The sequence below is a fragment of the Candidatus Villigracilis sp. genome (assembly GCF_057083605.1).
Genome location: NZ_JBXMTI010000119.1, coordinates 1 through 42295, shown reverse-complemented (window position 1 = coordinate 42295; position 42295 = coordinate 1). Strand labels below are relative to the sequence as shown.

Sequence of the window (42295 nt, the reverse complement as noted above, 5' to 3'; positions counted from 1 at the left end):
CAATCGGCAGTATGACCATGGTCATACTGCCGATTGTCTTTTCTTTGAGATGTTTGCTTTATACGACACTCACAAAAATTTTCGAGGTAATCGCAGTGCCGAGCACTGCCGAGGTCTTGTCGTTTTGGATGGTGATGTTGTTGTCGTAAGGCGAATGTTCGGTTACCTTGAATTTTGTGCCTGGCACGAGGCCTATCTCATTAAGGTGACGCAGCAGAGATACATCTTCGCTGTGAACGCGCACGATCATTCCCTTCTGTGGTGGACGCATGAAGGAAAGAGGCATGGAGTCGTCAATTGGCATGATCAATTCAGCGGAAGGGATCAGGTCCCCATGCGGGTCACGAGCTGGGTAGCCAATTGCGGATGCGATGCGCGCTTCCATTTCCTCAGAAATGACGTGCTCCAGCCGCTCCGCTTCCTCATGTACTTCGTCCCAGGAATAGCCAAGCGTTTGCACCAACCAGGTCTCGATCAGGCGATGATGGCGGATGACCTCCAGGGCGGCTTTCTTTCCCTCTTTTGTCAACGTCACACCCTGGTGCTTATGATAATGGACCAACGCCGGCGCCGCTTTTGCGAGCCGCTGGATCATTCCCGTAACTGAAGCGGGCGCGATACCAAGGCGGCTGGCAAGCTCAGTGGTGCTGGCAGGTGTGCCATCCTCGCTTAGATCGTAAATGTGTTTCAGGTAATCCTGAATAGACTGGGTGAGCAGTTCGGACATTCAACTCCTATTTGATCAAAAGCCCTGTAACCCATAGCAGTAACATTCCCGTAAGGACGCCGCTAAAGACTGTCCCAGGCATGGCTTCTTTGGATGTGTCTCTTTGTATTAATTTTGCGATCTCATATACAACCTGGAAGATCGCGCCTGCACCAATGGCAAGAAAGAGCACGGCCAGAGTGGGGGAGGGAGCGAAGCCGCCGATCCATGCACCAATAATAGCGGGCGCGCCGCCGATGATTCCCATCAACGCCAGCGAGCGTAAGCTGGGCCGGTCTCGCAAGACGGGTGCGATGATTCCCAATCCCTCGGTGATATTCTGAATGATAAAGCCGACCACGAGAAAGGTGCCCAGTGAGATCTCACCGATATTATACGCCGCTCCGATGGCAAGTCCCTCACCTAAATTATGGATGCCAATTCCTGTGGCGATCATGAACGCGATGGATAGACGCTTCGCTGCTTCGTCCTTGCCTGATTCTGTCTGCCGTTTGGAGATTGCTTCAAGTAGGAGGAAGGTCGCTACCGCGCCGATGCCAATTAATCCGATTCCCTGAAATGTGCCTGGGACATTTGCAGTCTGTTCAAAGGCCTCAGCGATGGTATCCAGCCCAAGGAAGATAAGCAGCCCTGCGGTGATCGCCATCAAGAAGGTCATCCATCGTCTTCCCAGTGTTCGCAGGGCAGGGAACCAGAAGATGCCCAGGAAAACAGGAATGACACCTACATATAAACCGATCAACGCGAAGGCCCAAAAGGACTCACTGTTGGGTTCGGGTGTCTCGAATGCGACAGGGATCTCCATATTAAAAGCAACAGCATTGGAGGAAAAGAGCGTGATCGCATATGCCTCGCCATAACTCCAGGGAAATTGGATGCGAACAATGGCACGTCCCAATCTTGGAATAGTCGCATCGGGCGTGGCCTCAAAAGGCCATATGGCTGCATTGATAACTGCCTGAGCAAGCGTGATCTCCTGCGGCCCTGTATTTTGCACATGGATTTCAATGAACTCATCTTTGAGGACATATCTTTCAATTGTCAGTGATTCAATAGGAACAGGTGATTCGAGGTTGAGTCCGCCGCCAGTGTTTAGGAAGAGGGCAATGACTCCGATTAGTAGAAGGATTGGAAGCAGGAGCAGGCCGAGGGTCCTGAAGGAGAAGCGGGAAGTTGTTGTTGGTTGTTGATTCATGATGCACCATCAAATCTATTTAAGTACTTCGAATGAGCCGTTCCAGCCAAGTTCAGCGAACTCGGTGACATGGGCATGGAACATATACATGCCCGGATACCTATAAGAAAATTCCAGAATGCCGCGCTGGGCCTGTCCTTGAATAATGGTGTCAGTAAATTCAGCAGGGATGAGGCTTGTGCCAGTGGGGTAATAGTGGAAGAAGTTTGCGTGAAGGTGGAAGGAATTGATCAGATCGTATTCGAGGATGTTGACCAGGTAAACGCGAATCTTTTCATTGACTTTGATCTGGATCGGATGATTTTGATAATGGAATGGGATTGCATTCACCGCGTAAAAATCGTTTTCATCATCGAAGTCCACATCGAAGCCGCTCATGACCATGACCAGCTCGCGGTCAACGGGCGGCCTGCCTTCTTTCGGATCAACGATAAACGCACCATATAAACCTTTGGCGATATGCCTTGCCAGAGGGAAGGTATGACAGTGATAGAGATGCAGTCCAAAAGGCTCGGCATTGAATTCGTAGACGAAGGACTGGCCCGGGTTAACTTCGCCACCTGGGCCGGTACCGGGCACGCCATCCATCTCAGAAGGATGGAAGCCGTGAAAGTGCATAGTGTGTGCATGATCGCTGCCATTGATCAACCGGATGCGGATGCGATCTCCCTCAGTGGCGCGCAGAGTGGGGCCGGGGATGCGCCCGTTATACGTCCAGGCGGGGAACATGATGCCGGGGACGACTTCTATATCCTTGTTTAGAACTGTAATCTCATACTCGCGCAGAGTCTGCCCGTTTGGAAGGGTGGAGACTGTGCCATAGTCGAAGTCGGTTAAGGTGTCAGTTGGGTTGAAGCCGTTTTGCTCATGGTTAACTTCTCCAACCGTACCGGGCATGAGCCCGTCACCATGATCTTGTATTTGGATCGCATCGCTTTGAGTATGGGATGCACCGTTGGCTGTATCTGGCGCGCCATGCACGTGCTGATTCGCTAGTAAGGTTCCTCCTGCTGTGCCAACGATGGCAAGCCCGCCGAATTTTAGAAAATCTCGTCTGGTTAATGATTTCATATGTTTCCTCTACTTTCAAGATTTATTATTTTTTATTTCAAAGTGGATAAGTATGCTATCAGGTCGCGTATCTGGTCTTCTGTTAGCACATCTTTGTAACTCTGATACATGAGACCGGATGAAAATCCATCCACTACATACTGGTTTGGTTCGAGGATCGATTCGTGCAAATATTCCTCACCTGTTTCACCCGGAACTCTCTGATCTGCCCGGCTTGCAATGCCAGCCAGGGATGGGCCTACAATTACTTGATCAGGCTGGGTGGAATGACATGCGTTACATGCAGGGGCTGAATCGATATTCCCCTGATTAAACAATTCTTCCCCGGCTCTGGGATCACCTGCTGAAGTTGACTGTGCGCCACAGGCCGCCAATAGCGGGCTTATTATTACGAGCAATAAAGTTTTTCTATTTAGCATAAACAGCATCTCCGTTCTATATAGAGAAATAGGGTAAAAAATATTATATACGATACTAAAAAAATATTTAGTGAATCCTAAATTATTTTACCAAAGATAAGATTGGGAGTCAATACGGGCCGAGATGGCATTCACGGCTTTTGCAAAGTCAGGAATTTCTTAACACGAATTACACGAATGTGCGAATGGTGCGAATAAATCTTGAAAATTTGGCGAAATTCGCCTGAATGGAATTGTTCTACTGCTGGAATAAAAAAGCAGGCAGATCTGCAAAATCTGCCTGCTTGAGGATGCAATACTATTTACTTGTGTTTCAGCAATCTGGCTGAATTTCCCATAATCCCAATATCCGGCAAGGATTGGGCCGCGGCGGCTAGCACAGGTGGGAGGATGCCAAAAGCCGCGAGAGATAACCCTACAATGTTATAGACAGTAGTGAATATCAGATTCATCCTGACGATTTTCATGGTGCGTTGAGCGATCTTCAACACCTCGGATACAAGGTTCCAGTCTTCGCGCATGAGGGCAATGTGCGCCGCTTCGATGGCGATGTCTGTGCCTGCCGCGCCCATCGCAATGCCAACATCCGCCTGGGCTAACGCGGGTGCATCATTTACGCCATCACCAACCATGACGACTACATGTCCCTTGGCCTGATATTCTTTTACTATATCGATCTTGTTTTCTGGCAGGAGATTTGCGCGGTAAGAAACGTCTAATTTTTCTGCAAGTGCAGAAGCAGTTCTTTCATTATCACCGGTCAGCAATTCGATATGACGGATGCCCAAAGAGCGCGCCTCTGCCAGGGCGGCTGGAACTTCTGAACGGAGAGTATCTGCGGCAGCCAGCACACCAACTAATTGGTCATTACTTTCTAGATACAAAAGCGTTTTCCCCTGTGATTCAAGTTCATTGATTACTGAAAATGTTTCGGCAGTAGAAATCATGCGACGATTGCCAAGTGCGATGCGATGTCCATTTATGATGGCTCGCACACCCAAACCAGGAATGGCTTGAAAGTCTTTCGGTTCAACAAGAACAATATTTTCATCACGGGCAAGGATACGCACTGCTTCAGCAAGCGGATGTTCGGAATAGCGTTCTGCGGAGGCCGCGAGAGTCAATACTTCGGCGCGGGAAAGCCCGTTCAGTGTGATCACATCCATCACCTGCGGCTGACCAAGGGTGAGCGTGCCAGTTTTATCCACAAGCAAAACATCAGCCTTTGCCAAAGTTTCAAGATACTTGCCGCCTTTGATGAGCAACCCGCGTTTGGCGCTTGTCCCTACAGATGCAAGAATAGCCACTGGTGTTGCTAATGCGAAGGAACATGAACATGCAACCAATAAAACGGCAGCAGTTGACAACGGATTACCGCTGATCAAGAATGTCAGCGCGGCAATGGCAGCAACAACTGGAAGATACCAAGCGGAAAATTTATCCGCAAGTCGTTGAACATCTGCGCGGTGCGCCTCGGCTTCTTCCACCATTTTGACCACGCGTCCAAAGGTCGTATCCGCCCCGATGCGTTTGGCACGAATCCGCAGGCTGCCCAATTTCGCAATGGTGGCGGCATAAACATGTGATCCACTGGCGGCTTCGACGGGCATTGACTCGCCTGTAATTGCAGATTGATCGATGGTTGCCTGCCCGCTGACGACTTCACCGTCCACCGCGATCTTTTCACCGGGACGTATGATGACTGTTTCGCCAACTTTTACCTCGCTGACGGGGATCTCCAACTCAATGCCATCTCGTTCCACCCGTGCAGTTTGGGGAGCGAGGGCGGTTAATTCCTTAACAGCGCGGCGTGCACTTTCGGTGGTGAAGTTCTCTACATAATCACCGATACGCATAAATACAACTACAAGCGCCGCTGTGACCCATTGACCAACGGCTAGCGCGGCGATCACGCCAACGGTCATGAGTGTGTGTGAAATAATCTGGCGTTTGAGTGTAGCGCGGATGACATTTAAAAATACAGGATAGCCACCTACAATGACCAACGCCAGACCAAGCAAAAAGGGGACGCGGTCATTTAGGAAATCGAATAAGCCCATCCCTTCACCGAAGATCACAACACTAAGAATGATGGCGAACACGCTGACTAGCAGGATCGTTAATCGGCGGTTGAAATTGTCCATTGAAAGGGGAGCAGGTTGAGGCGAGTCCGAGGCGGGTACTTCATATCCAGCACCCTTAACCGCAGCACGGATGTCAGGCATCGTCACCTGAGCTGGGTTGAGTTTTACTATCGCTTTTTCTGTGGCGAGAAAAACATTCACAGACTGAACGCCAGGTAGTTTTTCAATGGCATGTTGAACATGTTGCGTGCATTCAGCGCAGTCCATGCCTTTTATGGGAACTTCAAGAGTTTGTAGATCAGCCATTATCGGAAACCTTTATTTTAAATTACGACATCAGTGCGGAATTCATTAGATGACATTATATCTAAAATGGATTAGCGCAGTGCAACAATGGTCGATTTCGTTATTGTGCAGGGCAAAATATGTTGTAACTTTATTCACAAAAAGAGATGACATCTATCCATTTCAAAAAACGGGGGCATGGGAAATAATAAGGTCAGCCATAACATTATTAGAAGGGTTGCCTTATGTCTGTCCAGCAATTGAGCGAAAGCACGGAAATGTATCTGAAAGCGATGGTCGAGTTAAGCGACCGCGAAGTAGTGGCGATTGGCCGCCTGGCTGGGCGTTTGAGCGTGACCTCTGTTTCGGCAAATGAGATGGTGCGCAGGTTGGGCGAGCAGGGGTTGGTGAAGCATACTCCGTATAAGGGCGTGGGGTTGACGAGGAAGGGGCGAGAGGCGGCCTGCAATGTGCTGCGGCGTCAGCGACTTTGGGAAGTTTTCCTTTATGAACATTTGAAAATCGAATGGGCAAAAATTTATGAACTGGCTTGCTTGCTGGAACATGCCACTGCGCCTGAAGTAACGGAGGCTTTGGCTGTTTTTCTCGGTAACCCGCAGACCTGCCCACGTGGAAACCCCATCCCTGCGGCAGACGGTTCATTTACACCGCTGGATGGTGTTTCGTTAAATGAGGCCACGGTGGGCGAGACGGTGCGAGTGATTGCAGTCAATGCCACGGCAACCGATGTGCTCATGTATTTGCAGGAACGCAATATTTTGCCTGGTCGTGAATTGACCGTGCTGGAAGCCGCGCCATTACATGGGCCGCTGACGTTGCGAGTGGAAGAAAAGGAAGTGGCATTGGGGCTGTCTCTGGCAGAGTTTGTGATCGTGAAAAGGAAATAGTAACATGGTGGTCGAGTAACCCCGAATGCTCTTTGAGGGGTGTATCGAGACCACCAGTTTTAGGAAAAATTTTCTCTCAAGAATTTCTTGTTTGTTTGTAACTGGTTGGTCTCGATACGGCGAACAAGCACCGCCTACTCGACCAACAGAAATATTTCAAAAGGAACATTATGATCGAATCTACCCAACTTCATTTATTACAACCCGGCCAACAGGCCACCATCATATGCATCAAGGGTGAGAGTGCCCTGCGCCGTCGCTTTGCTGAAATGGGAATCATCAAAGGCGAGATGATATTGATCGAACGCAATGCGCCGCTTGGCGACCCCGTGGAATATTTCATCAAGGGTTATCACCTTGCGCTGCGAAAAGAGGAGGCCGCACAGATTGAAGTGTTGCTGCACGGAGCGGTAAATGGCTGATCTGACCATCGCATTGGCGGGCAATCCTAACGCAGGCAAGACAACCATCTTTAATGCGTTGACGGGCCTGCATCAGCACACAGGTAACTGGCCTGGCAAAACAGTTGAAAAAAAAGAAGGTGAGATCACGCATGGCAAATTGAAAATCAACATCGTAGATTTGCCAGGAACCTATAGCCTCACGGCCTATTCGCCAGAAGAAATCATCGCGCGCGATTACATCATTGAGGAACGTCCTGATGTAGTCATCAACGTTGTGGATGCAACCAACCTCGAACGCAATTTGTATTTGACCGTGCAGATTCTGGAGTTGGACGTCCCTGTGGTGATGGCGCTCAATATGGCTGACGATTTACACAAGGAAAATGCGAAGATCAATCTCGATCACCTTTCGCAATTGCTTGGCAATATCCCCATTGTGTCCACAACGGCGAATCGGGAAAAGGGTATTTCGGATTTGATTTCCAAAGCTGTACATGCGGCTAGAAAATAGAAGCATCTCTGATGTGCGAGCGAGACTCTCACCTGCACTTGCGTGCGGTGCAAGTGCCAGTCGCGAAGAACGCTCCTTCAGAGTGACATGACTAGAGACAATATGACCATCACAACTACATCCCAGGAAATTTTTCGGCTTGATTATGGGGGCAAACTCGAGCGAGAGATCGCAAAACTTATCAAGGCTTTTGAAGAGATCAAATTTAATACAGGCCGTTATCCGCAGCGTTGGCTGGCGATAAAACTGCTCGAAGCCGATGCGGATATTCTCACGCGCGTGCAAACCATGGATAGCGGCATGCAAGTCATTACGCTCGCGCAACAGGGGGCGGAACATCTCAAGGCCATGTTGGGCGATGATGTGGATCTGCTGACTGCCGACCGCCGCTATGGTTATATCAATGGTGTTGTGCGCCAGTCGCTTCACCGGCCGCTTATGGATGGCCTTACCCTAACGGACCGCATCGATAACATCGTTACGCACAAGTGGCTTGGCCTGCCAGTTTTCTTCGCGATGATGTATGTCGTTTTTCGACTCGTGATCGACGTCTCTGCTCCGTTTTTGGATTGGACAGATGCCATCATCAACGGCTCGATTGCGAGCTGGTTCTCGTTCATTCTCGACCTGTTGCGGGCTCCGTTATGGATTCATTCCCTCATCATTGACGGAATTGTCGCGGGCGTAGGCGGCGTGCTGGTCTTCGTACCTGGCTTGCTCATCTTATATTTTTTCCTCGCCCTGCTGGAAGATTCAGGCTATATGTCCCGTGCCGCCTTTGTAATGGATCGTTTCATGCGCGTTGTCGGCTTGCATGGTAAATCGTTCATTCCCATGATCTTGGGGTTTGGCTGCGCCGTCCCTGCGGTGTATGCGACTCGCACCATCGCCAGCCGCCGGGATAGAGTCCTGACAGCGTTACTCGTCCCGTTGATGTCATGCTCGGCGCGGTTACCCGTCTACGTGGTTTTTGGCCTGGCCTTCTTCGGCGCACGAGCAGGGACAGTCATCTGGGCCATGTATGCATTGGGCATTATTGTTGCAATGCTGGCAGGCATGGTTTTCACCCGCACCATCCTCAAGCCTGATGTCTCATCCGCATTTGTGTTGGAATTGCCGCCTTATCGTCAGCCCGCGCTCAAGAGTGTGCTGATCCACATGTGGGAGAATACGCGTGAATTTGTCCATAAGGCAGGGACAACCATTTTCGCCGTTTCAATGGTAATGTGGTTCCTGCTTAACCTGCCGTGGGGTGTGGCTGAACAACGCAATTCATATTTTGGCAAATTCAGCGGGGCTATCGCGCCCGTCTTTGCTCCGCTTGGATTTGGTAATTGGGAGACAGGTGGTGCGCTGGTGTCAGGCTTCATGGCTAAGGAAATTGTTGTCAGCACTATGAGCCAAATCTATCTCGGTGATAATGAAGCGATACCTGTTGAACCAACCACCTTCGGCGAAGACCTGCTTGACATTGGGACTGGATTTATAGATGCAACCATCAGGTCGGGCAGAATCCTGTTGAGCATCATCCCTGGTGTGAATCTGGTGGATGAAGCATCGGCCAGCGAAGACACCGCCTTGAGCCTCGCTTTGCGTGAACGGTTCACGTCATTGAGTGCCATGTCGATGCTCGTGTTTGTCTTGCTTTATGTTCCCTGCGTAGCAACACTGGGAGCGATCAAGCATGAATTCGGTTTATCGTGGGCTATCACTTCCGCTGCTTATCAAACTGCTGTCGCATGGGTTGCGGCCTTTATCATCTATCAAGTTGGAACACTGCTGGGGCTTGGATAAACCGTTGATGCTGAACCAACTGCTTACATTGCTGGAAGCGAAAGAGAACGGCCTCAGCCTGGCCGAGATCAGCCGTGAGATGAAGGCTCAGCCGTCTGCGGTCTTGTCGATGATCAATTTATTGGTGCGAAAAGGGAAAATACTTGAGATTGGCCCCGATAACAAATGCTGTACCACCTGCGGATTGGAATCACAATGCAGTTTGCTGGCCGCACGTGGGAAAAGATATGTAGTTGCACAACGCCAAAGTGTTCTTTATGAAACTATGCTGGGATCTTAATCTTACAGATGGTTATTGCTCTGGCTTTGGGAATACCCGCCCCGTTTTGTTCATATACTCTCGATATTTCTCGCCAAACGAATCGAGCATCATTTTTTCTTCGGCCTGCACTCGCAGGAAATAGAATGGAATGAAAACGATCAGATTCGCAAAACCCACCAGCCAGTTTTTCAGGAGCAGGGGTTGTGCAACGACCAGAATCCATTGAGAGGCATACATGGGGTGACGGATCAACCCGTATATACCGCGAGTAATGAGTTCATGCTTTTCGCGAACTTCAAGCGTGGGTGACCAGTTCAACCCGAGGTCCGCGTGGGCGCGCCAGAACACGAAGAGCGCTGCTGCAATGAGTACAACACCCAGCCAGCCTGCCCAGGTTGGCAAAGTGTAATTTGCAAAATCCAGCCAACGGGTTGTGGAGTAAAGAAGCGGCAGGAGGAATCCGCCTACAAAAAGCAAACCAAGAATGGACTTTTCCTGAGCAGTAACTTGCTGTTCGGCCATCTTTTCCAGTTTGCGCTTTTTATTAAGCGGTGCGCGAATGATCATTTGTGCCACGATTGTGGCCCAAAATGCAATGGCGAATACTTTCATTTTCTTGCCTCTACTCTGACTTTTCTACAACTACAGTTGCCTCAGTGACCAGAGCGGCAATTGCCCCAATGGCCGCCAGTTGTGGGGCCAGCAATACACCCACCACGCCAAAGGTCATTGGGATTTCCATCAAGGTCTTTCCATCTTTATCTTTGATGATCAATTTTCGGATATTGCCTTCGTGGAGCAATTCCTTGATCTTGGCGATCAATTTCTCCCCATCAATTTTGAATTCCTCAGTTCGAGTTCGTTCAGACATTGTGCCTCCAGTTATTCAAACCATTTTTTGTCGAGTGGCGGCCATTCGTCGCTTTGGTCTGCGCGTTCAGCCCAGTTTTCCTTTCCACTCCATTCTTCGACCTTGATCGCATAAATGGATGTGGCGCGCAGTTCCTTATCTGTGATCTCGCGGTATTCCTTGCCCGCGGTCATGGCGGGGAAGTATTTGCTGATCAGGCCATATAGCAATCTACGCGCTTCATCGGGATTGGTTACAACCCTGGCCGTACCAAAGACGACCACGCTGCGGAATTGTAACGAGAACTCAAGCGCCACATTGGATGGGAGCATTTTTCCCAACACACTCGCCTCCATACTGACCTTTGGATTGGCCTCGATGTTTGAGCGGATTCTCCCCGCAACATTCGAGTGGAAAACGATCTGACGATTTTCCTCATCGAACCAGAATGTGCTTGGGTTGATGAACGGCTGGCCATCCATTGCTGTGGCGAAATGTCCCACCTTGGCTTCTTTTAGAAAAGCGGATATCCAAGCCTCATCCTTTGTCAGATGAGGCCGACGTTGAAATGCAGTAGGGGATTGGTTTTCGTAATTACGGGGCATGATTTTTCCAATTTTATGATTATCGATCATCTACGAGCAGACGCTTATACCACAGCCATTGAGCCGTATAACCGATGACGACGCTCATCGCCACAATGATCCAACTCGCAAGGTTGATGCCGCCCAAAAAATTCAATAGAAAATAAACTCCCGCGCCTGTGGTCAGCGAGCTGAGCATGGAAACTTCCATGGCGATCAGGTTGGCAATGCTAAATGGTTTATTTGTCGGTGGCACGTTGCGTGGACGCCACTTGAAGGCTGGCGCAATTTCAGGACTATGTTTGATGTAGAATTCCTTGATCGTATTCATGGCTTCTACGGCTTCATGCCAGGCGGCGCGCAGCCGAGCGAGCTGGGCCAGGGTGAAAGAGCCCATGAAGGTTAACATAAAGAAGAGCAGGCAAAACGCAAGCGAGATGCCTTTTTGTTGTCCATCGAATTGCGTCCCTAATATGGCCGCCGCAAAGGAGCCAACTGTCACAAAATAATAGGATGAAAACCGCGAACGGTCTTCGTTGGATTGAAAGACATTGTTCGCAATATACTCATATTCAGCTTGCAGTATCTGGTCATTGTCTAATTTTGGTTTTGCCGCCATGCTTTTCTCCGTTTTTTTATGAGATGTAGCGATTATCGCATAAGTTTGACTTTGGCGCAAAAAAGGTCTTGTGTGCACAAGACCTTTTTGTTTTTTTTGTCGTAATTGGTGTTTCTGTGCTTAAGCCTTGAACGCCCATTCGCCTTTTCGCATCACAGGTTCACGTGAACCGTCTTTATTGATCCCGTCGATGTCCATTTGCGGCGAACCGATCATGAAGTCCACATGTTGAAGGCTCACGTTGCCTCCAGCTGAGATAAACTCCTCGTCGTTCAATTCCTCTCCACCCGTAAGAGTGAAGCGATAGGCCCGTCCAATCGCAATATGGCAGGATGCGTTTTCGTCGAACAAAGTATTGTAGAAGAGATGTCCACGCTGGGCAATGGGGGAGCTGGCAGGGACGAGTGCTACTTCGCCGAGGCGGTGCGCGCCTTCATCTGTATCCACCAGTTTTTGCAAAGCGGCTTCGCCCTTCTTCGCGTTGACTTTTACAATGCGTCCATTTTCAAATGTAACCTGGAAATCTTCGATCAATGTTCCACCATAACTTAATGGGAAAGTGGAGGTGATGACACCATCCGCGCGGTTGCGATCTGGCAGGGTGAAGACTTCTTCAGTAGGCATGTTGGCGGTGAAGGCCACACCATTTTGCGCCATGGATTGCGCGCTGATCCAGAGATGTCCGTTGGGCAGGCCGAGGGTAAAGTCTGTGCCTGGAGCTTTGTAATGCAGGGCTGTGTATTGTTTGGCTTGCAAATATTTTGCGCGTTCACGCAGGAAGACGATATGTTTTTTCCACGCGTCAATCGAGTCGGGCTGGTTGATGCGGGTCGATTCGAAGATCGCTTTCCACAATTTTTCCTGTGCTTTTTTGGCTGAAAGATCGGGGAAGATTTTCTTTGCCCATTCCTCGCCAGCGGCGGCAACTACGCACCAATTAATTGCATTGGTGGTCACTCGTTCGCTAACCTTGCTGGCGGCATTCAAATGTCTTGTTTGCATCATGCCGACCACTTCAGGGTCAAGACTGCCAAGCAGATCGGGGTTTGCACCTGCAATGGAAAGCAGGGCATCCCCGTTATTGATCATGTTCATGATCGCATCAATGGTGTGCGTGGGATATTCATCAAAAGAATCGCGAGGTGCGTATTGCGCGCGCAAACGCATCATTTCTTCGTCGCCCCATATCACTTCAACATATTTTGCGCCAACCCCATATGCGGCCTTTGCCACTTCACGCACCAATGGCGCAAATTGATGCGGCACACCGCGAGTTGCCATAAGTGTGATGATCAGCCGTTGCCCGGCACGAATGTTCAAGCCGACTTTTACGATTGCTTCTGCGTATTTCGCCAGCATTTCCTGGTGTGTTTTGCTCGTCATATAGCCTCGATTGTTAGGAATGTTCCAAGTATAGCATGGACGTTTATTTTGCGCCCTGCTGTTTCTTTGAAAAACTTTTTGAATAAACAGTGAGGCCAGCGCAGTGGCCGGCCTCACTAATTCGGAGCGGTCTAGATTTTCGATTTTACTTTGCTTCTAACACCCTGGAGGCAGGGCAGTAGATGGAGTCCAGATGCTGCTGTTGTAGAAGCATAGGAATGCTGTTTCATTTACATTGCCCGTAAAGCCGCCCGTTGGTTGCAGCAAAAGAACGGACGATGAGTTGGTGAAGGACGCATCATCCTGATCAACCCATAAGGCGGCAGGCGAAGTGCTATCCCGCTTTACGATCATTCCCTGACCTGTAACTGGGTTGTGGATTGCGAACCATGTCCCGTCCCAGTCTGTGATGGTACAGCCGAAATCACAACCTGCTGTAAATTCTGTCAACAGACTGATTCCTGTTGCGTCAGGATGCAGGACTTGTGTGAAGCCATCCTTTGGGTACAAACGCGGAATATACGGCCTGACATCGTGTGGGTAGGGCGTGCCGCCGAATGAAAATTGCCTCTGTACTTTAATGCGATTGGCAGTCGGTCCCGAATCGAAGAATTGATATTTTGTGGTGATGGGCAAATCAGCCGACCCAAAACAGCCCGAGGAGATCGAATCAACGTCCACCTTTTTACTATTGGGGGTATCCCAAGTGCCTGTGGTGCCCCATCCAACCAATGAGCCGAAGAAGAAGGATGGAGTCCCTTCATTTTCGGATACCCAACTGTTGCCGAAATATTCAAGGTCCCCTCCTGATGGGCAATTCAGGTTGGCGGCTGTGTTGGTCAGGTTGGGTGAGCCCATCCAGCGAATATCCACAATCTCCTCAGGATTAGACTCGGACCAGTCTACAAAGAAATTGCCAGTGGTCACCGTTCGATTGATTGGATCAATGGTGGCTGCCAGGACTGTAGTTGTTATCATAAGGGAAACAACCGAGACGGCAGCAAAAATTTTTAGAGATTTCCTGTTCATATTTTTTCTCCTTGTGCCTGACGAGGCGTTCATATAAGACGAGTGCCGCTCCACCTGCCCGATGGAATTGGAGCCAGGGGTATTGCAGGAAGATTTGAAGTTATTTTGCATAGGTTTGTTAGACGGTAAATGATTTGATCCCCCGCCGTTATCGTAGCATCAATGTGTATGGCCGGCCAATTCCTTATAAAAAATACAACTTTTTCCCTTGCAGCGGAATCACCCAATGTACCTATTCGTTTAGTTTAATCTTAAACCTGGATCGTGGTAGATCGAATTGAACACCAACGAGACTAAATATTTGGGTATATACTTGTAACAAGTCATTATTCCATTATTTAGGAGACCTTCCGATGCTTGCCATCGAAAAAGTCGATACTGAAAATAAGAAGCAGGTCAGGCGTTTTGTGGAATTACCATATCAGATATATGCAGACTGCCCGCAGTGGGTGCCTCCGCTCAATGTGGATGCTTACAACCTGCTCAACCGAAAAAAACATCCCTTCCACGAACATTCGGATGTGGAATTTTTTATCGCTGTACGCGATGGTCGGGATGTGGGGCGGATCGCTGCAATCGAGAACAAGCCTTTCAATAAATATCGCAACCACAAAACTGCTGATTTTTATCTCTTTGAATGTGAAAATGATATGGAAGTTGCAACCGCCCTTTTCAATACGGTCTTTGATTGGGCGAAAGCGCGCGGCTTGAATAAGGTGATCGGCCCGAAAGGCATGGGCCCCCTCGATGGCTACGGGACTTTGATCTTCGGGCAGGAAAACCGTCAGACAATGACCATGCTCAATTACAACCACGCATATTATCAGTCACTGGTTGAGGCGCAGGGTTTCGTCAAAGAAGTGGATTTTGTCTCGTGCTACCTTCCTGCTGATAAATTCCAACTCCCTGAGCGGGTGAAACGAATTGCTGATCGGGTAATGGAGCGGGGGCATCTTGAAGTAAAAAAATTCAAGAGTAAAAAGGAATTACTGCAATGGGCGGATCGGATCGGAACAGCCTACAATAATGCCTTTGTGAGTAATTGGGAATATTATCCATTATCGCAGCGTGAGATCGATTTTGTGGTGGAAAATATTATGACGATTGCCGACCATCGCTTGATCAAGATCATTACACATGGAGAAGATGTGGTGGGATTTTTGTTCGCGTTCTACGATGTATCTGCCGCGCTTCAACGCGCGAGAGGAAAATTGTTTCCATTCGGCCTGATCGATATTTTGCTGGAAATGCGTCGCACAAGCACAGTTGCTGTTAACGGCATGGGCATTCTGCCTGAGTATCAGGGGCATGGTGGCAATGCCTTGTTATATTACGCGATGGGGAATACCTTGCTGGAGTTCAATCAATTTGTGCACGTTGAAATGACTCAGGTGGCCGAGACCACCGAGCAAATGCGCGCAGATCTAAAGAATTTGAACGGCGTGGAGTATAAGAATAACCGTGTGTATCGGAAGGAAATTTAATGCGTGATGCGTGAAACGTAAGAACAAAATAATTGATACGCCGTGCTTTCCTCATTACTTCTAACTTATTACTTTTTACTCATCCCTAATTACTCGTTACTTTTCTTCCTCACTTACTACTCATCACTTCCGCTACTTCAAACTGTATGATCTCGCTCATTCTTTGCGCTTCATTATCTTCCAGCTTGCTTAGCGGCAATATGATATGAAACTGGCTGCCGGGGAAATTAACTTCATCGTAGCCGGGGCTTTCCACCCAGATGCGACCTCCGTGTGCTTCGATAATGCCCTTGGATAATGCCAGCCCAAGCCCAGCGCCTCCACCTTTGAAGCGTGTCTTGCTGGTGGAATGTTTGCCCAATTCCCCTGGTTGATAGAATTTAGTGAAAATGATCTCGCGCACGGTAGGGTCAACGCCAACGCCAGTGTCGCTGATAATGATCTCAACGCCGCCGTTTGGCAGATTGATAATGGCAGGTATGTGATGCCCTGTGACCGTGATCTTTCCATCATTAGGAGAAAACTTTGTCGCATTGCGGATGATATGGTGGAATAATTTTCTCAGCAGGTTCGGGTCTGCCTTCACATGCGGCAGGGGCGACAGGTCAATTTTTAGAGATTGCTTTCTTTCCCGAATTGAATCGGCCTGTTCAAGGCAAACTTCCTTTATCAGGTGGCCCAATTCGACAGGCTGTAGATGAGGCTTGAGCGAACGTGCGTCGATTTGCGCAATGTCGAACATCGAGTCCATGACTTCGTGCAAGCGGATCGTGCCTTCATGGATACCTTTCATCATGCGTTTGAGATTTGAACCCAGGCTTGGGTCATCCATCAGCATTTCGGTATAGCCTTTGATCACGGTCAACGGCGTGCGGAGTTCGTGTGATGCAATGCTGATGAAATCAGATTTGGCCTGATCGATCCTCTCAAGATCCTGGTTGTTTTTCTCAAGCGCGCGGCGTGCCTGGCGCAACTCATTATTTAATCGCATCAGGTTATCGACCAGGCGGGCATTTTCCAACGCCACTGCTGTCTGGCTTGCGTGGGAACTTAATGTTGTCAGGTCATCCTTGGTGTATCGGTTGCCGCTTAGTTTGGGGCCAAAAGCCAGCAAGCCGATCCATTGTTTTTTTGCGAAGATGGGCAGGTACACTTCAGCGCGGAGGTGAGTGAACCAATCCCGCTCAAAGGGAGAAGCATTCCGAAAAGCCGGGAGCAGGTCCAGGTCATATTGAAGAAGCGGACGTTGTTCCCGTATGAAATGCGAGGCAATGATCCCAGTTTCGTCCAATTCCACCGCGATCAATTGTCTTTCTTCCGGGCTGCTTGCAGAGCGCAGTTTGTATGTCTTGCGTCCATCGGCCTGGCGTTCAGAGTCGACCAGGAAGAGAAAGCCGCGTTCGATCTGCATGGATTCTAGAATGATGCCAACCGCAATACTGGCCAGCCGATCCATATCAAGGATGTTGCTGATGTTTTCGCTGTATTTATGAATGGTCAGGCTCGGGTCGTATTGATCGCCCTTCATCCATTTGTTGATCGTGCGTGAGACCAAACCTGATAATGGCGCAAAGACGATGGCAAGCACTAACGAGACGAATGCCCCCGCCAGCAGCGGGTTGAAATTACTTGCGCCCCCAAACAAGGCTTGCAATAATAAAAAGCCTCCCACATAAAACCCAACAATCGTAATGACTATGGCTACATAGATCAAGACACGCCGCATGATCTGTCTTAGATCAGGGACATGGTGTGTACCGATCACATAGGCAGTGGTAATTGCAACCCCCAAACGAAAAGGTTGACCGACTATCGTGATGGCTGAGAAAAGTAAAATATCATTGACGAGCATAAAAAATATCGCGGGCCACCAATAGTTGAGGCGGTTGCGAAACAGTTGCTGGCGGGCCTGTTTGCCTGCATTTGCCAGCGAAATGATTAAACCGATGGTGATGATCAACCATCCAAGAATGGCCCAGGCCGGCCCCAGCCTCGTGCGGAATAGTGCGACGCTTCCATTTGTCCAAAGGATTTCAGGAAGGTTGAACGCGTTGGTCAGTACCAGCCCCAGACCAAGCATCCAGAGCACCCAGAAGCCAATCCATATCAACCAGGTCTCACGTTTTAAAAATGTTTGAAGCGCCAGCATCAAGATGACGGCGAGGGTGATCGCCACATATGTTTGTAATTCCTGGAACAGGAAAATATCATCCCCATTTTGCCAGACTGCTTCTGCAACATTCATGACCATGGCCAGCAAGGCATAGAAAGAAACAAGCCAGGTGGCAGCTCCGTGCCCCTCGTCCCTTCGTTGCACTGCGAAGAAAATGACCGGCAGGTATAGTGCGCCAAGTAAAAGTAAATAGATGAATTGCATCAGCGATGTGTTCATATTAACGTGGAAATTTTACTCGAAAAATTTCGTAAATAGGTTATCATTGTTGTTATGCTTACATCCCGTGCCTCCCGCCAAAAATATAATTTTTCTTTTGACTTTTTTCGCCCGGATGGACATGTTATTTTTTCGGATTTGGCATCAGCCCGGGCATTCGCCGCCCAAATGTCACCGCTTCGCACGGACCCCGTATCTGCTTCTGATCTATATGCACTTTCCCTGCTTGACGAGGCTTATCATATCCTCCTCAAGCATTTTTATAGCAGATACACCGGCGTCATGGGGCGTGCCATGGGTATGTTGCAATCCAATCTCGGCTCAAAATATGACCTGACCCTCACAAAATTCACCGAGGAATTTCCTCCCGTTTCTGTCTTTCGCGGCCAGGTGACAGCGGGTGTGTATCTCTCAACCCGGGTTCCAAACTTTGGTGATTTTGGCCGTGGAGTGCGCGCCGCCACCATCGAAGAGATGCTGCTGATCAATAACTCCAATAAGAACCCGGCGGTTAATAAATATAAAGAGCTGGTCAACGAAGCGACGATGAACGGTTCTTCTTATGTTGAATTCATCCAATACCTGCTGGATTTCTTCTCCCATCAACCAGGTTTTGGAAATGGTGAACTATCGCAAGGTGAAACTCTCACAGATATGCTGACTGCGCCAATCAAAGCCTCACCTGATTCTTTGGAAGGGCAGTTACGCTTCATTATGGATAGATGGGGTTATTTACTTGGTGAAGAATTCTCTGCCCGTATCTTGCGCGGATTGGATTACTTGCGCGAAGAGATTATCCGCCAGCAGGGGCCGATTGACTCATCCAAGGCTGAAACTTACGTGCCTTCTTTTGCCACCAGCGAATATGCTGAATACGAACGCTACAGCACAGATAAAGACTGGATGCCTCGTCTGGTTTTGATTGCCAAGAATACCTACGTCTGGCTCGATCAACTTTCCAAACAATATCAACGCGAAATTAAAACCCTCGACCATATCCCAGATGAAGAGTTGGATTTGCTTACCTCACGCGGATTCACAGGCTTGTGGCTGATCGGTCTATGGGAACGCAGCCGCGCCTCTAAGCGCATCAAACAGCGCATGGGGCAGGATGACGCTGTCGCCTCTGCGTATTCTCTTCATTCATATGATATTGCCAGTGATCTCGGCGGTTGGGATGCATTGAATAATTTGCGCACTCGTGCCTGGGCGCGTGGAATCCGCCTGTCTGCTGATATGGTTCCCAATCATATGGGCATTGATTCCACCTGGGTAGTCGAACATCCTGATTGGTTCTTGTCCTCACCATTTTCTCCGTATCCATCCTATTCCTTCAAATCCGAAAATCTTTCAGACGATCTGCGAGTCGGAATTTATCTTGAAGATCATTACTACAGCAAAACAGACGCCGCTGTCGTGTTCCAACGCCGCGATCTGCAAACAGGCGACCTGCGTTACATCTACCATGGCAATGATGGCACATCCTTCCCATGGAATGATACTGCTCAGTTGGATTACACAAATCCTGCCGTGCGCGAAGCGGTCATTCAAGTTATTTTGCACGTTGCGCGTAATTTCCCCGTTATCCGTTTTGATGCGGCCATGACTCTCGCGAAAAAACACATTCAAAGATTGTGGTTCCCCGAACCTGGTGCAGGCGGAGCCATTCCATCCCGCTCGCAATTCGGCATGACCAAGGCTGAGTTTGACGAAAAAATTCCCGAAGAATTCTGGCGCGAGGTCGTGGATCGTGTCGCCGCCGAAGTTCCTGATACGCTTTTACTCGCCGAAGCCTTCTGGTTAATGGAGGGGTATTTTGTTCGCACACTTGGTATGCACCGCGTTTACAACTCCGCGTTTATGCACATGTTGCGTGATGAAGATAACGCCAAATACCGCCTCGTCATCAAGAACACGCTTGAATTTGATCCGCAGATATTAAAACGCTACGTCAACTTCATGAACAATCCCGATGAAAAAACTGCGGTCGAGCAATTTGGCAGCGGTGACAAATATTTTGGCATTTGCACTCTGCTCTCCACGCTGCCCGGCTTGCCTATGTACGGCCACGGACAGGTGGAAGGCTATTCTGAAAAATACGGGATGGAATTCCGTCGCCCCAAATTGGATGAAACTCCAAATGACGGACTCGTCCGCGGGCATGAATGGCGTATTTTCCCGCTTCTTCATCGCCGTTCCCTGTTCGCTGACGTGGAGCAGTTCCTGCTCTATGATCTTCAAAAGCCATACAGCGGCGTGGATGAAAATGTCTTTGCCTATTCCAACCGCTTCGACGATGATCGTGGCCTGGTGATCTACCACAACAAATTTGCCGACACCAAAGGCTGGATCAAGACCTCTTCAGCTTATGTGGATAAATCAAAAGGAAAATTAGTACGCAAAAACCTTGCTGAAGGGTTGGGCTTGCCTCGTGTGGGACATGTCATCTTCAAAGACTATGTTACTCAGCTTGAATACATCCGTTCTTGCAAAGAATTATGGGATAAGGGTTTGTATGTTGAACTCGGCGCTTATCAATGCCACGCTTTCATGGACTTCCGATTCGTGGGTGATACTGAGTGGAAGACTATCTGTGATCAATTAAATGGCGCAGGCGTGCCATCCATGCAGGATGAATGGAAGAACTTGTTTGCGGTAGTGGAAGAAACCCCGGTAGAGGAAGTGCCTCCCGTGAAGAAGAGAGCTGTCCGCAAGGCGGCTGTGAAAAAGAAACCAGCGATTAAAAAGGTTGTGGCGAAAAAAGTTGCAAAGAAAGTTTCCGTAAAAAAACCCGCTGTCAAAGCGAAAGCAGCAAAAGCTAAAAAGAACATTACTAAAAAAGTTACTGCCCCCAAGGTCAAGCCAGGCAAGAAGACTGTAAGCCAAAAGAAACCAGTTGCGGCTAAAAAGAAAACCGCTACAAAAAAATCAGCAGCGAAACCTTTGGCTGTGAAGAAGGTCGTGAAAAAAAATAAGAGTAAGTAATATTGGCATCATTCGTGGGCCACGCCTATGAATGATGCCAATCAAGTTTTGGGTGGAGAAGAGGTTCCTTTAACAGAATCAAACATCAGATTAAGGATGATGCGCGTAGGCACTTGGGATTATATCCGCCCTACAATTCCCATACGAAATCATAATAATTCCATCTTTATTATTGACTCGTAATTTGAAAAGTACTATACTCATCACAACGAGGTAATGCCATCATGCGCTTATTTCAAGGAAATACCCAGCTTAGTTAAGACAGACACGCGAATATCTGCGCGTGTCTTTTTTTATGTTTCTCTAATCAAAAGGAGACTTAAATCATGGACTATGGACTGATCGGCAAGCTCGAAAAAGCAAAACGATATGCAGAAGACCGAAGGCGGTTCCGCTTCAACCAGTTCGACCTTACATTTCATGGGGAAAATAATGACCACCATGTTAGCTACGATAATGGCACGTTTACCTGCGATTGCGAATTCTTCCTGACCCACAAACGTTGCAGCCATACAATGGCACTTGATATCCTGCTCAAGGATATGATCGCTGAAACCGTACAAGCTTAATCGACAATTGAATATTTAAACTGCCATCCGCAAAGCGGATGGCAGTTTTTTTATGTTTGACTCTTTCCCCCAAACGTGCACTTGGTTTGGGAGGAAGGCCGGGATGGGGGGCACATTCTCATTAAATCTTAAAGAATATGGTGTAAAATTTTCAGCATGAAATCTTACCTATCCCGACGCGACTTTCTAAAACTTGGCGGCCTCACTTTAAGCGGACTGGCTTTTTCGCCCTTCCTGCCAGGCCTGACCAGTTTTGACGATAGCTTTGTTGTACGAATAGCCACAGTTGAAATGCCGGTGCGCAAAGAGCCGACCGATGAAAGCCGTATTGAACTGACCTGGTATCGCGATGAGCTTGTGCATGTTTATGAGGAAGTGAAAGCCGAAGAGCCGCCGCATAACCCGGTCTGGTATCGGGTGTGGGGGGGCTATCTTCATCGTGGGCGTTTGCAACGTGTGAAGACGATCTACCAAACACCGCCTAGCACCATCCCTGAAGGCAAAAGATTTTTAACAGAAGTCACTGTCCCTTTTACAACTCCTTATCGTTTTTCCAAAACATTTGGATGGGAACCTTTGTCGCCGCCTTTATATTATGGTTCCGTCCATTGGGTTGAAGCGCTGGAACAGGGCCCAGAAATGGCAGATTACAAAGGCCCATGGTATCGCATTTTTGATGAGCTTGATTCAAATGTTTCTTATTATGTCCCTGCTATTCATTTGCGAATGATCACGGCTGATGAAATGGCACCGATTTCACCGGAAGTGCCTTACGAACAAAAGATGATCGAGGTAAATCTATCATCGCAGACACTCTTTGCCTATGAATATGGAAAACTCATTTTCCAAACTAATATTTCCTCCGGTGTTCCGGGGGACCCAACAGGCGGCGCAGGCATCCCAACCACTACACCGGCTGGGCGGTTCTCCATTGTGGATAAAGTTCCCTCCAAGCATATGGGCTATAGTTATTTTGGCGCTCAAACCTCGGGTAATTTGCTTGCGGATGTGGATAACTACGTTCTGCCCGGCGTTCCCTGGACTTCGTTCTTCACGACCCAGGGACACGCCTTCCATGGAACGTACTGGCACGAAAATTTTGGCGCGCCGATGAGCCATGGTTGTATCAACATGCGCAGCGAGGATGCCAACTGGCTCTTCCGCTGGGCAAGGCCAATCCACACCAATGATGCAGTAGCCACCCGCGGGCTTGGCACAGAGGTTGAAGTCCATTATTAGTATCCCTTGGATTTCACTCCTAAAGCTGACTCTAAACTCAAAACAACCAACATCCTAAAGGATACGCTTCGCTATGCCAACACTCGACTGGAAGGGCAAGCATCTCACCCCGCCCGCGCCTGCTACTCTTATTCAAGATTCAGTTCTCTACCCGAAAGGACGCGGCTATGCAAAAGCCCGCCCGGATGGTCGCGTCATTCTTGGGGATAACCTTGCTGTGATGGCAGCGCTATTACCTGAATACGAGGGGCGTATTAATTTAATTTATGCCGATCCACCGTTTTTTACCAACCGAAAATTCTCCGCCCGTGTTGGCAGGGGAGAGGACTCGCGCAAGCCATCAAAATGGAAACTGGCTGAGGGATATCACGATTCCTGGCTTGATCTGGATTCCTACTTGCAATTCCTGTACGAACGGCTTTCCTTAATGCATCGTCTGCTTGCGCCAACTGGAACTTTATATCTCCATCTCGATTGGCATGCTGATGCATATGCACGCTTGATCCTGGATGAGATCTTTGGTGCTGAAAATTTTATTAATGAAATCATATGGACGTACCATGGGCCTTCCCCGATCAAGACGGCGTTCAACCGCAAGCACGATACCATCCTGTCTTATTCAAAAAGCAAGGACTATATTTTTAATGCAGACGATGTTCGTGAGCCATATAATCCGAACACGGTCACTACATTTAAGTCCTCTCGTAAGGCAGGCTTTGGCAAAATCCCCGATCTGGAGCGCGGAAAAGTTCCAGAGGATTGGTGGTATTTCCCGGTTGTAGCTCGACTACATAATGAGCGCACAGGTTATCCCACCCAAAAACCAGAAGCTTTTTTAGAAAGAATTATCCGCGCGTCTTCAAATGAAGGTGACCTGGTAGCGGATTTTTTCTGCGGTTCAGGAACCACCTCTCTTGTGGCAGCGAAGAATGGCCGCAAGTTCATTACTTGTGATGAATCCATTCGGGCAGTTCAAACGGCGCGTTCCAGGCTGGCTGAAACAAAATCCGTTTTTTCGTTCGAGCGGGATTCTGTCATAAAAAATGTAATGGCTTATAAGTCGAAGAAAATAAAAGTGAATATCTCTGGCGGCTATATCAGGCTGAATACTTCGCTGGATGTGGATTTCTGGGAGGTGGACCCTGATTGGGATGGGAAAATGTTCTTGAGTGCAGCACAGGCTCAACGTCACGCACGAAGCGGTGAACTTTCTCTTGAATTAAAAATAAAAATCGGAGGCAAGGTCTGCATCCGATTGGTGACTGTTCAGGGGAAACAATTTCAGTTACACATCTAAGCGGTAACCAACACCGCGAATGGTTTTTAGGAATTTAGGATTATCGGGGTCGAGTTCTATGGCGCGGCGAAGCCATGAGATGTGCACATCAAGTGTGCGTGTATCGCCGGTGTAATTTGTTTCCCAGGCTTTCTTGAAGAGGGGCTCGCGTTCCACCACTTCTCCATGCTTATCCATTAATAGATGTAACAAGGTAACGAGGCGGGGAGTGAGCTTGGTGCTTTTACCAAGACAGCGCACGCGGCGCTTTTCAACATCCAACCGAATGGGGCCAACATGCAAAACATTTTTCCCATCACCCGGCAGAAGCGGCTTGATGCGGTTGACAAGTTTTTGAACTGTGAAAGGCAATGCCAGTACTGCATCTGCTGCATCCTTGCTGACTTCCTTGTCATCTTCAAGTATCAGAATGATGGGAAGCTTTGCATCCTTCTCACGGATCGACTGGCAGATACGCAGGCCAGTACTTCTTAATGAAGCAGCGTTGATCACAACCAGGCTTGGGCTTACTTCTTTAAGTAATGCAACTGCTTTGCTGCCATTTTGGGCAATGTGAACATCAAATCCCTTCTTCTGCAAATCGGAGGCAAAAGAAGGGATCTCTGCGTGTTTAACTTCAATGACCAGAAGTGTGGTGGTTTTCATAATTTGTGTTGGATAAGGCCTGTCTTGGAAATATTACCTTGTACTTCAAATTTATTAAGGTCTCCGCATTATACACCAAATCTTAACAAATGTTTTTAATCGTTGGTACTATATTATTAAGGTTGGCATCTATGTGTTTAATGTTCTCATTCTTCATTCACCCACATTGCTTGACTTTTTTATACTTACTTGGTAACATCGGCAGGCTAAACTAATCGATGCGGGGTGGAGCAGTGGCAGCTCGTCGGGCTCAATACCGCGGGATTAACAAATGAATACGAAACACCGAGGAGACATCGCAGAACAAGCAGCAATCCTTGAAGCCCTAAAGAGGGGCTGGGGAGTTCTTCATCCTGTTGGAGATAATCAACCTTATGATTTGGTCTTCGACGCTTTTGGGATGTTGATCAAAGTGCAAGTGAAATGTGCGTGGTTCAATAAACCATCTCAGAACTATGTTGTTGACAATCGCCGAACAAAGACCAATCGGCGTGTGATGATCAGAGATGAGTATGATGAATCAGATTTCGACTTTGCACTTGTATATTTACCAGATTGCAATTTGTTTTATGTGTTTCCGGTGCGAGTGTTTATCGGCTACGGCAGTGAAATTCACATGGTCGAAGCTGACAAGCGTCAACGAAGGCCAAAATCGGCTGACTATCGTAATGCTTGGGAGTTAATTCAGCAATGGGCTGCGAATAGGGAAACTTATTCGTGATCACTTGTCAAATTCGGGGAAGCCTTTCACAAAGGTAATCCCGAGCCAAGCTCTGAAAGAAATTTTAGAGAAGGTGTAGAGACTTAATGGCAAGCACCCTAACAGATTATGCTGAGGGTGAAGAGAAAGTCCAGACCACGAACTGACGAAGGTCAGGCGGCGAAAGCCGAAGTGGTATGCATAACCCGAAGGTCGCAGGTTCAAGTCCTGCCCCCGCTACTAAAAAACAAGAGACCATTGAGGTCTCTTGTTTTTTTATTACATATAACCCCAAATTACCATTTGCAATTCGGGGTAGTGTTGATACCTGCTGTCTTCCCTACACGTTTATACATGGTCACATTGGTGAATGGCTCACCCAATATGCTGTCATGGATCGACCATGAGCGTTTGCGAATGCTGTTTGCAGCCTCAGGCATACGGAATGGAGTTGAGCCGTTCAGTTGTGCCTGTAAATCACCGCCTGGTTGAAAGCCTGTATGGATACTATCCATTAAGCGTTTCCCGATTTGATATGTAAAGCCATAGCGTTCAAAAATAACGGCGTTGTGATAATACAAGGGCTCGACGAAATACATATCATGCCCAAGCGCGGTGATGAAATTTTCAAACGCTTCAATGGCTTGCCCCAACAATCTTAACCCGTGTCTTACCTGACCTGGAGCCAGCCCAGCCTCGAGAGCTTTTTTTTCAGCTTCGACATTTCTTTGCAAAGTACCGAATTTTGTAGGTGTGCCGTTTGGCATCTTGTCCACGTCAAAGCGGGGGGAATCGGGGTCATTGAGGATGTATAGCAGGACATGAATCTGTCCGTTCATGGTGTCGGTCAGGTGCGCGTAAAGGATGGGGTCAGGAAAGTCAATCTTGTGGAACAATCTCATTTCCACATCGCTGGAGCCAGAAGCAAAATTGAATTGCAGGAGGTTGTATCCAGCGGCGGATGTGAGTGGGGGAATATTATATTTTTCAAGAAGTGTTACGGGGATATAACGGGAATAGACTGCACGTTTTTCTGCTTCAGGGAGAAGGTTGATTCCGCCTATAGTTGATGGGGGCACTTTGGTCTCCTTGTCATTAGTCTCTGGTCTTGTTGTCGATTTGGACTACATGACTAAAGACGATCAGACTATCTCACTCTTGTGGCTCTTTCATTATTTCGCGCTTCATCCCGCTTGGCGATGGTGGCGCGTTTATCGTAGGCTTTTTTGCCTTTGGCAAGGGCGATCTCAAGCTTGGCGCGTCCATCTTTTAGGTATACACGCGTCGGCACAACCGTCATCCCTTTGATGCGGACATTATTCCATAACTCGCGGATTTGCTTTTTGTGGAGCAGCAGGCGGCGTTTGCGCCTGGGTTCATGGTTGAAGAATTTCCCTGCCTGTTCATATGGCGCGATGTGCGCTTCTACAAGCCATGCAGACTCTCCGTCTTGAACGTCCACGTAAGCTTCCTGTATGCTGACCTGACCTGCGCGGATGGATTTAATCTCTGATCCTTGCAGGGCGATGCCTGCCTCGAATTTTTCCATGAGGAAGTATTCGAAGCTGGCTTTGCGATTGGTTGCGATTACTTTGATGTTTTCAGTCACAAGATGATTTTAGCATGGAATGTTAGTACGTTCTGGAGTCCGACAGCTTGCTGTCGGATATCGTAGATAAACAGTAGCAAGCTCCTGCACTCCAGAGTTATCCCCATTTAAGTAGGACAACGCCCGCGACGATGCGTAATACGCCAAAGATAATGAGGGCGGGAGCCAGCCCGATCACATCTGCGATGAGCGGGCCGCCAATGGAACTGGCGAGAACGGCAAAGTTGAAGATGATGGTGTACCACGCAAGATGTGAAGGACGGTCATGCGGCGGGATGTTTTCAAGCATGTAGTTGGCGTACGCGCCGTTCACCAGTGCAAACAAAAATCCACCCAGGAATGAGAGAGCGTAGAAATGCCAAACGTTTTGAGCAAAAGCCAGCATGATCGGATATGCCGCCATACCCGCTACACCCCAACCCGTCACTTTTTTGTGACCATACCTATGCACAACGCTTCTAAGCTGTGTGGATGCGATCAGCACGGTTAAATAGTAGAAAGCTGTTCCATTGCCGAGATGACTGTCATTGAGGTTTAGCACACGCACGTTATACAACGGGTAAAGCGGCGCTGATAAATAATGTACAAGATGGAAAAGGAATAATGCGAGCAAAACATTTTTGAAATGAGTCTTCCAAATGTCAAGGCGCAGGATGGATGCAATGCCGCGCGGAGAGTCGACCTCTTGCTCAGAGTCAGTTATCGGCGGGGGAGGAAGCGGGATGGTGTCATCTTGCACGGGTTTAACGTGGTAGATGTGATAACTGCTCATCGCCGCGCCCAATGCTCCAATCGCAAAGATGATCTGATAACCTTCGGGAAAGGAAATATTTTTTAGGATGAAACCCGCAATAAGCGAAGTGAGCATGTATGCAATCGCGAATGTGACGTTACGTGTGCCCGCTACTTGCGCCCTGAAACGGTCTGGCACGGCTTCGGCAAAAAGCGCGTTAAAACCGACGCCAAGCGGCGTGAGTGGAATCGCCATAAAAAAAGTGAGGATGATGAGCGCCCAGATCTGCCCTTGTGCGTTGAAGAACCAGGGCAGGGGAATCCAAAGCAGGTAACCGATGCGAAAGACAACGGATGACCAAAAAACTGCGTGCCCTGTGTGGCGTTTGCTGATCCAGTAACCTGCGGGGATGGCGAGAAAAAGATTGACGACAGCAGACATGGCAGTGAGTAAGCCGATCTGCAAGCCTGTTGCGCCAAGACGCGTGGCGTATACATTTAGAAAGTTAATGGCAGTGCCACTTAACACGCCAAACCAGGCGATGTCGAGATATAGATTTATGAAGTTGGAACGATATTGTTCGGGGATATCAGATTGACGAAATAGTTTAAACCGCATTCTACGATTATAACAATTTTATCTTTTACCGCTTTCTTCAATTATGCGATCTGTCAATTGGATGGCCAAGCCGATATAGGATTCTGGCGAGAGGCTTTGTAATCGTTGGCGCGTTTCGTTGTCCACGTCAATTGCTTCCGCCCATGACCTGTATTCTGCTTCGGTTAAGACGCGGCCTCTCGTCTGCTGTTTGAGTGATTCGTATGCATCACTTTTCCCCACCGCGCGCAGGATGGTCTGTGCGCCTTCGCTGATGACCTCCCAATGGGACTCTAAGTCATCGTGAAGTTTTTTCTCATCTGCAGCAATTCGCTTCATACCCCGCTCTAAGTTGATCCACGCCAATAAAGTGTGACCTAACGCCGAGCCGAATGTGCGCCGAACTGTTGAATCAGATAAGTCGCGCTGTAAACGCGAGATGGATAATTTCTGGCTGTAATGAATGAACAGTGCATTGGCAATACCGAGGTTGCCTTCTGCATTTTCAAAGTCAATCGGGTTGACTTTCTGCGGCATGGTCGAAGAGCCGACTTCGCCTTCGATGACAGCTTGCTTTAGATAGCCATCACTGATGTATCGCCAGATGTCCTGCGAGAAGTCGATCAGAATAGAATTCGCCATTCGTAAAGAATCAAAATATCGCAGCCAATTATCGTAGGGCAGGATTTGATTGGTGGCAAAATTTGGAACAAGATCATAGCCTTGAATAAATTCGGCACTATAGGCAAGCCAGTCCACTTGCGGGGAGGCGGCCTGCAAGGCGTTGAAGTTCCCCACTGCACCTGTCAACTTGGCTTCAAAGCGATGGGATGCGATTTCTTCACGGGATTTTTTTAGTCGTTCCAAATAGACAGCGAATTCTTTGCCAAGCGTAGTGGGGACGGCGGGTTGCCCATGTGTGCGGGCGAGCATGGGCAATGCACGGTAAGTTTTGGCAAAATTCAAAATACTTAGAAGCAAAGCATCAAAAACAGGCAGCAAGACGGAATCTCGCGAATCGCGCAATTCGATAGCTTGGGCGATATTGTTCACATCTTCAGAAGTCAACCCATAGTGAAGCCAGGGAATAAGATTCTGGAATTCAGCGGCTTGCCGCTGATCTTCGGACAGCTTGCTGTCCGACTCCAGAAGTTTATCGCGCAGAAAATATTCGATGGCTTTCACATCATGACGAGTCTCACGCTCGTGAGCACGGATGGATTCTGCATCGGCAGTGGAAAAATTGGTTTTGATGGAATCTAATTGAGCGGTTTCAGAATTGGTCAAAGGGCGGATTAAATTGATTTTGGAAAGAGCAGATAAAAAGTCTAGCTCAACGCGGACTCTGTCGCGCAGGAAAGAAAATTCAGAGAAATGATCACGCAGAGGTGCGATTGAATCTGCGTAGCGTCCATCCAATGAAGAAAGCAGGTGAAGGGAATTTGTCATTTAGCTGTCCAGGTATTTCGAGATCAGTGTATCGTAATTTGCGGTGGATTTGAAACCTTTGACCGCAAGTTTCTTTTTGGTCTCAAATGGAATTTCACCACTTTGAAGCATGGAGAGTATTTCTGCATAATCGGCGGGGTCGCAGACGAGGGTAACACGTTCATGGTTTTTTGCAGCAGCACGAATGAGGGTAACACCGCCAATGTCAATGTTCTCGATGGCATCGGCATACGTGACATTTGGTTTTGCAATCGTCTCTTCAAATGGATAGAGATTGACAGCAACAAGATCAATATAATCCCAGCCGAGGTTGAGGAGTTGTTGATGGTCTTCCTTCGTAGAGCGTGCGAGCAAGCCGCCATGAATTGCTGGGTGTAAAGTTTTTACACGTCCGCCAAGAAGCTCAGGTGACTTTGTGTAATCGGCGACTTCGGTAACGTTAATATTATTTTCGCGCAAAAGTTTGGCTGTGCCGCCAGAGGCGAGCAGAGTCCAACCGAGGGAGACAAGTCCCTTAGCGAAATCGATGAGACCAGTTTTATTGTGAACGGAGAGAATGGCTGTGGGCATGGGATTCCTTAACGGATGTACTCAACGGATTTTGAGCGGATGAACGGATTTTCCAACGGACAACTATAACGGATTCGCGGATGAGAACGGATTTGGGCGCATGATGATTTCTTTGAGCGTTTTTATTAATAGTTCATGTTCTGTTTTGTGAATACGCGCTTCGAGAGATTCTAACGTATCGTCTGCGAGGATGGGGACAATTTCAGTGGCGAGGACGGGGCCGTTGTCCACACCTTCGTCGGGGACGAGATGTATCATGACGCCGGTATGCTTGATTCCACCACGCTGATACGCATCATAAGCGCGTTCGATGGCGTGTATGCCAGGGAATGTATCGGGTAAGGCAGGATGTAGATTGATGACGCGGTTTGGAAAGGAGGAAAGAAAGGAAGAAGAAAGAATTCGCATCCAGCCAGCGAGGATGATGTAGTTTGGTAGTTTGGCGGTTACATAGTTTGCTAGTCGCAAGTCATAATCGCTTCGAGATTCATTTTCGAGTTTCGGGAAGTGCATAGCTTCAACGCCTGCGTTTTTCGCGCGTGTTAAACCATAGGCTTCGGCTTTATTGCTGATAACAGACACGACAATTGCGTTCAATTCACCTGATGCACAGGCATCGAGAATAGCTTGTAAGTTGGAGCCGTTTCCAGAAATGAGTACAACTAATCGAGTGGACATTCAAATATCCCTTTTTGTTTTGGGCACGACAGTTGAATAAAAACGCGCTTCGACTTCGGTGCGCTCAGCGCGAAGGCTAGTGGTGAAATAATCGTACGCCGCTGAATACCATGGTCATGCCATATTCGTCGCACGCGGCGATGACATCTTCGTCGCGATTAGAGCCGCCAGGTTGCAGGACATATTTCACACCGCTTCTGGCCGCACGGTCAATCGAATCGCGGAATGGGAAGAAGGCATCGGAGCCGAGTACAACATTGGACATGCCATCCAGCCACTCGCGTCTTTCTTTAACCGTGAGTTGGTTTGGCGATTCTGTGAACACATTTTCCCAGTTGGATTTTTCCGCTTCGGTAACATCGGGTTGCAGGAATTGGTCAATGGCGTTGTCACGGTCAGGGCGTTTGACATCATACTTGAAAGGAAGATTTAAAACAGACGGATGTTGACGCAAACGCCACAAGTCTGCTTTGGAGCCTGCGAGACGGGCGCAATGTACTCGTGACTGTTGCCCCGCACCTACACCGATGACTTGTCCGTCCACGGCATAACAAACTGAATTGGATTGCGTGTACTTGAGTGTGATCCAAGCGATCAGCATGTCGCGGATGGTGCTTTCGGGTAATGCTTTGTTTTTGGTAACGATGTTTGAAAAGTCCGCAGGTGTTGCAAGGCGATCATGGCGATGCTGTTCAAATGTGATGCCAAAGACATCGCGGGTTTCTAGTTCAGATGGTTCATAGGCTGGGTCAATTTGGACGACAGCATACTTGCCCTGCTTTTTCTTTTTGAGAATATCAAGTGCCTCTGGTTCATATGATGGAGCAATGACACCGTCAGAGACTTCGCGACTGATGAGCTTCGCAGTTGGAACGTCAACAGTTTCGGAGAGCGCGATCCAATCACCAAAGGAGGACATGCGATCCACACCGCGAGCGCGGGCGTAGGCAGTGGCGAGCGGTGAGAGTTCAAGATCATCTACAAAATAGATTTTCTTGAGCACCTCCGATAGCGGGTTTGCAACCGCCACCCCTGATGGGCTAACATGCTTAAACGAGGCGGCGGCAGGCAAGTTAATAGCAGACTTTAACTCGCGTACAAGTTGCCAGGAATTTAACGCGTCTAAAAGATTGATATAACCAGGCGAGCCGCTGAGGATAGTAATCGGTAAGTCCAAATCGGATTTCATGAAGACGCGGGCGGGGGCTTGCTGGGGATTGGCCCCGTAACGGAGAGAGAGGGAGGAGGGCATAGGGATTCCTTGTAAACGGACTTTATAGCGGATTCACGGATGAGAACGGACGCGCTCAACGGATAATAGCGGATGAACGGATAAAAACGGATTTATAAGTGAACGGGTTAGGTTACCAAGCGGACTTTCTTTTCGCCTGGAGTTAGTTCGCCGACGATATAGGTTGGTTCTGGAATAAGTTTTTGAACTTCGGCGGCTTTGGATTTATCGACGATGATGATCATGCCGATGCCCATGTTGAAGACGCGGTACATTTCGTCGGTGGCGATATGCCCTTCGGACTGGATCAGTTTCCAGAGCGGTGGAGGCGTCCATGAGTCGATGTGAATTTCGGCGTTAAGGTTCTTGGTCAAGATGCGTGGGATATTTTCGATAAATCCTCCACCTGTGATATGTGCAAGCGCTTTGATATGAGAGAGCAGAGGATGGATGAGAGAATAATAGGAACGATGTGGGGCAAGCAAAGCATCTGCAAGGGAAATGTTGAGTTCGGGAAAAATAGTTTCGAGCGATGTATCTATAAAAACTTTGCGGATAAGAGAATAGCCATTCGTGTGAGGGCCTGAGGACGTGAGACTAATGAGCACATCACCTGCTTGTAGATTATTGCGTGGAAGAATATCATCCCGCTCCACCACACCGACAATTGTCCCAGCTACGTCAAATTCATTTGGCTGATAGACACCTGGCATTTCAGCGGTTTCACCGCCTAGTAGTGCCACGCCAGATTCTTTACAAGCTTCAGTCATCCCTGTGACCACTTCCGCAGTTACTTCAGGAGTCAGCTTGGAAGTGGCAAAATAATCCATAAAGAAAAGCGGACGCGCACCTTGCACGAGGATATCGTTGATGCAATGATTGACAATATCATGCCCTATGCTGCGGTAGCGCCCAACTTGTGCTGCCAATTTAACTTTCGTACCAACGCCATCTGTGGAGGCGACGAGAACGGGATTGTTAAATGCTTTTAGAGCAGATGCATCATACAGTCCGCCAAAAGAGCCGATGCCGGAGAGAACGGATGGTGTGTATGTAGATTTGACCGCGTCTTTCATTAGGTCAATGGCGTGGTTGCCTGCGGTGATGGAGACGCCAGAATTACTGTAAGCGGACTCTGTCACGGAATCACGGACGGGAACGGACGGCAAAACAGCAGGTCGACCTGCAAGGTCGCTTATAACTGAAAAACGAATTGGGGTATTGGGTGATAAAGAATCCTCAGATGGAAGTTGCGTTCCAGGGGGCGCCCAAACAACCCGATATAGATATTTTTGCCAATCCTGCATGTCAACGGGTCTGAGCACACGCTTGAATTCAAGTGTCGGATGCCCAAAGTTATACAACATTCCCACAGGGCTGCCAGTTGCCGCAAGATAAACTAACACTTGATGGAGTTCGTGATTGGTCAAATCATGACTTAATGCCTTACATTCCACCACCAGGGAATTTTCAATCCATAAATCAAGATAAAGATAGCCAACCATTGAGTCGTTTATCCAAACTTCAATACGCTTTTCCATTTCAGCCTGCAACCCCGTCGCATGGCACAATTCAGAGAGTCGCCGCTGATAGAATTCTTCCTTATGTCCCGACCGCAGTTCGCGCATGACTTGCATTGCCAGCCCATTAACCTTATAGGTCAACTCATCCAATGGCGTTTTAATCAATCCAGTTTTTTCTTTTGCCATTTAGCCTCCAACTCAATGCATATTTCCGTCCGTTCACAAAAAGTCCGTTTTTATCCGTGAATCCGTGATAAGGTCCGTTTATGACAAAGCACGGCGAGCAATATCCTTGCGATATTGCATCCCTTCAAACGAGATTTTATCCACATTTGCATATACCAGTTTAACCGCAGACTCGATCCCGTCTGTCCAAGAGGTCAACCCAAACACACGTCCGCCTGAAGTAACAACTTCACTGTTTGTAAATTTTGTGCCCGCATGAAAACAAACTGTATTCGCAGGTAACTGTTCGAATTTTACAAGCTTTCCATTTTCTACTTTTTCAGGATAGCCTTTGCTCGCCAGCACCACACATACCGCCGCGCCATCCTTCCAGCGGACATTTACATTCTTCAATGCACCCTTCACGCAAGCATCAACAATATCAATCAAATCTGTTTCAAGTAGCGGAAGCACTGCCTGTGTCTCTGGGTCGCCAAAGCGACAGTTAAACTCCAAAGTACGAATGCCGTTTTGGGTAAGCATCAACCCTGCATACAACACACCTACAAATGGTTTCCCTTCAAGTCGTAATCCATTAATAGCAGGTTTCAAAACAGATTCTATTGCTTCATGCATTAACTTAGCAGTGAAGATCGGAGCAGGAGCATATGCACCCATGCCGCCTGTATTAGGGCCGAGATCACTGTCCAGTAAACGCTTGTGATCCTGTGCGGGCAGCATGGGAATAACAGTCTTGCCATCTGTGAATGCCATCAACGAAACTTCCTGTCCACTTAAGCGTTCTTCAATAATCACTTCGCTTCCCGCCTCGCCAAATATTTTGTCAATCAGAATCGATTCAAGAGTCACTTTGGCTTCACCAAATGAATTAGGCAGCACTACACCTTTACCTGCTGCCAAACCAGAAGCCTTGATCGCAATTGGATAATCCACACTCTCAAGATGCATAATTGCATCAGCGACTTTATTAAACGTGGCATATCGCGCCGTTGGAATATGATGCCGCGTCATGAAATCTTTCGCAAAAACTTTCGACGCTTCGATCTGCGCCGCTGCTTGACTCGGCCCAAAACAGCGGATTTGCTCCGCCGACAATGAATCTGCCAAGCCATCCGCTAACGGAATTTCGGGCCCGACCAACACCATGTCAACCTGCTTCTCCTTACAAAAACGGACAATATCTGCATGGTGAGTCACATCCAATAAAACATTTTCGCCGCAATCTGCTGTCCCAGCATTGCCAGGCGCAATATAAAGTTTCGTCAAACGCGGTGACTGTGCCACCTTCCACGCCATTGCATGTTCCCGTCCACCCGAACCGATAATCAATACATTCATAAGCCCATCCTCAATCTGTTTTTATCCATTTGTCCGCTCACATCCGTTGAACACGTCCGTTTCCATCCGCGAATCCGTGAAAGAGTCCGTTTACAAAATTATTTCAAACTTCGCTCAAAGCCAGTTTTTGTAGTTTCAAAATTTACCTGTATTGGATACTGCCCCGTAAAACACGCCTGGCAGAATCCATCACTACGTCCAACCGCGCGCATCATTCCATCCAGTGATAAATAATATAAACTATCTGCCCCAACGAATTGACAGATCTCATTAACTGTTCTTTTATGTGCAATCAAATTATCGTGCTTGCCCATATCCACCCCCATGAAGCATGGATGTGCAATTGGCGGACAAGTAATGGCAACATGCACTTCTTTCGCGCCTGCATTGCGCAATAACTTAATCAACGGCCCCGTCGTATTGCCGCGCACGATACTGTCATCGATCATCATCACGCGCTTATCACGCACATTTTCATTGATGACATTAAACTTCAACGCCACACCTCGCTTGCGTAGCGAATCAGTCGGCTCAATAAATGTCCGCCCGACATAACGGTTCTTGATAAACCCATCGTTATAAGGAATCCCACTCACATGCGAAAACCCAATCGCAGCAGGAATGGACGAATCAGGCACAGGAATTACCACATCCGCAATTTGTCCGTTCATATCTGCGATTCCGTTATAAAGTCCGTTTACCCGTTCGCTTTTATCCGTGAGTCCGTGAAAGAGTCCGTTTATAACCTCCCTCGCCAACTCCTCCCCCAACCTCTGCCTCACCTTATGCACACCAATCCCATCCCACACCTGATCAGGACGTGCAAAGTAAATATGCTCGAACACACACATCGCTGAAGGCTCAATAGATGGGAGCGCCTGCGTCACAGTCAGAGCGTTATTTGAAAGCGCAACGATCTCACCAGGTTTCACATCGCGAATAGCCTCACATCCGAGTGTTTGCAATGCGCCCGTTTCAGATGAAACTGCATGACCACCACTCGGCAGCAAACCAATGCACAGCGGACGAAACCCCCACGGATCGCGTACCGCGTAAACGCCATCACGAGTCAAAATGACCAATGAATAAGCGCCTTGCCATTTTTGCATGGCATGTTTAATACGTTCTTCCCAAGTCTTCCCACCATTACGCGCCAGCATCATCGTCATCACTTCAGTATCAGACGACGATGAAAACCCCACGCCCTGTTGCATCAGTTCATCGCGCAGTTCGGCTGAGTTCACCAGATTCCCGTTATGCGCCAACGCCAGCGGACCGTGCATGGTCTCGATCATAAAAGGTTGAGCGTTACGCTCCGACGATGAACCCGTTGTTGAATAGCGCGTATGCCCAATCGCATAATGCCCACTCAATTTCTCCATCACCGATGGCGTGAAAACCTGCGCGACCAACCCAACGCCTTTATGGATTGACATCGCGTGCCCATCGGCCACTGCCATGCCCGCCGCTTCCTGCCCGCGGTGCTGTAATGCAAACAATCCAAAAAAAGTCATACGCGCCACATCTTCATTTGGGGCAAAAATCCCGATTACGCCGCATTCTTCTTTTGGAGAATCATCCGCGAACTGATTACTGATCACTGATAACTGACTACTGGACACTGCCATCATCCTCGATAATTTTCTCCACCGCCCGCTTCTGACTCGCCTTCACCTGCTCCCGTACCGATTCATCCATCAACCCGATAATTTTTGCCGCCAACAACGCCGCGTTGACAGGTTCCAGCACCACCGCAGGCGCGATCCCCGAAGGCATCCGTAGCGACGAATAAATATCCGCACCGCCAAATGAATCAGACGGTGGCGGGCAAGCGATGACAGGTGCACTCACAAAGCCATCCGTAAATCCACTCAACGCGTTGCTGCGCCCTGCCACTGTGATATACACCTTCGGTCGCGGATCAGATTCATATTCGCGCAAAATCTTTATTGCGTGCTCCGCAGTCTTATGTGCGGAGGCGATGCGTAATATTGTTTCCAATCCAAACTGTTTGCAGGCATCAGAGATTTTTGTGCAATGTTCCAAATCCGCTTTGGAACCCATGAGGATAATAACTACAGGTTTCATAAAACACCTGACTTTTTCAAGTTCTCAATCAAACGCGGTTCAACTGGATACGCGCCCGCTTCAAACTTTTTCCCCGTTAATAATTCATAGATCGTAATATAGCGTTCGCTCGCTGATGCCCATAATTCATCAGGCATGATTGGGATCTCGCCATCGCCGCGATAGCCTTGCTTCGCATATTCCAAGCGGACAAATTCTTTGTCAAAATTTTCAGGGTCTTCCCCTGCCGTGAATCGTGCCTCGTAGGTATCCGCCCTCCAGAAGCGTGATGAATCGGGAGTATGTACTTCATCAATTAGAACAACGCTTCCATCGTTTGCTATCCCAAATTCATATTTTGTGTCCACAAGAATCAAGCCCGCATTGCGCGCCAATTCCTGCCCGCGCTTGAAGATTGCCAATGCTGCCGTTTGCACTTGATTCCACGTTTTAGCATCCAGCAAACCCTTTTCCACTACTTCGGTGCAGGTCAATCGTTCATCATGACCCGTTGCGCCGCCTTTGGTTGTGGGAGTAATGATCGGCTCAGGCAGGGCGGCGTTCTTTTGTAAACCATCAGGGAAGGTATAACCATAGACCTCACGCTCGCCGAGTGAATAGCGATACCACAACGCCGTGGACGTAACACCGGTGATATATCCACGCATAATGACTTCCACCATCAACGGATTCGCAACACGCACAATGGATGCATTTGGGTCGGGAATAGAAACTAGGTGATTAGGAGTTAGGTCTTTGGTCTGCTCAAACCACCACGCGGACAATTGATTGAGTACTTGCCCCTTATAAGGAACTCGCGCCAAAATAATGTCAAATGCAGAAAGACGGTCGGTTGTGATGATGAGTCTTTCCCCATTTGGAAGGTCGTACCAATCGCGCACTTTTCCCGAAGTCTTTCCTGGCAAAGGCAAATTTGTTTCATCCAACGCCTGAGGCAGAAGTCTAATAAGTTCATCTTTTGAGGTCATGATTTCTCCGTTTTTATAAATTGCTCGCGTAGTTCACGCCGTTTTGAAACAAGGTTAGTCCGCTGTGACTATTCACGCCGCGAGTCCAGTTTGGATGTTGAAACGAATGGATGTGATTCTCGGGGTGCGGCATGAGTCCCAGCACATTGCCTTGCGGGTTGCAAATGCCTGCGATATCGAGGGTAGAACCATTTGGGTTTGCAGGATATTCTCCCTTGGCAGGTGAGCCATCCGCATGGATATAGGTAAAGGCAATCTGATCGTCGGCGATAAGATCTAAAAGCGGATAATTTTCCGACGCCTGAAAATTTCCTTCCCCGTGTGCAATGGGACATTCGATCAGCTCATTCAGGCCTTTTGTCCAAACACAAGTTTGTGAAACTGGTTTAATGGTCACCCAACGGCATTCAAAATGACCATCTGCATTAAACGTCAAAGTTGCGCTTCCTTCTTTTGCGTCCTCGCCAGGAAGTATGCCTGATTTCACTAATGCTTGAAATCCATTGCAGATACCAATTACAGGCTTCCCTGCGGCAACAAACTGATTAATCTCATCTACAAAATACGCATTCAGATCAATGGCGAGTAATTTTCCTGCGCCGAGCGCGTCAGCATAGGAAAACCCGCCTGCCACAACTAGCATTTGATAATCACTGAATTTTTTCTTTCCCGCACGCAGATGGTTGAGCGGCGCATATTCAGGGTCAGCGCCAGCCAAAGTGAGGGCTTCGGCGACGTCGTGGTCGCGGTTCGTTCCGTGGGCATGGAGGATTAGTGCTTTTGGTTTCATAGGAGAGGGAGAGAGAATTAGAGATTAGGACGGGTTGTTAAATGCGTCGACAAGGTCGCTAACTGTGATGGAAGTATCGCCAAACTTAAGCACAGGGTCGGATGTTACTTGTCCGATTTTGATAATCGGTAGGTCTTTGAAAATCGATTCAAAGGCGTTGACATTTACGGATGCAATCTCAACGAGCAGACAACCTGTCGTTTCGCCGAACAGGATGCGGGGAGTCTGGTGCGAAATCATGTCAAGATTAAGATCAAGGCCAAGGCGTCCGCCGATGCACATTTCTGAGGCAGCGATTGCCAATCCGCCTTCGGAAAGGTCATGGCATGAACGAATTAACTTTGCTCTGATGGCTTGATGTAATGCTTTATAAACTTGTGGTGTAATTTCTGAAACAAGAGGAATAGGTTCGTTGACAATGGACGATTGGCCATTGACCATTGTTCGTTGTCCATCGTCCATCGTCAGAAGGAAATGCGAGCCGCCAAAGACTGGTTCAAACTTTCCAACAAGATAAAGCGCGTTACCCGCTTCTTTCAAATCCATCGTTACGGCTTGAGTGACATCTTTCATTACGCCGATGGATGAAATCAGCAGCGTGGGCGGAATAGCATGGCGCTGGCCGTCGGCGCCCATGTATTCGTTGTTGAGCGAATCTTTTCCGCTGATAAATGGCGTGCGATACAGCAATGCCGCATCATGACATCCGCGCGCGGCTTCAACCAGCGAACCCAGAGTTTCGGGACGGAGCGGATCACCCCAGCAAAAATTATCGAGAATAGCAATACGCTCAGGGTCGGCGCCAACAGCCACTAAATTGCGAACTGCCTCATCTATAACTGCAAGCGCCATGCGATAAGCATCACGTTTTCCATATTCAGGATTGATGCCGTTGGCAAGCGCAATGCCAGCAAGTCCCTTCACGCCAAGTGGATGAATCACGCTCGCATCGGATGGCGCATCAAATTGAACACCAGTCAAAGGTTTGACCACTGTGCCGCCTTGAATCTCATGATCGTAAATGCGAATGACAGAAGCCTTGCTTGCTATATTCGGATGAGAAAGTAATTTCAACAATGTATCTTTCAAATCAATCTGATCACTAATAACTGACAACCGATTACTATTTACTAATAGCTGTTCACTAATAACTGCCTTCAACTGTCTCTGTGGAATACCATCATGCAAAAAATCATTATCCAGATCAATGACAATATTATCTGCATAGCGCACAATCAAACGCTGCGTTCCTGTAAATTCGCCAATATCGGTTAACTCTGTATCGTAGGTATCGCATAACTCTTGAAGAGTTGATACGTGCTCAATTGGAATAGCCAGCACCATGCGTTCTTGTGCTTCGGAGAGCCAAATCTCCCACGGGGCGAGTCCAGCATATTTCAAGCGCACATTTTGAAGTTCAACATCCGCGCCGATAGTGGAAGCCATCTCGCCAACTGCGGATGAAAGTCCGCCTGCGCCGCAATCGGTGATGGCGCGATACAACCGCAGGTCTCGCGCACGGACGATGACATCAATCAATCCCTTCTCAGTAATCGGGTCACCGATTTGAACGGATGCGCCCGCAACTTCCCCCGTTTGCGCGTCCATGGTCATGGATGAGAACGTTGCGCCACGCAGACCATCGCGACCTGTTCTTCCACCCAGCACAATCACGCGATCTCCCTTTTGCGGATTACGGACATGCAGTCCCTTGGGTGCGATGCCGACACATCCGCAAAACACTAACGGGTTGGCTGTATAGCCTTCGTCAAAAAGAATCGCGCCGTTAACAGTGGGAATGCCGATCTTATTTCCATAATCCTGTACCCCCGCAACCACGCCAGACATCACGCGGCGCGGATGAAGCACACCTTGCGGAAGTTGATCAAAGGTGACATTTTGCGGACCGAAACACAGCACGTCCGTATTGGCAATCGGTTTGTGCGATACGCCCAACACATCGCGAATGACTCCACCGACGCCTGTGTTTGCGCCACCAAACGGTTCTATTGCTGACGGGTGGTTGTGCGTCTCAACTTTGAAAGAGACTTCGTTCTCGCCATCCAAATCAATAATGCCTGCGTTATCAACAAATGCAGATAAGACCCAGGGAGCGTTGATTTCATCGGTGGCAGACTTGAGGTAGGTTTTTAGAAGAGAATCGAGATTAGAGACTGGAGATTGTCCCTTGTGGGTAATCTCTATTTTTGCCTTGAACGTTTTATGCCCGCAATGCTCGCTCCAGGTTTGAGCGATAGTTTCAAATTCCACATCGGTCAGGTCACGGCTTTCTTTGCAGCAATAATTTTGAATCGCTTTCATCTCTGCGAGGTCAAGAGCGGCGCGGCGATCTTTTGAGAGAGTCAGTAATTCATCATCACATAAATCGCGGATGGGGATTAATGTCACTTCGCCGCTGGAGATTGCTTCAAGCGGGAAGGATGGTTCGATTTCGCCGATTACCCAATGCTGGATGGTTGGGTTGGCAAGCAGACGTTGAGCTAATTTTTCAGCGGACTCTTTCATGGAATCACGGATTGGAACGGATGCATCGAATTGAAGAATAAAGCTTAAACCTGTAGCGGCGCGATGAACTCCGTGGAGACCGAGTTCATGTGCGACACGGCTGATTTCATGTGCGACTGGGTCGGTGACGCCGGGGCGTAAGGTAACTTCTAGAATAACTGTATCAGGCTCGGGTGGGGAGGGAGGCGTGGGCAATTCCATCCACGAGGCGGATTGAGTCACAGGGTCGGTTAAAAGTTTGAGGGCCAACTGCTGCAAATCTTCCTGCGACAGTTGGCCCTCAATGAAGTAGAGGTCCTGGCATTCAATTCTTTGCAAGTTGTGGAATCCCAGCGCGCTTGCATCTGAAAGGTAACCCGCTGAACGCGGGTCGAAGTGGGTGAAGCGAACAACAAAACGATAGATGGCCATTAGCTTATTTTCTCAATGAATTCGGGGCGATTTTACATCAGCAAACTTGTCTAGTCAAGCATGATGTTCGTTATTTAGTGAGAAGCCTTTAGATGGAACGAAGCGATCAATTCTCTGACTTGCCAATTTTTTGAGCTTTTGGCCCCAAGCTTAAAAAACCTG

Annotated in this window: 38 protein-coding genes; 11 read left to right on the top strand and 27 right to left on the bottom strand. The window is 48.4% G+C overall.

From position 1 onward, the window contains the following. Positions 1-58: 58 nt before the first annotated feature. From AC14M5_RS18025 to AC14M5_RS18005, 5 genes are all read right to left on the bottom strand, one after another. Complete coding sequence (locus tag AC14M5_RS18025) at positions 59-727, bottom strand: metal-dependent transcriptional regulator (RefSeq protein ID WP_484031090.1); 669 nt, start codon at positions 725-727, stop codon at positions 59-61. 7 nt (positions 728-734) lie between these two features. Further along, a complete protein-coding gene (locus AC14M5_RS18020) occupies positions 735-1922 on the bottom strand; it encodes a ZIP family metal transporter (protein WP_484031089.1) in 1188 nt (395 codons plus the stop codon). A 15-nt stretch (positions 1923-1937) separates the two neighbouring features. Further along, positions 1938-2993 carry a multicopper oxidase domain-containing protein gene (locus tag AC14M5_RS18015; protein ID WP_484031088.1) on the bottom strand — a complete coding sequence of 352 codons (1056 nt, stop codon included), beginning with the start codon at positions 2991-2993 and terminating at the stop codon, positions 1938-1940. A 32-nt stretch (positions 2994-3025) separates the two neighbouring features. After that, positions 3026-3412, bottom strand: a complete 387-nt coding sequence (locus tag AC14M5_RS18010) for a c-type cytochrome (protein ID WP_484031087.1) — start codon at positions 3410-3412, stop codon at positions 3026-3028. 302 nt (positions 3413-3714) lie between these two features. After that, positions 3715-5802, bottom strand: a complete 2088-nt coding sequence (locus AC14M5_RS18005; RefSeq protein WP_484031086.1) for a heavy metal translocating P-type ATPase — start codon at positions 5800-5802, stop codon at positions 3715-3717. 224 nt (positions 5803-6026) lie between these two features. On the opposite strand from AC14M5_RS18005, the gene AC14M5_RS18000 reads away from it, so the two are divergent. From AC14M5_RS18000 to AC14M5_RS17980, 5 genes are all read left to right on the top strand, one after another. Continuing rightward, positions 6027-6689 carry a metal-dependent transcriptional regulator gene (locus AC14M5_RS18000; protein ID WP_484031085.1) on the top strand — a complete coding sequence of 221 codons (663 nt, stop codon included), beginning with the start codon at positions 6027-6029 and terminating at the stop codon, positions 6687-6689. A gap of 170 nt (positions 6690-6859) precedes the next feature. Beyond that, positions 6860-7111, top strand: a complete 252-nt coding sequence (locus AC14M5_RS17995; RefSeq protein ID WP_484031084.1) for a FeoA family protein — start codon at positions 6860-6862, stop codon at positions 7109-7111. Next, complete coding sequence (locus AC14M5_RS17990) at positions 7104-7604, top strand: FeoB small GTPase domain-containing protein (protein WP_484031083.1); 501 nt, start codon at positions 7104-7106, stop codon at positions 7602-7604. Before AC14M5_RS17995 ends, AC14M5_RS17990 begins: the two co-directional genes overlap by 8 nt. A 102-nt stretch (positions 7605-7706) precedes the next feature. Then, positions 7707-9398, top strand: coding sequence for a ferrous iron transport protein B (feoB, locus tag AC14M5_RS17985; RefSeq protein ID WP_484031082.1), 1692 nt, complete (start codon positions 7707-7709; stop codon positions 9396-9398). Between the two features lie 7 nt (positions 9399-9405). Continuing rightward, positions 9406-9678, top strand: a complete 273-nt coding sequence (locus AC14M5_RS17980; RefSeq protein ID WP_484031081.1) for a FeoC-like transcriptional regulator — start codon at positions 9406-9408, stop codon at positions 9676-9678. A gap of 12 nt (positions 9679-9690) precedes the next feature. Here the strand turns inward: AC14M5_RS17980 and AC14M5_RS17975 are convergent, their stop codons facing one another. From AC14M5_RS17975 to AC14M5_RS17950, 6 genes are all read right to left on the bottom strand, one after another. Beyond that, positions 9691-10272 (bottom strand): protein-S-isoprenylcysteine O-methyltransferase, encoded by a 582-nt coding sequence (locus AC14M5_RS17975; RefSeq protein WP_484031080.1) that lies wholly within the window; start codon positions 10270-10272, stop codon positions 9691-9693. Between the two features lie 10 nt (positions 10273-10282). Next, entirely contained in the window at positions 10283-10531 is a 249-nt protein-coding gene (locus AC14M5_RS17970) for a DUF4342 domain-containing protein (RefSeq protein WP_484031079.1), read from the bottom strand. An 11-nt stretch (positions 10532-10542) separates the two neighbouring features. Then, positions 10543-11115 carry a pyridoxamine 5'-phosphate oxidase family protein gene (locus AC14M5_RS17965; RefSeq protein ID WP_484031078.1) on the bottom strand — a complete coding sequence of 191 codons (573 nt, stop codon included), beginning with the start codon at positions 11113-11115 and terminating at the stop codon, positions 10543-10545. A 19-nt stretch (positions 11116-11134) separates the two neighbouring features. Continuing rightward, complete coding sequence (locus AC14M5_RS17960) at positions 11135-11713, bottom strand: hypothetical protein (protein WP_484031077.1); 579 nt, start codon at positions 11711-11713, stop codon at positions 11135-11137. A 120-nt stretch (positions 11714-11833) separates the two neighbouring features. After that, positions 11834-13096 carry an aminopeptidase gene (locus AC14M5_RS17955; protein WP_484031076.1) on the bottom strand — a complete coding sequence of 421 codons (1263 nt, stop codon included), beginning with the start codon at positions 13094-13096 and terminating at the stop codon, positions 11834-11836. Positions 13097-13252: 156 nt separating this feature from the next. Continuing rightward, positions 13253-14125, bottom strand: coding sequence for a hypothetical protein (locus tag AC14M5_RS17950; protein ID WP_484031075.1), 873 nt, complete (start codon positions 14123-14125; stop codon positions 13253-13255). 353 nt (positions 14126-14478) lie between these two features. Between AC14M5_RS17950 and AC14M5_RS17945 the strand changes: the two genes are divergently transcribed. Continuing rightward, positions 14479-15609 carry a hypothetical protein gene (locus AC14M5_RS17945; RefSeq protein ID WP_484031074.1) on the top strand — a complete coding sequence of 377 codons (1131 nt, stop codon included), beginning with the start codon at positions 14479-14481 and terminating at the stop codon, positions 15607-15609. 109 nt (positions 15610-15718) lie between these two features. Here the strand turns inward: AC14M5_RS17945 and AC14M5_RS17940 are convergent, their stop codons facing one another. Next, a complete protein-coding gene (locus tag AC14M5_RS17940) occupies positions 15719-18001 on the bottom strand; it encodes an ATP-binding protein (protein ID WP_484031073.1) in 2283 nt (760 codons plus the stop codon). Between the two features lie 54 nt (positions 18002-18055). Here AC14M5_RS17940 and AC14M5_RS17935 point away from each other — a divergent pair, with 54 nt between their 5' ends. From AC14M5_RS17935 to AC14M5_RS17920, 4 genes are all read left to right on the top strand, one after another. Next, on the top strand, positions 18056-20986 hold the full coding sequence (locus tag AC14M5_RS17935) for an alpha-amylase family glycosyl hydrolase (protein WP_484031072.1): 2931 nt from the start codon (positions 18056-18058) through the stop codon (positions 20984-20986). Between the two features lie 326 nt (positions 20987-21312). Further along, on the top strand, positions 21313-21555 hold the full coding sequence (locus tag AC14M5_RS17930; RefSeq protein ID WP_484031071.1) for a hypothetical protein: 243 nt from the start codon (positions 21313-21315) through the stop codon (positions 21553-21555). Positions 21556-21711: 156 nt separating this feature from the next. Continuing rightward, positions 21712-22794, top strand: a complete 1083-nt coding sequence (locus AC14M5_RS17925; RefSeq protein WP_484031070.1) for a L,D-transpeptidase — start codon at positions 21712-21714, stop codon at positions 22792-22794. Between the two features lie 73 nt (positions 22795-22867). Then, a complete protein-coding gene (locus AC14M5_RS17920) occupies positions 22868-24091 on the top strand; it encodes a DNA-methyltransferase (protein ID WP_484031069.1) in 1224 nt (407 codons plus the stop codon). On the opposite strand, the gene AC14M5_RS17915 is transcribed toward AC14M5_RS17920, so the two are convergent. Further along, a complete protein-coding gene (locus AC14M5_RS17915; protein WP_484031068.1) occupies positions 24080-24736 on the bottom strand; it encodes a response regulator transcription factor in 657 nt (218 codons plus the stop codon). The genes AC14M5_RS17920 and AC14M5_RS17915 overlap by 12 nt on opposite strands. A gap of 271 nt (positions 24737-25007) precedes the next feature. On the opposite strand from AC14M5_RS17915, the gene AC14M5_RS17910 reads away from it, so the two are divergent. Further along, on the top strand, positions 25008-25457 hold the full coding sequence (locus AC14M5_RS17910) for a group I intron-associated PD-(D/E)XK endonuclease (protein WP_484031067.1): 450 nt from the start codon (positions 25008-25010) through the stop codon (positions 25455-25457). A 275-nt stretch (positions 25458-25732) separates the two neighbouring features. Here the strand turns inward: AC14M5_RS17910 and AC14M5_RS17905 are convergent, their stop codons facing one another. The 14 genes from AC14M5_RS17905 to purL form a co-directional block, all read right to left on the bottom strand. Further along, on the bottom strand, positions 25733-26515 hold the full coding sequence (locus AC14M5_RS17905) for a hypothetical protein (RefSeq protein ID WP_484031066.1): 783 nt from the start codon (positions 26513-26515) through the stop codon (positions 25733-25735). A gap of 68 nt (positions 26516-26583) precedes the next feature. Further along, positions 26584-27045, bottom strand: coding sequence for an SsrA-binding protein SmpB (gene smpB, locus AC14M5_RS17900; protein WP_484031065.1), 462 nt, complete (start codon positions 27043-27045; stop codon positions 26584-26586). Between the two features lie 97 nt (positions 27046-27142). Further along, positions 27143-28396 (bottom strand): MFS transporter, encoded by a 1254-nt coding sequence (locus tag AC14M5_RS17895; RefSeq protein ID WP_484031064.1) that lies wholly within the window; start codon positions 28394-28396, stop codon positions 27143-27145. An 18-nt stretch (positions 28397-28414) separates the two neighbouring features. Beyond that, positions 28415-29824 carry an adenylosuccinate lyase gene (purB, locus tag AC14M5_RS17890; RefSeq protein WP_484031063.1) on the bottom strand — a complete coding sequence of 470 codons (1410 nt, stop codon included), beginning with the start codon at positions 29822-29824 and terminating at the stop codon, positions 28415-28417. Further along, positions 29825-30394: a hypothetical protein gene (locus AC14M5_RS17885; protein ID WP_484031062.1), complete on the bottom strand. Its 570-nt coding sequence runs from the start codon at positions 30392-30394 to the stop codon at positions 29825-29827. A gap of 63 nt (positions 30395-30457) precedes the next feature. Continuing rightward, positions 30458-31072, bottom strand: a complete 615-nt coding sequence (gene purN / locus AC14M5_RS17880) for a phosphoribosylglycinamide formyltransferase (RefSeq protein ID WP_484031061.1) — start codon at positions 31070-31072, stop codon at positions 30458-30460. Positions 31073-31148: 76 nt separating this feature from the next. After that, positions 31149-32324, bottom strand: a complete 1176-nt coding sequence (locus AC14M5_RS17875; protein WP_484031060.1) for a phosphoribosylaminoimidazolecarboxamide formyltransferase — start codon at positions 32322-32324, stop codon at positions 31149-31151. A 107-nt stretch (positions 32325-32431) separates the two neighbouring features. Further along, positions 32432-34012 carry a phosphoribosylformylglycinamidine cyclo-ligase gene (gene purM / locus AC14M5_RS17870; protein WP_484031059.1) on the bottom strand — a complete coding sequence of 527 codons (1581 nt, stop codon included), beginning with the start codon at positions 34010-34012 and terminating at the stop codon, positions 32432-32434. A 78-nt stretch (positions 34013-34090) separates the two neighbouring features. Next, positions 34091-35350, bottom strand: coding sequence for a phosphoribosylamine--glycine ligase (gene purD / locus AC14M5_RS17865; RefSeq protein ID WP_484031058.1), 1260 nt, complete (start codon positions 35348-35350; stop codon positions 34091-34093). A gap of 98 nt (positions 35351-35448) precedes the next feature. Further along, a complete protein-coding gene (gene purF / locus AC14M5_RS17860) occupies positions 35449-36981 on the bottom strand; it encodes an amidophosphoribosyltransferase (RefSeq protein ID WP_484031057.1) in 1533 nt (510 codons plus the stop codon). Beyond that, positions 36962-37438 (bottom strand): AIR carboxylase family protein, encoded by a 477-nt coding sequence (locus AC14M5_RS17855; protein WP_484031056.1) that lies wholly within the window; start codon positions 37436-37438, stop codon positions 36962-36964. Before AC14M5_RS17855 ends, purF begins: the two co-directional genes overlap by 20 nt. Then, on the bottom strand, positions 37435-38406 hold the full coding sequence (locus tag AC14M5_RS17850) for a phosphoribosylaminoimidazolesuccinocarboxamide synthase (RefSeq protein ID WP_484031055.1): 972 nt from the start codon (positions 38404-38406) through the stop codon (positions 37435-37437). The genes AC14M5_RS17855 and AC14M5_RS17850 overlap by 4 nt, the downstream gene beginning before the upstream one ends. Positions 38407-38419: 13 nt before the next feature. Then, positions 38420-39196, bottom strand: coding sequence for a phosphoribosylformylglycinamidine synthase I (purQ, locus tag AC14M5_RS17845; protein WP_484031054.1), 777 nt, complete (start codon positions 39194-39196; stop codon positions 38420-38422). A gap of 24 nt (positions 39197-39220) precedes the next feature. After that, complete coding sequence (gene purL / locus AC14M5_RS17840) at positions 39221-42133, bottom strand: phosphoribosylformylglycinamidine synthase subunit PurL (RefSeq protein WP_484031053.1); 2913 nt, start codon at positions 42131-42133, stop codon at positions 39221-39223. Positions 42134-42295: the final 162 nt, after the last annotated feature.

Bases quoted from the DNA above. Each gene is read 5' to 3' on its own strand.
- AC14M5_RS17945 (WP_484031074.1), top strand. From the start codon at position 14,479: ATGCTTGCCATCGAAAAAGTCGATACTGAAAATAAGAAGCAGGTCAGG.
- AC14M5_RS17995 (WP_484031084.1), top strand. From the start codon at position 6,860: ATGATCGAATCTACCCAACTTCATTTATTACAACCCGGCCAACAGGCC.
- AC14M5_RS17885 (WP_484031062.1), bottom strand. From the start codon at position 30,394: ATGCCCACAGCCATTCTCTCCGTTCACAATAAAACTGGTCTCATCGAT.
- purN (WP_484031061.1), bottom strand. From the start codon at position 31,072: ATGTCCACTCGATTAGTTGTACTCATTTCTGGAAACGGCTCCAACTTA.
- AC14M5_RS18005 (WP_484031086.1), bottom strand. From the start codon at position 5,802: ATGGCTGATCTACAAACTCTTGAAGTTCCCATAAAAGGCATGGACTGC.
- AC14M5_RS17910 (WP_484031067.1), top strand. From the start codon at position 25,008: ATGAATACGAAACACCGAGGAGACATCGCAGAACAAGCAGCAATCCTT.
- AC14M5_RS17980 (WP_484031081.1), top strand. From the start codon at position 9,406: ATGCTGAACCAACTGCTTACATTGCTGGAAGCGAAAGAGAACGGCCTC.
- AC14M5_RS17965 (WP_484031078.1), bottom strand. From the start codon at position 11,115: ATGCCCCGTAATTACGAAAACCAATCCCCTACTGCATTTCAACGTCGG.
- AC14M5_RS18000 (WP_484031085.1), top strand. From the start codon at position 6,027: ATGTCTGTCCAGCAATTGAGCGAAAGCACGGAAATGTATCTGAAAGCG.
- purB (WP_484031063.1), bottom strand. From the start codon at position 29,824: ATGACAAATTCCCTTCACCTGCTTTCTTCATTGGATGGACGCTACGCA.
- AC14M5_RS17990 (WP_484031083.1), top strand. From the start codon at position 7,104: ATGGCTGATCTGACCATCGCATTGGCGGGCAATCCTAACGCAGGCAAG.
- AC14M5_RS18025 (WP_484031090.1), bottom strand. From the start codon at position 727: ATGTCCGAACTGCTCACCCAGTCTATTCAGGATTACCTGAAACACATT.
- AC14M5_RS17940 (WP_484031073.1), bottom strand. From the start codon at position 18,001: ATGAACACATCGCTGATGCAATTCATCTATTTACTTTTACTTGGCGCA.
- AC14M5_RS18015 (WP_484031088.1), bottom strand. From the start codon at position 2,993: ATGAAATCATTAACCAGACGAGATTTTCTAAAATTCGGCGGGCTTGCC.
- AC14M5_RS17935 (WP_484031072.1), top strand. From the start codon at position 18,056: ATGCTTACATCCCGTGCCTCCCGCCAAAAATATAATTTTTCTTTTGAC.
- feoB (WP_484031082.1), top strand. From the start codon at position 7,707: ATGACCATCACAACTACATCCCAGGAAATTTTTCGGCTTGATTATGGG.
- AC14M5_RS17970 (WP_484031079.1), bottom strand. From the start codon at position 10,531: ATGTCTGAACGAACTCGAACTGAGGAATTCAAAATTGATGGGGAGAAA.
- AC14M5_RS18010 (WP_484031087.1), bottom strand. From the start codon at position 3,412: ATGCTAAATAGAAAAACTTTATTGCTCGTAATAATAAGCCCGCTATTG.
- purM (WP_484031059.1), bottom strand. From the start codon at position 34,012: ATGGCAAAAGAAAAAACTGGATTGATTAAAACGCCATTGGATGAGTTG.
- AC14M5_RS17895 (WP_484031064.1), bottom strand. From the start codon at position 28,396: ATGCGGTTTAAACTATTTCGTCAATCTGATATCCCCGAACAATATCGT.
- purF (WP_484031057.1), bottom strand. From the start codon at position 36,981: ATGATGGCAGTGTCCAGTAGTCAGTTATCAGTGATCAGTAATCAGTTC.
- purL (WP_484031053.1), bottom strand. From the start codon at position 42,133: ATGGCCATCTATCGTTTTGTTGTTCGCTTCACCCACTTCGACCCGCGT.
- AC14M5_RS17915 (WP_484031068.1), bottom strand. From the start codon at position 24,736: ATGAAAACCACCACACTTCTGGTCATTGAAGTTAAACACGCAGAGATC.
- purD (WP_484031058.1), bottom strand. From the start codon at position 35,350: ATGAATGTATTGATTATCGGTTCGGGTGGACGGGAACATGCAATGGCG.
- AC14M5_RS17925 (WP_484031070.1), top strand. From the start codon at position 21,712: ATGAAATCTTACCTATCCCGACGCGACTTTCTAAAACTTGGCGGCCTC.
- AC14M5_RS17960 (WP_484031077.1), bottom strand. From the start codon at position 11,713: ATGGCGGCAAAACCAAAATTAGACAATGACCAGATACTGCAAGCTGAA.
- AC14M5_RS17955 (WP_484031076.1), bottom strand. From the start codon at position 13,096: ATGACGAGCAAAACACACCAGGAAATGCTGGCGAAATACGCAGAAGCA.
- AC14M5_RS17855 (WP_484031056.1), bottom strand. From the start codon at position 37,438: ATGAAACCTGTAGTTATTATCCTCATGGGTTCCAAAGCGGATTTGGAA.
- AC14M5_RS17850 (WP_484031055.1), bottom strand. From the start codon at position 38,406: ATGACCTCAAAAGATGAACTTATTAGACTTCTGCCTCAGGCGTTGGAT.
- AC14M5_RS17920 (WP_484031069.1), top strand. From the start codon at position 22,868: ATGCCAACACTCGACTGGAAGGGCAAGCATCTCACCCCGCCCGCGCCT.
- AC14M5_RS17875 (WP_484031060.1), bottom strand. From the start codon at position 32,324: ATGCCCTCCTCCCTCTCTCTCCGTTACGGGGCCAATCCCCAGCAAGCC.
- AC14M5_RS17930 (WP_484031071.1), top strand. From the start codon at position 21,313: ATGGACTATGGACTGATCGGCAAGCTCGAAAAAGCAAAACGATATGCA.
- AC14M5_RS18020 (WP_484031089.1), bottom strand. From the start codon at position 1,922: ATGAATCAACAACCAACAACAACTTCCCGCTTCTCCTTCAGGACCCTC.
- AC14M5_RS17975 (WP_484031080.1), bottom strand. From the start codon at position 10,272: ATGAAAGTATTCGCCATTGCATTTTGGGCCACAATCGTGGCACAAATG.
- AC14M5_RS17950 (WP_484031075.1), bottom strand. From the start codon at position 14,125: ATGAACAGGAAATCTCTAAAAATTTTTGCTGCCGTCTCGGTTGTTTCC.
- purQ (WP_484031054.1), bottom strand. From the start codon at position 39,196: ATGAAACCAAAAGCACTAATCCTCCATGCCCACGGAACGAACCGCGAC.